Below are 42,721 nucleotides of genomic sequence, written 5' to 3' on the forward strand. Positions count from 1 at the left end.
TTTTAATAGGTTGCATCTATGGATTCCTCTTTTTGGCACAACTATACCATATTCATCCAACCTATACTATTAGATTTGAGAGAGTACTAGAGGCGCTTTCTTCGTTCAAAGCTCAAATTACTTCATTACAGGAATGGCTCCTTTTTGTTTGTATAATACAAGTGAAATCGCAAACGGTATTTGCAAAGATAGTCGCAAGTTTTGCAAAATCAGCCAGAGGAGGCGGCGGTCTCGTGACGGATAGCGGAATGCTGCGGTTGAAGGAAGATGTGGTCGTTGAACGGCTGTTTTCGTTTCTGTATATGGAGCTTCCGAAATATTTTCAGGCTTCCGGCGAAAAGCACGATTTCTGGGAATTCGTTTATGTCGATAAAGGGGAAGTGATCCTCATCACCGATCGGGGGAGCAACCGTCTGAGTCAGGGCGACATGATTTTTTACTCGCCGAATGAATACCATACGGGTTATGCGGTCAACGGGACCGCTCCGAACCTGATTATTATGTCGTTCGTCTGCCATTCGCCGGCCGTCGATTATTTCAGGGGCAAGGTGCTTCATCTGGAGCAGACCGAGCAGGAGCTTCTTTACGAGCTGATTTCGGAAGGAAAAGAAGCGTTCGATCCGCCTGTCGGCCATCCCAAGATGATGGTTCCGCAGCGTAAGGATGGCTCTCTTTTCGGCAGCGAGCAAATGATCAAAAACATGCTGGAGATGCTGCTGATCCGCCTCATTTGCAAAGGATCGGCCGGGACCGGCAAAACAAGGCCGGAGTCGGCTCTGCTAGCCATCAGAAACGAGGACTTGTTCGAACGGATAGCCCTGTATTTAAAAGACAACGTCAGAAACAACCTGTCTTTCTAGCAAATATGCAGCGAGTTTGCGATCGGCAGCACGATTCTGAAAAATTTGTTCAAAAACCGGACAAACTCCGGGGTCATGAAAAATTACAGCAAGTTAAAGCTGGAGTACGCGAAGCGGCAAAATCGCGAGAAAATGTACAGCATCACGGAAATCGCCGATCAGCTCGGCTACAGCAGCGTCCATTATTTCTCGAAGCATTTCAAAAAAGCGACCGGCTTCGCTCCGACCGAATATGCGCGGATGATTGCCAACAAAACGTCGCGGAAAAAAGCTCCGCAGTCCGTACTCGTCCATGGAGGCGACCCCTTGCAATCGGTTTGAAAGCGTTTTCTGTTAAAGGAAAAAGAAGACATCCGACCTTAGAATAGGGGTTGGATGTCTTCTTCTGCTTTTCAATCCCGGGAAACCCGCCAATACAGAAAAATGCAAGTTTTTCAATGGCCTCTTCGATTGGAGGCGGGTTTTGCGTATGTATCAAACCCTTATTCTTCATTCTCGGATTCAAGCTCGGCGTTTCCGTTTTGTTGAAACACTTCGGCTGCTTCCTCCGCGGAAAACTCGGTATCGTTCTCGCCTGGAACGGGCAGTTTGTTAAGCTCAGTCGATTGCACTTCCGCTTTAGTCGGTCCGTTTTGGGAATTGGTCATACTGGCACCTCCTTCCTTGTTTTGCGACAAGGATTAATCTGCCACAGTCTGAACTATATTATACGCGCCAAGAGACAGTGCGCTTCCCGGGGAGTAGAAAAGTATGTCGTTCCCGAGGCGGGACATTTGTGCGAATACGCCGCGGCTTCCGCTGTATGGAAGGGGTTCTGTTGTCTATTATTGCAAAACTTGCGACGATAATGACAACGACTTGGAAGCGGATTATCCCCTATGATTATTCCAGATCGGGCTGTTGGGTAATCGATTACTGAAGAACCTACAAAAGGTGGAGGCAACATTCATGAAACGAAATTCGTTGTTGGCATCAAGCGCCGTCGTATTGGTCGGGGCCATTGCTTTGTCCGGCTGCGGCAGCCGGGAAGGGGGAACGGGTACGCCGGGTGCGAATCCGGAGGCAGCTCCTTCGAAGGTGCAGGAGCAGGCGGCGGTCAAGCCGGTTCGTCTGACTTTGCTGGCGAGCGAAGCTTATTTGTATGACGATGATTTTCGGTTATTGGTGACGGAGCCCTTGAAGAAAAAATATCCGCACCTTACCGTCGACCTCGTTCGCCCGGGGCACGCAAATTCAGGACCTGATCGCCGCCAAGTCGGTACCCGATCTGATCATCCTGTTGAGAGCAAGCAAGGATCAGTACAAAGAGCTGGGACTTACAACCAACATTTTGCCGATTCTGAAAAAACACGAGATTGATTTGGGCCGTTTCCGGCCGGGCGTGGTTGAAGCTTTTGCCGATAACGGACAAGTGTACGGCTTGCCTTACGCGACCAATACCAATGCGCTGTATTACAACGAGGAGCTGTTCGACAGATTCGGCGTCGATAGGACGGCCTGTTCTGGGAAGACATTCTTGCCATCTCCCGTAAAATGACCCGCACGGAGGGAAGCGTTCAGTATAAGGGGTACGATTATTTCATGCCCTACTGGCTCGGGTACCCGTTGTCACTGCCCTTCGTCGACAAAAGCACGGGCAAGGTGGCCATTAACAACGACGCTTGGAAAAACGTATTCCAGCTGATGAAATCGTTTGAAGACATTCCCGGCAACCAGAAATCGCCGTCTTATGCGAAAGCTTTTACGGAGGACCGGACGTTGGCGATGGTCGGCACGATCAATTTGTTTCCGTTGCTGAAGCAAGCGTCCAGTCAAGGCTTCCGGTGGAACCTGGCCGAATTTCCCAGCTACAAAGAGAAGCCGCACGTCGCCCCGCCGGTCGACCTGCATGAAATGATGGTTTCGCGGACGAGCGAGTTTAAAGAGGAGGCCGTACGCGTTATCGAGGTGGTGACCTCGGAGGAGGTGCAACTGATCAGCGCGCGCAAGACGGGCCGCGGTTCCGCGCTGGACAACCGGCAGATCGAGGAGCAGCTCGGGGCGGACATTCCTTATTTGCATGGGAAAAACATTGCAGCCATCTTCAAAAGCAAACCCGCCCCGGTGCGCGACGAAACGAAAACCGACGATCAAATCAAGCGGATCATCGACCGAAATTTCGCCCAGGTCCGGAACGGCACCATCGACATCAACACGTTCATGCGGCAGAGTGAAGAGGAAGCCAACAAATGGATCGAGGCTGAGAAAAACAAGTAAGTCATATGGCGCAGCATCAGTTTCGGCGGATGAACAAGGGGACAGGAAGGAGCGAGGGGAGGATGACGGCAGTATTTTGAACGAAGAAAAGCTGCTGCCTGCTCAGGGCCTTTGCCCTCGGACAAAGGTTACGTGATGAACCGGCTGGCGCTGAAGTTCGTTCTTCGTGGCCGTTTGGCGCTGTATGCTGTTTACAGGCCGGAAGGAACCGGGCTGGAAGGAGCCGGTTAAGAGTGGTTTGCAGCCGTTATTTTGTCCGAAACTCGCTTGAATAGCGGAATAGGAGCGGTTTGGGGCTCTTAAAATCGGCAAAAAGGGTGTAGACCCTATCCGGTGGTGGAAATAAGGGGTGCAAACCGCCTCTATTCGCCCCGTTTTTTCGAATAAGCCGAAGTTAGAACATGCCAAAGACTCTTATTTTGCTCAACCGACCGTCTCAATGGAGCGAAACATCGCTCGGTGTAGAACTTTTCGTAAAAGGGCCGTACGCATTGTGTTTGCAGCAAAGCTGAGCGCGCCCCTGTCTGCAATAAAGTTGTTTATGCGCATTAGAAGGTATGTTGTGACTCTTGGCCTCCTTCAAACCAGACGATTGAGGGCGAACGGCTGGGGGTGAAGGTACTCGTTTCCTTTCGCGCACCAACGTATGGGTTGCACGTCAAGGATCGTCCGGTCGTTTTTACCGGACGGTTTTTTGTATTTTTTTGCGAAGCCCCGCTACCCCCGATACTCAGCTCCCCTTGCTAACCTTTCTTTTTGGAATGCCAATCGGTTGACGCTTCGCGGTCGAACTCGTTTCGCTGCTGCTCTTGACAATCGAGTCGCTTCGAATTATATTAACTGTAATATATTTTAATTACTAAAACATTTAACTAATAAAATAAATTAATCGAGGAGGTACCCGATGAAGCAATCCACCGGAGAAGCGGCAGACGATATCCGGATTAACGGCTCCGGTGTCTACCGGGACGACGTTCAGGCGGAAACCGTACACATCGCCGGTCATGGGCGGTTCGAGGGGGATTTGGCCGCAGGCAGCTTCAAAAGCTCGGGTTCGTGCCGGGTAAAAGGCCGTTGCAGCGCCCGGCGGATGTCGAATATCGGCCATGCGCATTTTCGCTCCGTAATTGCGGAGCACATCTATACGGCAGGCTCCTTTCAGGCGGACGAATTGGTGGAAGCGGACACGTTTCATGCGAAGGGAATCGTAACGATCGGCGATACGTTGAAGGCGGGAGAGGTCCGGATCGAGCTGCAGGGGGCGGCGGCCATCAAGCGCATTTACGCGGAGAGGTCGATCGACCTGCGAGCGGACCGGCTGTCCGTCGTGAACTGGCTCCAATTCTGGAGAAGGAAAGCGCTATGCGACAGCCTGGAAAGCCCACGAATCGAGGTCAGCCATCTGGAGGCGGAGCTTGTTGCCGGAGAGGAGATTCGGATCGGCGCGGGCTGTACCATCGGCGAAGTGCGTTATTCGAAAACGCTCGTCGTCGATCCCCGCTCCGTTGTAAAGCGTAAGGTGCACATTTCGATATAAAAAAAGAAAAAGGAGAGAATGCGGATGCGGTCGATTCCAAATTTGATGCTGAGAGGGTTGGTCGGGTTATTTGCTTTTCCGGTATTCGGCGTGCTAACGGCCGGATTGGCGCTGTGCGCAGTAGTCACGATGGTGGCGGGAATATTGCGGACGGTAGGCGTAGATATTCAGATGAATATGGTTCTGTTTGAGGTTCCCCGGTATTTAAGCGTGCCCGTCGCCTTAGGATTCAGCGTACTTTTCATCGGATTGTCAGCAGCCAGTTGGAGAGCGCTCCGGCTGTCCTACAGGTTTGTCGTGTTGTAGTCGCGGGACATTACCTAGTACCGGGCCTGTGAACGGACTGCCGGAACTGCCGGAACGAAGAGTGCCCATTTCCTCCAACGCGCTATCACAGGTTTGCCATCAAAAAACCGTCCGGACGGGTTCCTGGCGTTTTATTACGCGCCACCCGAAGATCAGGTTGATTCATGTTGCGATGTCACACGGCTCGATCGGGTCGACAGCCTCTGTCATCCCCAGTCATCCCCTCGCTTCCATTATTCCAAGCTCACTCAGCGGAAGTCCGATTTCCGTTAACCTATCGGAAATGGCCGACGGGACGAATTAGCGGAACGATTTGTTCCGTTATTTCACACGAAAGGCGCAAAAAGACCCCGGTTCCCGGAAATAACGGAAGTTAATATTCCGCTAACGTGCCATATAGAGCCTTCTTACCATAATAAAGGAAGCGTTTCTTCCGTTCGGGCTAGCGGCGTAGCGGTTTTGTTTCCGGAACGGGCCCAGGGCGACGTTCCATTTTGCGGCTTCTGACCGAACGCTGTATTCCGCCGTAAGTCCGGTTCGGCCTGCACAATCCGCCGATGGAAGAGCAGGTGATCGCGCAGCCGGGCCGGTGCGCCGTCCAGGAGGCGGAGCGGCTCTTATAGAGTGCCTGATTGCCCTTAATAAAGACACGGTTTGCTTCAGGCTTCAGAAGGAACATTCCTCGCCGACCCGCGGCATGGTATACTGGGTAAAACTGTCGGGGAGGGATTGCAAGATGTCTAAACGGCCGTCAAACGAAGAGTATAACGCTTATTATGAAATGTATGTAAGCTTGGTTCCAAATGGAGACATCCGCGAATGTTTGGCTGAGACGTACAAGCAGACGATCGAAGTCTTGTCGACCGTTTCGGAAGAACGGGCTAATTACCGCTATGCGCCGGGAAAGTGGAGCTTGAAGGAAGTGCTGGGTCACATTACCGATAACGAACGGATCATGAGCTACCGGCTGCTTCGGATCGCCAGAAGGGACCGGACGCCGCTCGCTGGTTACGATCAGGACGTGCTGATGGGCGGAGCGTCCTTCGACGCTTGCTCCTTGTCCGAGCTGGTGGAGGATTACACGGCCGTACGCCGGGCGACGCTCACTTTGCTGAAGGGGCTGCCGGAAGAGGCTTGGGACCGCAGAGGAATCGTAAGCGGCAACGAATCGACCGTACGGGCTTGGGCGTACATTTTGACCGGGCACGAGATTTACCATATGAATGTAATCCAAGATAAATATTTGCAAGGATAGGCTGTCGAAGCAAAAGAAGGCTGTCCCAAAAGCCATTATTGCTTTGGAACAACATCTAGCTATGGCAGGAAAACGCAGGAAAAAGACGCTCCCATCCCGCTACACAGCGGTTTTAGGGTAGCGTCTTTACCCATCTTCAGGGACGTTATACCTTACAGCCCGGTCTTTTCCCCTGGGCCAGCAACTCGTTGATCTTGCCGACGACTTGAGGGAGCCCGCTCATCGTGCCGATCGCGAAGTCCGCACCTTGCTCCAGAAACGTCTGTTTCGTTTTCGCAATTGCAGCTTGCTTGTCCGGCTCCGTCATCCGATGAAACGATTCCAGGCTGTGTCCGAGCTCCGAGCTTCCGACCGCTACTCCGACCGTCCAGACGCCGGCATTAACGCCCTCTTTCATATCGGAGATGGTGTCGCCAACCTTGACGACCTTCCAGGCTGCGGACAGCTTCAGCTGCTCCATATTTCTGAAAATCATATAAGGGTGGGGTCTCCCAAACGAGCCGGTATCATCCGGAGTGACGATATGGTCCGGCCGGTATCCTTTCTCGCGGGCGTTGGAAGCGACAACCTCCATCATCGAGCTCGTATAACCGGTCGTCGAGCCGATCTTCAGCCCGTCTGCTCTCAAAGCTTCCACCGTCTCTATGACACCGGGGATCGGGTCCGTATATTCGGACAGAGAGGCCATCAGTGCAGGCTCGAATACCGCGTACAGCTCTTCGACATCGCCCTCGTTAAAAGGTCTGTTGTACTTCGCCTCCCACAGCGCCGCCACTCTCGGCATAGACAGCATGGTGCGGATGTGGTCGATCTTGAGCATGCCCATCGGCGCTCTCGCTTCCTCCATCGTCACTTCCACGCCCGCTTGGCGGAATATATCGATAAACACACGGACAGGTGCGAAACATCCGAAATCTACCGCCGTACCAGCCCAATCCAGAATAATGGCTTCGATTTTGTTCATTTTGTTCATCGCCCCGTTCCTCCCCGATATTGCTCGATAATGCTGCATAACCGCTCGATATCTTCCTCGTATATTTCCCCGATATTGCCGATGCGGAATGTATCGACGTCGGTAAGCTTGCCAGGATAGATCACGTACCCTCTTTCTTTGACGTAACCGTAAAATTCATCGAAGCGAAACGTTTCGTCCGGGTACAAAAACGTAGTGATGATCGGCGATTGCTTCTCACCGGATATATAGGGATGAATGCCAAGTTTCCCGAGCCCGTCCCGCAGTAATTCGTTATTGTGCCGGTAACGCTCGTATCTGGCCGGGATGCCGCCTTCTGCTTCAAGCTCGTCCAGCGCTTTGGAAAAAGCGGCTACGACATGGGTAGGGGAGGTGAACCGCCATTTCCCGTCCTTGTCCATCCCTTTCCACTGATCGTACAGATCGAGCGACAAGCTGCGGGCTACGCCCCGGCAGGCGGCCAGCTTGTCCAGCTTCGCGATGACGAAGCCGAATCCCGGAACGCCTTGAATGCATTTGTTCGCGCTGCTGATCAAATAATCGATCCCGAGGCCGGCCACATCGATTTCGATTCCGCCGAAGCTGCTCATCGCGTCGACGATTAATGTTTTCTTATACGCCTTGGCAATGGCGGCAATTTTCTCAAGCGGATTCAAAATTCCGGTCGTCGTCTCGCAGTGAACGATCGCCAGATGGGTAATCAACCGGTCCTCTTCCAATATCGCCTCCAGCTCCGCCTCGTCAGGATATTGGTCATAGCCGACGCGGTATTCCGCATATGGCAGGCCGATATACCGGGCCATCTCGACGATCCGCTCGCCGTAAGCCCCGTTGGTGACGATCAGCACTTTATCGGTGCCGGAGACAGCCGACGTCATGACGGCTTCCACGGCGAACGTGCCGCTTCCCTGCATCAGCACGGCTGTATACTGCTCGGGGGCTGTTCCAGCCAGCGCCAGCAGCTGAGACCGGATCTTTTGCGTAATCGATTTGTACGAATCGTCCCATGTGCAGCGGTCCACAAGCATTTCTTCCTTGACGGAGCTTGTCGTCGTCAGCGGGCCGGGTGTTAATAGTTTGTAGCTGTTCATCTCGTTTCGCTCCTTGAAGAGGTTATTCAAAAAGTCCACTCTTGATCACGAAGCAGATCAGGAAGCCTGCTCGACATCGAATATGGCATTCAGCCGGAACTTCCGGTGCTCACAAAAGCTCCACTACGCTCCGCTCCTCATTTCCTAGCTTCATCCCATCTTCTCGGTGCTGAAAACCGGACTTTTTGAACTCGCATTTGAATTAAAGTTTATTTCGCCGCATTGAAAAATTTCTGATGTTCCTCCAGCAGCTCCAGCGTTAACGGCTTTGCGAATTTCAACGGTTTCGCCGGCTTGTTGACCGCATCGACCGTCTCGGCGTTGTACAAGGCGACCGGATAATGAACGATCAATTCTTTTCTCGCATCCTTGATAATCGTTTCCGCCATTTTCATCGCCAGATCCGTCGTTGCGCTTTTTTTGTCGACCACCGCAATTGATTCCGTCAAGGAGAAGTTGCCTTCCGTCGGATCCACAAAATCGATCGGAGCCCCGGACGCTTTCGCTTTGACGGCCTGATGGCGCAGTCCGAAACCGGCGGCCACTTCTCCGGCCTGTACCTTTTTGATCGGACCGGAGCCCGAGCTTTCCAGATGCGGGCCGGCATTGGCGATGAGATCGTGAAGCACCTTCTTGCCCTCTGCCTCCCCGTATTCGTTAAGGATCGCTTGAACGAGCAGCCAGCCGGTGGAGGAGTTCATAATGTTCGGGATCGATACAAGATTTTTGAATTCCGGCTTCGTCAAGTCTCGAATCGACTTCGGCTGGGGCAAGCCTTTTTGCTTCAGCACCTCCGTGTTGACGAAGATCGACCCGGTGATCGCCAAGATCGGAGCCGTATAACCAGGGTACGTATCGATGGCGCCTGTTTGGAACGTCAGCTCTTTAAACATCGAATGTTTGCTTTGTGCGCTGGCGACAAAATAAGAACTCATCGTAACGAGATCGGCTTCGATTTTGCTTCCTTCGGCGATCAGCTTCCCGCCAAGCTCGGAAGTGCCCAGCGATTGAATCACATATTTCCCCTTGTATCCGGCGCCGGCCAGCGATTTTTCTACGGCGGCCACCGCTTCCTCGTCGCCGTTCGTGTAGATGACGACTTTCTTCGCTTCCGCCGAGCCGCTGTTATTGCAGGCAGCCAGCACAATAACCAGACTTACAGCGAGAAAAGACAGCAGCAAAACTCGAACCGATTTGAACATGGATATCCCTCACCTTATTGTTTTAGAGTCGTACGTTTCTGCCCGTAGTCGCATACCAGTTTTACGATCAGATTGGTCAGGAAAATGAGCATGGACAGCACGAAAATCTCATTAAACTTGGCAAAATGCTGAAGCTCCTTGATCTTGCTCGCGACAACGGCCGTCTGGGCCGATACCAGAAAAATAATCCCGCTGATCGTCACCATGGAATTGATGAAATAGTAGCCGAACATCTCGATCACAGTGGATACCGAATTAGGTACGATGACCCGGTACACCGTTTGAAGCCAGCTGTCTCCCAGCAGTTCGCCGGTCGTTTCCCAGGACGGATTCATTTTGGATAAGGAGTTTTTGGCCATCAGATACGGCGTCGTAAAGAAATGAACGATATTGCAAAACACGAGAATGGCGAACGTTCCTTTCAGACTGCTTCCATTGAAAAGGAGCAGGTAGGAGATGCCGAGCACCATCCCGGGCACCGTGCTTGTAATCATCGAGACGATATCTGTCACGGGTTTGGCTCTAAGCGAAGTCCGCGCGTTCAGAAGCGCCGCGCAGTAAGCGATCAGCGTCCCGAGTAAGGAGGTTAGCAGAGCGACCCATAACGAATGTCCGTACACCTTCGTCAAATCGCCCGTTTGAAATACGCTGATCACATGCTTGAATGTAAACGTAAGATCGTAAGGATAACGGCTCAGCCACGGCGCGATGAACATTACGGCGAAAACGGACACGATGCCCACAGCGACGGCGGCGGAGACGATACCGAAACTGACGTCGCGCAGCTTATGTCGGGGAAGCTCGATCCCGGTTTGTTTGTCATAGTGGAAATGAAGCTTCTCCAAGTAATGCAGCAGCCAAAATCCGAATACGGCCGGAGCCAGCATGAGGACGGCGATGACCGCACCCTGATTCAGATCGGGAATGGAGCCGAGCATCACCTCGTACAGCTCCGCTGCGACCACTTTGTACGTGCCGCCCACCGAGGCGGGAATTCCGAAATCCGTGAAGCTTAAAATAAAAGATAGGACAAACGCGCCGCCGAGCGTCCCCGCCATAGGACGAAGGATCGTGTTCGTGAAACTTCTGACCGTTCCGTCGCCCATCAGATGAGAAACGATAATAAATTTTTTGTCCATATACTTGAACGCATTGTGAAGAAGCAGAAACGCGGAAGGCAGCGTATAGGCGACATAACCGATCAGCAGTCCGTTAAAGCCGTAAATGTCGAACAGATTCCGCCCGGCGAGTTTCGTTATCAAGCCTTGATTGCCGAACGAGTACATAATTGCAAATCCATAAGTAATGGTAGGCAGCAGCATCGGAGCGACGATGACGGTTTTCAGCACGCCCTTCATAGGGTGGAAGATCCGGGTGCAATGGATGGCGTACGCCAGTATAAATCCCAGAACCGTGGTGATCGACGCCGCAGCCGCCGACACTTTCAGACTGTTCAGGACCGTTCCGATCAAATCCCGTTCCTTCCAGACCGCCGCGTAATTGCCGAACGTATAACCTTGGCCGGTGTCTAGCGAGCGGATCAGCAGGATAAGGAGCGGCAGGAACAGGAAAACCGTAAATACGAGCAAAATCAAGGCGAACAGGATGCGCATTTCCGGTTTTACTTTAGACATACGACTCACCGAACAAGTTGTAAATGTTCTGTCTTTTGATATGGAGCTGTTCGATGATAAACCGCCTCACGAAGTCGTTGTCCGGCTGATGAATGATTTGCTGCGGCGTGCCGAATTGAGCCACTTTCCCTTGGTGAATGATCAAGATTTTGTCCGACAGCGTCAGCGCTTCTTCCGGATCGTGCGTAACGATGATCGTCGTCAGTTTAAATTCCCTCGCCACCGATTGGATCCGCCGTTTGATCGATTCCTTAATCACTCCGTCCAACGCGCTGAGCGGTTCGTCCAGCAGCAGGATATTCGGTTTCGTGACAAGCGTTCTCGCCAGAGCGACTCTTTGCTTCTGCCCGCCGGACAGCTCGCCGATCCTTTTTTGAAGATGTGGCCGCAGTTCCAGAAAATCGATATAGTCTTGAACCTCCTTCTCGCTTACGATGCCTTTCTTGTTGCGCAAGCCGTAGACGATGTTGTCGTAAGCGTTCAAGTTCGGGAATAACGCATAGTCCTGAAATACGATATTGAACCCGCGCTTTTTCATAGGGAAGCGGGTAATGTCCACACTGTTAAATTCCAAGCTTCCGCGATCAGGCTTCGTTAAGCCCAAAATCAGGTTAAGCAGCGTCGTTTTGCCGCTTCCGCTCGGTCCGAGCAGCGACACGATCTCACCTGTGCCAATCTCTACGTGGATGTCGTCGAGTACCGCCTTATTGTCAAAATGTTTGCTTATATGCTGCAGCTTCAGCAAACCGCTCACCTCCTCGGGTACAGAGCCAGTATATAAGTCTTTTGTTAAATCCGATTCAGTTCTGTGTAAAATGTGCGTAAATTATGCATACATCATTAATAAGTATTGCATAAGTTTATCTAAAATTTGCCTGATTTTAAGAGCAAATAATGAACATGTATTGATTGAATGTGCCGGAATCTGTACACTGGAAGATGAGGACAAGCTGTGTTACAGCCGTACCGATGTCAAGAAAATGGGTGAGGGTATGCTGCCGCTGGAAAGGCAAAAGAAAATTCTCGATCTGTTAGGCGTCAAAAAAGTTCTCAAAATACCCGAGTTGACGGATGAGCTGGACGTATCCGTGGATACGCTCCGCCGGGATCTGAATTTGCTGACGAGCCAGGGCAAAATCGAAAAGATTTACGGCGGCGTCAAGCTCGTGCAATCCAAGTTCGGCGAGTCGTCCATGGACGAGCGGATGGTGAAGCATCTCGAGGAGAAAGAAAAAATCGCCCGCAAATGCAGCGAATTTATTAACGACGGCGATTGTATTTATTTGGACAGCGGATCGACTACTTATCAAATCGCCAAGTATATCAAGCAGAAGAAAAAGCTGACGGTCGTCACGAATTCGATCCCGGTCGTAAATGAGCTAATGAACAGCGAAGTCGAGATGGTTATGATCGGCGGCAAAATAAGACGGGACGAACGGTCGGTCATCGCTTACGAGTACCTGTTTAATTTTCACGAGCTGAATATCCGGAAAGCCTTTATATGCTGCAGCGGGATTACGATCGAAAAAGGGATCTCGGATTATAACCTGGAGGAAGCGATCACGCGCAAAAAAATAATCGAGCTGGCCAGCGAGGTGTATGTTGCGGCTGACAGTACGAAATTCGGCAAAGACGTCACGATCGTCATCGCGCCGCTTGACCGGATCGATGCGATCGTGACGGACCCGGGCGCGGAAGCCGGACTTATTCAGAAGTTCAAAAAGCTGCGGACGAGCTTGGTCATTGCGGATAGCTGAAGCGTAAAGCCAATAGGAAAACGGACCTTCCCAAGCTAAGATGCTTAAGGGAAAGTCCGTTTTTTTACGGCACTATGCCGCCGCCTCTATACCGGGACGAACGTCTCGCGACGACAAGCGACAGGACGATCAGCGCAAGCGCCAGTACCGGATGCAGCGCGCCTGCCGCAGGCAGGTTGGCGGTGAAATATTGGCAGTAGATCAATCACGACGAAGCCGACGGCTCCGATACAACGAAGAGAGCACGAACCCTCCGACAATGCCGCCAAGCACGGCCATACCTACCACTGCCAGTTTATGTTTCATCCCCGAATGTCTTCCGGCAGTACGAGCCCGAATTCAAGACGGGCGAAGGGGAGCTGGCTTACAGCTATTTGCTGCTGTCTGCGGATCGGACGGCAGCCGTTCATCAAGGGGAGGCGTCCGAGAAGTTGATCCGCAACCTCGGTTTGAAGCGCCAACTGCAAAGCGGCGGAGAACCGGCCGGTTATCTGGTTTATTACGACCCGGAGGTCGCTGTGTATTCCAAATTGCGGATTGGTATCCCAAGCTCCGTATCGTTCCTGCTCGCCGCCTCGGTGTTCCTATTCTGCCCTTCGCCCTCCTGGTCGCTTACTGGGTATCCAGACGGATTACGGCTCCTCTCCGGCAGCTGATTCCGGCTATCGACCGGGTGGGGGCGGGGAACTTCGGCGATCAGGTGCGGATCGCGTCCCGGGACGAGTACGGTAAGGTGGCGTCTGCTTTTAACAGCATGTCGATGCAGCTGAAACGAAGGGAGGAGCTGCGGCGTTGTCTCCTTGCGGGCGTGGCGCACGAGCTGCGGACGCCGCTTACGATCCTGCAAGGGAAGCTGGACTATTTGCAGCAGGGAGGCGGGCTTATCGAACCGGAGCGGCTGCTGCCGCTGCAGGACGAGCTGATCCGCTTAACCCGGCTTGTCGGCGACCTTCACGAGCTGTCGCAGGCGGAAGCGGGCAAGCTGTCGTACGAATTCAAGGAAACGGATATACGGGATGTTCTGGAGAGAACAGTGGATCGTCTGCTGCCGGGAGCCGAGGAGAAAGGAATCGGGATCAGGCTCGTCAACAAAGCGGTTCGCACCCATCTGACCGCCGATCCGAACCGGATCTCGCAAGTGTTTCTGAACTTGCTTGTGAACGCCATCCATTATACGCCTTCCGGCGGATCGGTCGACGTCCTGCTGCAGGAGCGGCGGAATCAAGCGGACGAACCCGTGCTGACCGTCGAGGTCCGGGATAACGGTCCGGGGATCGGACCCGAGCATCTGCCGCATCTGTTCGACCGGTTTTACCGGACGGACGAAGCCCGCAGCCGCAACAGCGGGGGAACCGGGCTCGGGCTGGCGATCGCGAAGGAATTCGTACTCGCCCACCGGGGCGAGATCCGAGCCCAGAAAAGTCCGGGAGCCGGTTCGGCTTTTATCGTTACGCTGCCTTTCGATTTCGGCAAGCTGCCCCCTTCGTGAACGGCATATGATCCAAGCAGACGCTCATATATAGGAGTAGACGGCTTACGTCAGGTGTCATTTTGTCGGGAGGAGGAATTCGGACTGGATGAAAGATCCGAAGCTTGAAGTGCCCCAGCCGATTCGGGAGGATGGGGCGGGAGGGCCGGATCTCGGCCCGCGCGATGTGATGAGAGATATCGAAAACCCGGATATGCTCGTACCGCCGGTGACCGACTCGGGCTTGCTGCCGAACCTGAGAATGTCGTTCTCCGACACCCATATGCAACTGAATCACGGCGGATGGTCCCGGGAAATTACGGTGCGCGATCTGCCGATCGCCACCACGCTGGCGGGAGTGAATATGAGTCTGACGCCGGGAGGTGTGCGCGAGCTGCATTGGCATCAGCAGGCGGAATGGGCCTATATGATTTGGGGCGGCGCAAGGGTGACGGCGATGGACGCGAACGGGCGCAACTTTATCGCGGACCTGGGTCCGGGCGATCTGTGGTATTTTCCGGCCGGGCTGCCTCATTCCATTCAAGGCTTGGCCGAAGGATGCGAGTTTCTGCTCGTTTTCGACGACGGTTCGTTCTCCGACTTGAATACATTGTCCATCTCGGACTGGTTCGCGCATACGCCGAAGGACGTGCTGTCTGCGAACTTCGGCGTTCCGGCAAGCGCGTTCGACGCGATTCCCGGTCAGCAGGTTTATATTTTTCAATCCGGGGTTCCCGGTCCTCTCGAGAGCCAGCAGGCCGAATCCCCGTACGGGACCGTCCAGCCGGGCTTTACGCACCGGCTGCTTGCCCAGAAGCCGATCCTTACGCCCGGCGGAAGCGTGCGGATCGCGGATTCCTCCAACTTCCCGGTCTCCAAGACGATCGCCGCCGCGCTGGTCGAGATTAAGCCCGGTGCGATGCGCGAGCTGCATTGGCATCCGAATAACGACGAGTGGCAGTATTACTTGACGGGCCAAGGCCGGATGACGGTGTTCGCCGGCAACGGGGCGGCCCGGACGTTCGACGTCAGAGCCGGGGATGTCGGTTACGTGCCATTTGCCTACGGTCATTACGTTCAGAACACCGGCACGCAGACGTTGTGGTTTCTGGAAATGTTCAAAAGCGACCGGTTCGCTGACGTCTCCTTAAACCAGTGGATGGCGCTCACCCCCACGGCGCTCGTGCAGGATAATCTTCACGCCGGTCAGCAGGTTACCGGCGCATTGCGCAAGGAAAAGTGGCCGGTCGTCACGTATCCCGGCTACACCTACTATCCGAAATAACCGGTCCCGCGCCAAAATAGGCGTACGTTCTTATGGGCGGATACATATGGTATCCCATAGGGCTTCAGCCTATTATGAACGAAGGGCAGGGAATACCGTGTCAATCTCTTATATGGACTATACGTCACCGTCCACCCAGTTTTCGTTTGACGTGAACACCAGCTTGTTTTTCAAGAAAAATAACCAGAATTATATCAATGTCCTTTCCATTAATCAGCTGAACACGCTCGGCAACACCTCTATGCTGGATATATACCTCAGCGCGGGCAATGTCGTCGAGCCTCATATCCACCAGAATGCGTCGGAATTGGTATACTGCGTGACGGGGGCGGCGGTCGTGTCGATCGTTAACCCGTTCAGCAAAAAACTGATGAACTTCCCGATCAAGCCGGGCCAGGTCGCCAATGTGCCGCAGGGGTGGTGGCATTACGAGATCGCCATGGAAGACCATACGCATCTGATCGCCATATTCGATGCGCCGATTCCGGAATTTATCGGAGGCTCCGACCTGCTGCGGTTGACGCCGCCTGAAGTATTCGCGCAAGCGTACTGCCTCGACGCCGCCAAGGTTAAGGAAACGTTCGCTCCGATCACCGATACGGTGTTCATCGGACCGCCGAACAGCTGCAAGACAAACACGAGAGCGGAGCAGGAAGGGGAGGACGGGGAAGATGTGGAGGAAGCTCTGAAGGAGCTTACCTTGCAACTGCAAGCCGCGAAGGAGCAGGCGTTGCAGCTGAAAGCTATGCAAGAGCAAGCGATGCAGGAGCACGCCTCGCAGTTGAAGGCTTGGCAGGAGCAGGCAGTCCAGGAACAGGAAGCGCAGTTGCAAGCGATGCAGGACCAAGCCTGGCAAGAACGGCCTGGGCAGGAGCAGGCTGTTTTGGAGTGGACGTCCTCTCCGCGCCCGGACTATTTCGATACTCGCGGGAAATCGCCGGTTCCGCCGTCGCGCCGGAGACCGATGATCGGCAACGGCGGCGCCTATTTGTAGTTATGCCGGAAATTGGGAGCGTTGCTTCGAAAAATCGAGCTGAAAGTTTCTGCTCGCAAGAAAAGCTCCCTCTTCCGCAAAGGTCATTCATCGCGTAAAAGCTTTCGTTTGGAAGGCTTATCATAAATAGGCCCGGGCTGGGCCAACAGCCGCCGTTTCCGTTGCGAAAGCAGCCGACCGGCGGCTTTTGTTCGCAAGACCGACGAAGCGCTTCATGCAGGCCGGACGGGCTCATGGGAGAAGTAAACGTAAAAACGCTCCGATATAGCAAAAAAAACCGGGAGCAGGCACTTTCGAGCAAAGTGCCCTTGTCCCGGGTTGTTGCAGCGGCCGGAGCCCCGGCCGGGTGGTACGGTACGCGCTACCGGTTATTGAACCGGCTGCACGTCGTAGCCTTTTGCTTTCAACTGGTCGATGACCATATCTTTCACCACATAATGAGCAGAACCGACGATAACGAACGATGTATGTTCCCCGTCTTGTTCCAGCAGCCCGGCGAGCTTTTCAGCCATCTTTTTGTCGCGTTCGCCGATCAGCTTCTTGTTCAGCTCGCCTTCCATCAATCCGCCGCGGATCAGTCCGTCTGCAACGGCTTTCGCATCGCCGTCCGCCCAATCCAGCTGCAATTGCTTAAAGGAAGCGGCCGATTCTTTGCCGCCATCAACAAGCAAAGTGTCAAGCAACGTGTTCAAGTCTTTCTCCTGAGCTTCGGGAGTCAGCGAGGCGAACACATCCGCCTGGAATTGGATGCTTTCCAGTTCGTAGATCGGTTTATTCGACAACAGCGCTTTAACGAGGAAATAATGATCGATGCCGCTGGCGGCTGCCGCTTCGGCTTGCTCAAGCTTTTCGAACAAGGTAAATGTCGACAGATTGGTGCTGACGGCGAAAGGCTTGAACCCGTCGAACGCTTGCTCCGGAATGCCGATCTTTTTCAATACTTGCTGCAGCTTTTCGTATGTTTCTTTCGAGACGTGATCCTTGATCGTCGTACCGTCATCGTACATCATTTGATTGGTGAAAACACTCATGTCTCCCGTCAGCGTATCGGCTTCCACCCACAGGTCGTCCGACGCATCGAACGCGTCCCTGATCTGTTTCTCGAGCGGATACATCTCCGGGATGCCGAGGTGGACCGAGCCCAGCAGATACAAGGTGTTCTTGTCGTTCGTTACTTTCCAGAACACGCCTTTCGCGCCTTCTTCGGCCGTATCGTAGCTGAATTCCACCAACCGGGTAGCCAGCACGACCGCTTGCTCGACCGTACACGGCTGATCGAGCTCAAGTCCTTCGCCCGTTCCTTGTACGATGCCATTCTTCTGCAAGTAGGCGATCGGATCGGCGGAGCCGGTCCCGAATGCGGCCGGCAGCTCGTAACGTGTCAACAGCCCGTAGATGGAGCGGGTCACCGTGTCTCTAGTAATCGATGCCGTATCGGTCGATAGAGAGAGAGGGGTTTCTTTTTTCTTAAGGCCGATCTGATCCAGCTTGGCTGCTGTAGCTTCGATCAGCGATTTGAACTTGGCAGCGTCGATCGGTTGTTGAAACGTGCCGTCATAGTACCAATTAAGCGGGTAAATCCCGTATTTCTCTCCCTCGTTGAGGGTAGGAATGGACCAGGCGCTGATCGACGGGGTCGGGACGGCCGGCTGCTCCGCTTTCACGGTGAGAGCGGTGCTGCCCAGCATAACGGTAACTCCCAGCAAACCGGCCGCCGCCATGCGGCTCCACTTGCTCCAAAGATTTCTTTTCATGAATCGCGTGCCTCCTAGAGAATCAAAGATGACGGTATATGGGCAATTCTATTACAAAAGCACATTATATCATACCGGAAACGAGGAAAGCTAAGTTCAACGCTTGGTGGAACATGTTGCTGGATTCATTACCACTTTTGGCTTGAAAACGGATATACTGCCTCGGTCATAAAGCGCTGCAGCATCGCGCGCAGCTGGTCCGGCCGACTCAGCATCGGCAAGTGTCCGGCGTCCAAATCGTACACGTGCTGCGGCGAGAGGTTGGTTATCATTTTATTTTGAAGGGACAGGCTGAACTGTTTATCTTGTTTCAGCCGGATATACAGCTTAGGCACCTCGGGAGCGGAGGCATCGATCCGATCCGTATAAACGCGGACCGATTCCGGCACGAACCCTCGCACGATGTCCTCGGCTTGTTCTGCGGACACATCGCTGCATAAACCGCTGCGGATGGCGGACGCCGGCGGCTTGGTGCCTACTGTGCGCAGCAGGATCGGCAATAGGATTTTTTGGGGGAGCGGCAGTGCCGACAGAAACGATCCGCCCTGCTTCGGAATCGCCGCCGAAACCGCCACAAATCCCGCCATCCGTTCGGATAATTCGGCGGCAAGCTGAAGGGCGAGAACTCCGCCGAGCGAATGCGCCACAAGTACGATCCGATCCGCGTTCCACTCCATCACCTGATCCCGGATATGCCTTACATAATCTTGCAGCGTAAGCTTACGCCTGGATTCGTAATTGTTGTCCCGCAGCGGGAAGTCGGCCAGCAAAGCGGGGAAACCGAGTCCATCCGTTACTTGCTCCCATACCCGTCCCTCCAAACCTGCGCCATGTATAAACACGAATCCGATCCTCTCTTGTACCCGTTCTTGCTTCATAAGTATCATTCTCCCTCCGCTTATCGCTACTGGTGATGCGTTGTACTTTATGAACACTGTATCATTTAAATAAGACAGATCCTGTCTTGTTTGCATGTTACAATAAAAATTAACGGAAAGGGGAGAGGCTCGTGTCAAAATCGCAGCGGCTTGTGCAGCTCATTATGCGGATCAATTCCCTTAAGTCTTTTACCGTTCAACAGCTGGCGGGCGAATTCGGCTTGTCCGCGCGGACGATTACACGAGATTTGCAGGAGCTGAGCGAACTCGGCGTCCCGGTATACTCCGTCCAAGGTCGTGGGGGCGGATACAGGCTGCTACAGGAGCGGATGCTTCCGCCGATCGCCTTCACCGAAGGCGAAGCCGTCGCCATGTTCGTTGCCTGCCAGTCGCTGAACAATCTCAGCGCTCTCCCGTTCGACGAAGGGGCCGAATCTGCGCTTCATAAGTTCTATCACTATTTGCCGGCCGATGTAAGAGAGCGGATCGACCGTTTGAAACAGAAGGTGGCGATTCTAAGTCCCAACCGGACGATGAACCCGGAATGTCTCAGGACGCTGCTTCAGGCCATCATGATCCGTTGCGTCGTGACGATTGGGTACAGCTCAAGTCAAGGCGTGAAGGAGCGCGATATTCAGCCTATCGGCCTGTATGCTAGCGGCGGCTATTGGTATTGTCCGGCTTATTGCTTTCTGCGAGAGGAAGTCAGACTGTTCCGGGCGGACCGAATCCGTTCGGCTGTTCTGAACGAAGCGATGGAATGGCGGGAAGAGGCGGACCGGTGGGATTTGAGAAATCGTCCGGAGAACGTCGACACGAATCCAATACCATTTACGGTAAGTCTAACGAGAAGCGGTGTGCGGCAGCTGGAGTCGGACGAATGGTTCGGCCCTTTCCTGGTGGTGCAGGAAGATGGAGGCGGTAAGGCGACGATCCGAATCTCGACGGAAAACATGCGCTTTTATGCGGACCACATATGGAGGCTAGGGGCAGATGCGAGAATCGTGGAGCCGGCCGAAGCGGTGGAATACATGCAACGGAAGCTTGAGTCGCTGAAATCCGTCTACGATACTAACGAATAACCTGCGGGCTTGTCCGGATCAAAGAGAGCAAAAATCGTTTATTTTTCGGAGGGCGCATCCTTATATAATAAAGGGGTAGTCCAGCACAGAAATGGAGGGATTAGATGAATCTGCGAACGCTTGCCGAACAGGTTCAAGCAGGGAAATTCCAATCCGGATTGGAGAGACATCTGTCTGCGGATGTGAGGGCCCGGCTGCGTGGAATGGACGTAAACGGGATCGAGAGCTGGTTCGGTCAAGTTATACGCAACCCCATCGACCTGTCGGGTGAAGGAAGTCGGGAGCTGCTGGAACTGTATTACACGGCTGCCTGGCACAATTTGTTCGAGACACTGCATATACCTGCTGAAGCGTCCTTATTCGAAATCGGTGCAGGAGATACGGTATACATCCCAAGGGCGCTTAACGCCTTTTCCGGCAGCGGGGCTTATGTGACGGCCAACCTGAACAAGCAGCTGACCCAAAACTTTCTGAGAAAAACGGCCGATTTGAGCATTCAAGTCCGAGTTATTGAAGAGGACGGAGCGCGTATTCTGGATTATTGCGACCCAGGCACGTTCGAGGTCGTTTCCTTCCACCACGCCATTAACGATATCGTCCAAACGATCATTGCCGGGATCGAAGGGATCGACACCATAACTAACAACTGGTGGGCGATCGAGCCCCAGATGCTGCAGGCGGTCATGAGGTACCATGAGGCGGGTACGCTGCGACGGGCGGCTTTCGAGCCGTTTATTCAAATCGTTGAGACGTGCGGACACCTATTGAGACAAGGCGGATATATGATTTTCGACAACTGTACGTATGCCGGTTACGAGCAACTGGGGTATTCGTCCGAGTTTCACAGCAACTACATCAACTTGGTGAGAGCATGGATAATGGAAGCCGGTATCGGACTGGAAGAGGTGGAGCTGCCATCCTTCGACCGTAACTGGTGGATGATTTTGAGAAAAGCTTGACACGTGAAAAAAACCGGCGGTTCCGATTTTGGATTCGCCGGCTTTATTTCGCCCAATTCCGAGCGTAAGCCTAATAGTAGCCGGAACCGCTTCCTTTGTTGAAAGTAGCGATGTACCAATAGTTGCCGAAAGGATCTTCCACTCCCGCGCTTCTTTCCCCGTACGGCATGTCCGCCGGTTCGTAGAGCGACCTGGCTCCCGCGTCCAGCGCTCTCCGGTAACAGGCGTCCGTGTCCTCGACAAATATATGCAGCGTATTCGGACGAGCCGGATACTCGCCCTTGGCTTCCGACACTTCAACGATCGTGCTGCCGATGCGAACCTCCGAATGGACCAGAAACCCGTTATCGTCGGTATGAAGATTCAATCGCTCCCCTTGAAAAGCTTGGATTAGAAAATCAATCAGCTTCCCGGCGTCCCGCACATGAAAGTATGGAGTTACGCTTTGGTAGCCTTTCGGAGAATAGTTGCCGCTTTCCATCGCTAAAATCCCTCCTTAAAGATCGATCTGGCGAATCGTAAACCGTCTAAGCCTCATTACAGAAGCAGCTGCAGGCATTGTTCGGGTATGCGGATTTTTCCGCGATGAGCCGAATCGGTTCCGATAAAAAATTGCCTTGTCCGCTACTGTATATGGTATTTTTGAAACTAAGATTCGTCCGCAATTTCCCATGCCGGATTCCAGACGACTTCCCATAAATGGCCGTCCGGGTCGAGGAAATGGCCGGAGTATCCGCCCCAGAACGTATGGTGGGCAGGATCGGTTATAATGGCCCCGGCAGCACGGGCTTGTTCCATGACCGCGTCCACTTCTTCGATGCTGCCTACATTGTGGCCGATCGTGAATTCGCCCGAGCTTGGCGGAGCGAGCGGAACTTTTGCCTCGTGGGCGAGATCTTTGCGATTCCATACGGCAAGCTTCACGCCTGCCTGCAAGTCGAAGAACGCTACCGCCCCGTGTTCATATTCCGTGCCCACGATCCCTTGTGTCGGCAGCCCGAGACCGTCGCGGTAAAACCTCAAAGCCCGTTCCAAATCGTCTACTCCCAGCGTGAGTACAGATATTCGCGGTTTCATCCGGAAAGCCCTCCATGATTTTCTTTGTATAGCGGCCGTATATCCAAATTATAGCACTTTTTAATCTTCCATCTCAAAAAAACGATGCAACCGCTCCGAGAATTTCTCCCGATTCATTTCTTCTTTGGTAACGAGCCCTTCGCGCCACACGGTAAACGTCTGATCGGTCAAGGTTACATTGCCGCTGTCGGTAAGTCTGGTGATCAACCGGTTTTTGTTAAAAGGCGATTCTTCGTGCCCGGCGATGATCGTCTGAATCTCGTTTAACTCCGACAAGCCGGATGCCGGACACTTCGAATCGAAGGCGTACCCGATTCTCCAATCGGTATCTTTATGCTTCAGCTTCATCTCGAACGTGTAGTCTCCATGCTCGGTAAGCCGGTGCCGGACGCGAAACTGCCCGTTGCGGGAAGAGACGGTTTCCCCGGACAAAGGAACGGGCGTTAAGGGAAGATTTCCTCCAAAGCCCGTGTCCGCTAGGTATGTCTCTCCCTGATGAGCGATCAGGATCGTTACGTGCGTTCTACCGAGGGACATGTACTGCCGGGATGCATGATTATATACGACCCCGCGTGTCAGGACGGCATCAAGGCCGTTCTCGATCAAGACCAGATACAACAGCGAATTCAGCTCGTAACAGAGGCCGCCTTCGCGGTTGAACATGATTTTTTGAATCAAATTCCGTTCGTTAATGTCGTTGATTCTGTTGTGAATAATACCGAAATTTTCGAACGGGATCGTTTTCGCCATTTGATCCAGAACGTCTGGCAGCGAGTCCCACGTGATCGGCTCATCGCCGGCTACTCCGATCCGTTTGCGAAATAAAGCAGTCAGCTCACTCATGTCCGTTCCTCCTCTACAGCATCGGTCCGTCAGCCGGACGAGCGTATACCTTTTACTTACAAGGTATGCGATCTTACGAGCCGGAACAATAGCTTTTTCTCAAAATTGTTACGGTACAGTTGGCGCAGTCTTGTATAATAGACCGGAGAGGGTCATTCCGATGCTGACAATTGGAGGAAATCGTGAAAAAATATATGTCCATTCTATCCGATCTGGAGCAGAGAATGATGGAAGGGCAGTACCGCTCCGGCGAAAAGCTCCCCTCCGTACGGGAAGCGGCGAAGTCATACGGCTGCAGCGTTAGTACGGTCTTGCGGGCGTACTCGGAGCTGGAGAGGCGCCATGCGATTTATTCGATCTCCCAGAGCGGCTACTATGTAGTCGATCGGCAGCCCGCCCGGGGCGCCCGTAACGAAGGGCAGACGATCGATTTTGCTTCGGCGTCGCCGGATTTGAATCTGTTCCCGTATTTGGACTTTCAGCATTGTCTGAACAAAGCGATCGATACGTACAAGTATAACCTGTTTACTTACGGGGATTTGAACGGGTTGGAGAAGCTTCGCCATACGATCGTTTCTCACCTTGCCGGCGACCAGGTGTTTGCGAGCCCGGATCAGATTATGATTACTTCGGGCGTGCAGGCCGCGCTTGAGATTTTGGCGAAGATGCCGTTTCCGAACGGGAACGAAACCATTCTGGTCGAACAGCCGGGTTATGATCTGTATTTGCGGTTTTTGGAGACGGAAGGTTTGCCGGTCAGAGGGATCGCCCGTTCGACGGCCGGCATCAATCTGCAGGAGCTCGAGGAAATATTCAAGAGCGGCGGCATCAAATTTTTGTATACAATGCCGAGATACCACAATCCGCTGGGCACCTCTTACAGCACGGTGGAGAGAAAAGCAATCGCCTCGCTGTCCGCCAAATACGACGTATACGTGGTGGAAGACGATTACATGGCCGACCTGGGCGAGGAACGGGGCTTCGAGCCGATCTATTCGTACGACAGCACGTCGCGCGTCATCTATTTGAAAAGCTTCTCGAAAATCATCTTCCCGGGCTTGCGGCTGGGAGCCGCCGTTATGCCGCGTCAGTTGCTGGAAACGTTCCGCAAGCACAAACGATATGCCGACACTTCGCTGTTGTCCCAGGCTGCGCTTGAGGTGTATATCCATAACGGTATGTACGAGCGGCACAAGCACAAAATCATCAGCCAATACGCAGCGCGGATTCGTTTGCTGAATGAGGCGCTTAAACGGCATAATACCGACGGACTGATCCAGGCGGCGGATATCCGATCGGGGGTTTATATTCCGTTTATGCTGTCGCAGACGGTTAATATGGAGCGTCTGATGAAACGTCTGGAGGCGAGGAACATCCGGGTGGAACCCGGTAAAGGGTTTTATTTATCCGGTTATCCGGAGCGTGACAAATTCCTGCGGATCAGCGTGTCACGCGCGTTGCCGGAGCGGATCGAGGAGGGCGTCAAGGCGATTATCGAGGAAGTGAAACGCAGCGGAGGGCGATCGTCGTCAGGTTGAGACGGATTGCGAACGGCCGCTTCAGCTCGTGAATAGGGATCGGAGCAACGGCTAACCGTTCGGAGAGTTTTATGCTGACCGCCAAGCGACAGGAGGAGTTATATGGAATATGTACGGGACTATATGAGGTGTCGGTCATATCCCCGTATCTGTCCCGGAAGCTGCAGGTGGCGAACAGCGCTATAACGGGCATCGGAGCGGGTACGGTTTTGTTCGGCTTTGCGCTGTCGGGATTGATCCGGTATATGCTTGCTTAAGAAGAAGAAGAATCCTTCGGCGAAAGAGGCAAACGAAGCTGCTGTTCAACCAAAAAAGCAAAAAGGACTGCCGCAAGAACAGTCCTTTTTGCTTTCTTTATCTCCCCGGCGTCGATGACGATGACGAGATCGGAACCCCGCTTAAACTGGCGCCCTGTGCAAAGAAACGCCGGATGTTCGTCTCGACTTCCGGATCGGGCACGAGCGGCGGAGCTTGATGCGGTTTCGCCCGGGCGTCGATAATGACGTTGTCGCAGCCCCAATGTTTGTGCTCGTAATAGCCGTTCACCCCGTGGATATCGTGGGACGGATTACTGCGCGTGAACGTTGCCCAGAGGAAATTGTCAATCGTCGCGCTCATAAAGTGGCTGTCGTCGCACAAAACGATCATCGGGCAGGAGGCGAGCGAGCCTCTGTCCCGAACCCCTTCGCACAGCTTACGGATATCCTGCTCCACGCTTGCGTAGCTTGTAAACGCCGGGCCTTTGATTGCCACGATGCCGGGCATGATCAGCCGGGCAGGCTCATAATCCCGCAGCCCGTGCAGCGCGTCCGGCACTTCCTTGCACAACGTCCGGATCGGATCGCCAACCGCGGCGAAAACGACCTTGCTTCCGGTATTTAAGCCGGTCCCCGAGTAATCGAGCGTGTCGATCGTCGTATTCGTCTGGAAATGGATGTCCCTATGGAGATCGATCCGCTCCAATAGATACGTCAAAAAGTCCTCGATATGATGCGTGCTTAACGTCCGCTTCTCTTCAGCCGCGATGAACAAATATTTCGCGAGGCTGAGCTGGCCCGTTCCGAGAATCCGGTTGGCGATCGTGAGCAGCTCTGCCGGCCGCTTCACCTGCTCATAAGGCGTATACCGCTCGCTGCCGATCGCGAACAGAAGCGGATGCACGCCGGCCGCATCGATGGCGTGAACTTCTTTGACCCCCGGGATCTCCTGCTTAATCGCTCCGCCCGTCAGCTCGTGAATCAACTCGCCGAACGAAGTGTCCTCCTGGGGAGGACGGCCGACGACCGTAAACGGAAAGATCGCGTTGTGCTTTGCGTATACTTTGTGCACCCTCATGACGGGGAACGGGTGGGTCAAGCTGTAATAACCGAGATGATCGCCGAACGGCCCCTCCGGCTTCGTCTCCCCGGGATGGATCTCCCCAGTGATGACAAAATCCGCATCATGGCTGATGCAATACCCGTCGATGTAGCTGTATCGGAAATGGCGTCCGGCGAGAAGTCCGGCGAACGTCAGCTCGCTCATCCCTTCGGGCAGCGGCATAACCGCCGACAACGTATGCGCGGGCGGTCCGCCGATAAAGCAGCTAACTTTCAGCGGCTGGCCGAGCTTGTTCGCCTTGTCCTGGTGAATGCCGATGCCCCGGTGAATCTGGTAGTGGACGCCGACTTCCTTGTCCAGCTCGTAATCGTTTCCGCTGAGCTGCACCCGGTACATCCCCAGATTGGAGTTCATAATGCCCGGCTTCTCCGGGTCCTCGGAATATACTTGCGGCAGGGTAACGAAAGCGCCGCCGTCTTCTTTCCAATGCTTGATCAGCGGCATATCGGAGATGCGGATTTCCTGAAATCCGGGCGGAAGACCGCCGGACTGCTTAATCGGCAGCGCCTTGAGGGCCGACAAGCCCGTTCCGATGTAATTGAACGGATTTTTTAGCGCTTTGATCGGATCGTTGCGCACCCCGATGACGTTTTGGGTCGATTCGAACGTCTCGCGGAAGATGAATTTGCTGCGCTCGATCGTGCCGAACAGGTTGGACACGGCGCGATACTTCGAGCCTTTTACATTTTCGAATAACAGAGCGGGACCGCCCGCCGCGTATACGTTCAGATGGATGGCCGCCATCTCCAGATGAGGGTCCACTTCCTCGCGGATGCGGACCAGATGTCCATGATTTTCCAAGTCGATAATGCATTGCTCCAGATTGCTGTATCTCACCTGCAAGACCCCAATCCCTTGAAGATAATACCCGCTTGCGCAGGCCGGGTACTTCCGTATGTATCGTGATAACCCAAGTCGAACGATAGATTGTCCCCTATATTATCAACAAACTCGGAGCCGAGGTCAATGAAAGCGGAGCGTTGTCACAAAAACGATACGGTTTTCCATATAACGTCCGGCTTCCGCTCATTTGCCGAGCTGCTCAACTATAAAGGCTACGACTATGGCTGGGGATGCATCTGGCTGCCGTTTGAAGAGGAAGCCGATGCGGTCATTTTCGAGGAGAACGGCTTGCGGGGACTGAAGGACAAGGACGGCAGCATCTTGCTCCAACCGCAATTCGACGTATTTGCCGATTTCGGCCCCGAAGGCGTCGCGGCGCAGCAGGACGGGAAGTGGGGCGTGCTGGACAGCAGCGGCTCCGTCATCGTGCCTTTAACCTATGACGAACTGTTCGAGAACGGCCTCGGCTATTACCATACCGCCGTAAAGGGTCAACCCGGCCGGCACATCTTCAACGAGCAATTTGCCTACGTCGGCCAATTTCCGGTGAGTGCCCTGGAACCGGTCGGCGAGGGGCTTCTTCTCGTAAAACCGCATACGAATGTAAACTACAGCTCTCTGTATAATAAGAACGGCACTCTTCTCGCATCGGGCTTCGATAAATTAAACCGGCAAACCGATTTCCCGAACATGCTCATCGTGCGCAAAGGGAAGCAATACGGTATTCTCGGCATCAAGCAGGAAACGTATCTGCTTCCTTACGGGTACGATGCGTTTATTGATCTGCAGGCCGCCGATCGGGAAGGCGGGGTGAGCAACCTGGTGCTGGCGCGTAAGGACGGGAAAACAGGCGTATTTAACGGCGACCCCGATCATCCGTCCTGGCTGTTTCCTTTGGACGACTACGAGGCGGTCTGCTGGCTGTTTGGGCATGTTTTCGCCTTGCGGCGGAACGGACGGTGGGGCATCGCAGATTCGCATGACCACTGGAAAAGCGGTTTCGAATTCGATTATGTGGAGCGGAGACTGCTGGAGGAAGCCAGCGCCTACGCCGTTGCAGGCCCGGACGTTTATGTCGTGAGCCCGGAAGGTCTGACGAGAGCTGACCGGATGGTGGTGAGAGAGGAAGCGGAAGACGAATATTACAGCCGTTATTTTGAAACGGACGTTCTCAAACGCCTGCTCGCGTATGCTTATTCGGACGACCCGGGGGGCGCTGCCGTGGATGAGAACCCGATGCATGAGCTGTACAACCAGGCTCAGGATGCATACACAAGGGGCGACGTCGACGCGATGAACGGCTTGGGCGTCTGCTACCTGGACGGCGTCGGCACAGCGACGGATATCGATCAGGCGCTGCACTGGCTTGGCCAGGCTGCGGAGCGGAACAATCCGTTCGCCCATAACAACTTGGCCGACCTTTATTTTGACGGACTGCTGGTCCCGCACGACCTCGGCAAGGCGCTCGGCCATTATGAGCAAGGGGAAGCGCTCGGCTCTCCGAATTACATTCGGCTCGGCTATATCCATGAACAGCGGGGACATGCCGAGAAGGCTGCATCCTACTACCGGCTCGCTTACGAGGACGGCTGCGAGGTGGGGGCTTTTAATATGGGAATCTGCTGCAGCCAAGAGATAGGCGTAACGAAAAATACGGATTCGGCCATCCAGTATTTCCAGGCCGCTCTGGAGCGGGATTACCCGGCCGCACATATCGAGCTGGCCCGAATCTATAGGAGCGGGAACGAGGAAGCGGATGAATCTTTGGCGGAATATCATATTCGGGAGGCCGAAAAGGCCGGACTGGATATCCCGGAGGATCTGCTTGCCAATTCGTAAGGAATGCCCTCCGCTTCGGCCCGGGATCGGAGAAACGAACCGGGGATGAATAGGCTGGATGTTCGCGGCCGCTCAGCCCTGCCATCCTGCTTGCCGGGCAGGATGCAGCCGGTTCAGAGCGGTTCGCAGCTTTTATTTTGTCCAAAATCCGTGTGGAAGGGGAAATAAGAGCGATTTGGGCCTACTAAATCAGCGAATAGGGTGCAGAACCCACCAGTCGGTTGAAATAAGGCCTACCATGGGACACCTCATCCTTTGATATGATTGTACTTGTAAGGTGATTAGACAATCTAACTATATTCGCGAAAAAATTTACCTGCCCACGCCCAGCCTTTTTTCTATCCGCTCATTCAGCTTGTTCAGTATGTGTTCTGCCGCCTTTTGTTCCTCGGGGGTCATATCGCTTACGAGCGAGGCGCAGGTAGACCAGAAGACGGGCAAAGCTTGATGAACCAGTTCCCGGCCCTCCGGCGTGATGCTGACATGGATCATGCGACGATCCCGTTCGCTTTGCTCGCGGGAAACCCACTTTCTCTTCTCCAGCCAATCCAGCAGCGCCGTCACGGAAGCGCGCCGAATACCCAGCCTGTCGGCAAGGGAAGAGGGGGTGACGGGTTCTCTGCCGTTATGAAGCGTAAGCAGCAGAAGCAGGTCCAGTTTGCTCTCGGTAATGCCCAATGGCGATAGCTCCACATCCATCGCATCCAAAACATGGTCCCGGAGCCACACCATTAGCAAGCCCAAATGGGCCGATTTGCGGTCCGTCTCTTTTGGAGCCGTCTGGTCCATAAGCTCCAAGTAAGGCGTGATACCCAGCTTCGGCAGCGGATCGGACGTAAATTCTTTGTTATTTTTTCTGCTCATCGGATCGCCTCGAAAGTAATTAGATTATCTAACTAAAATCAATCTAACCGAATTTGTTCAAGAATGCAAGCGGACACCCGACTTGTTCGGGATGGTTCCTCGCTTAAACCTCAACAAGCCGACCTTGTATGCTGGCATACAAAAAACACGCTGATTCAGCGTGTTTTTTGCACCAATGGGCATCCTACACTTAACCTGTAAATTCTTGAACCCATTCGTTATTGTAAAAAGCGATCCCGATTTTGGTGAAGCTGGTATTTAAGATGTTGGCGCGATGGCCGGGGCTGTTCATCCATTGATTCATGACTTCGGCCGGGCTTGTCTGGCCTTTGGCGATATTTTCGCCTGCCGAGTTGTACGTGATGCCAAACGCCCTCATCATATCGAACGGGGACCCGTAAGTCGGAGACTGATGGTCAAAATAATTGTTGTTGTACATGTCTTGAGCTTTGGCCATCGCGACTTTCGTCAGATTGTCGTCCATAGCCAGAGGATTCAAGCCGGCATTCGATCTTTCCTTATTGACCAGATCCAGCACTTGCAAAGCATACTGGGATGAATCGGCCGACGGCTGAGGAGCTGCCGGATTCGCCGGAGTGACGGGATTCGCAGGCATACTCGCCGGCGGATTTGCCGGATATTGCTGCACCGGCTGGTTGACCGGCGGATTCACCGGGTATTGCTGAGGGACCGGTTGGCTGATCCGATTGAGCCAGTCCATCCAGCCTGTACCGTCGTAGGGAATCTGCTGCATCGTAATCGACGGATTTTCGCCGTCCGCTGTGGAGAGGGAGGACGCTTGCGTTAAGTTCGGCGACGGGGAAGCCTGATGAGACCTGGGCTCGAGCTTGATCTGATCGGGAGCCGCCTGCTTTTTTGTAACCGTATTCCCGCAGGCTGTAACAGCCAAAAGGGCTGCGACGATGATATATTTTTTAATGACCCATACCTCCTTGTACGCTGGACGTGTGAGATGGATTACGAATAAAGTTTCTGCAAAGCGTCTAGGATTTATCCGGCTCTGACGCATCCAAGTCCCGCCTAATTATTCACTTGCAGCCAACGGTCAACTGTAGAATCATCCGTCAGCCATGGTATAATGAAAAGAAACGGAGTTGACTCGTAAGATGTCGGAGTTGTTTGATCCATGGAACGATTTCGTCTTCAAACGAATATTTGGCAGTGAAGAAAACAAGGATGTTTTGCTGACGTTTTAGAAATCGCCCTGCCCCTTCGCGAAGAAAGGCAGAGCGATTTTTTTACAAGCTGAGATGTTATCGATTCCATCTAGAGGTTGCCGTGACTCACCCGGATCACTACGTTTCCTTTTTTGCGTCCTGTCTCTACGTACCGGTGAGCTTCAGGCAACTGCTCGAGGGAATATATTCGATCGATAACTGAACGGATGCGTCCTGCCTCGAACAGCTCTTTGAGAAGGATTAAATCCTCCGTAAGCACCTTTGCTATACCTTGACCATCCACAGTCAGGAAAATCCCACCAGGCTTCAGCATATTTTTGCAGGACGATTTCGAGATTTTGCCGACAGCGTCGAAAATGATATCGTACCGGTCTCCCCGCCCCGTAAACGATTCATGAGTATAATTGATGACCTGATCGGCTCCAAGCGATTTCACCAGTTCCAGATTGGATGTGCTGCATACGCCGGTAACATCCGTTCCGTAATATTTGGCAAGCTGTACAGCTGAGGTTCCTACTGATCCGGAAGCCCCATAGATTAGAACCCGCTGTCCTTGGCTAATGCGGCCTTTGCGAAAAAAATGCAGCGCCGTGGTTCCCCCGAAAGGAAGGGCTGCAGCCTCTTCATAAGTGGCATTGGCGGGCTTAAGGACCAGATCGCCGTTTTCTGGTAAACAAATGTACTCGGCATTGGCACCGCAAGCGAATCCGGTTATGGCATAAACCTGATCGCCTTCCTTGAACCTTGTAACCGCCTTGCCGACTGCTTCGACTTCTCCGGCCAGTTCTACTCCGAGAATCGGGTTTCGCGGTTTGCGCAAGCCCAGTACAATCCGCATCGGAATCCAGTACAAGGCAGGGCAGTTGAAGCTTCGGATTCTGTAATCGCCCGAGGTTACGGTGGTCGCGTAAATTTTGACCCGCACTTCCTTATCTTTGGGGACAGGCATAGCGACTTCCCGGAGCTGCAGAACGTCCGGCGATCCGTATTTGGTGCATATCATCGCTTTCATGGGCTTCCTCCTGCACATGTCATCTTGTAAGGAGTATAGCCGCACATGGAGTTGTCTAGAAGATACTAAAGTATGGTTTGATGGCAGGGTGCTTGTGGTTTTTCGTCCAAGGAACAAAGGTTACAGCAAACCTAATTGTCGAGCATAAGCAACCGCTTCGGTGCGCCGCTTGACCTGCAATTTATCAAAAATATTCCGGTTATGTCCCTTCACGGTACTAAGGGAGAGGTACAGCTGTTCGCTAATCTCGGCGTTGGACAGGCCCTGGGCGATCAGTCGCAAAACCTCAAGCTCCCGCTCGCTAAGCGGCTCGATCAACCCCTTCCCGGATAAGATCGGCCCAGGAGGAGACCCGGTCCCGCTACTCCGGCCCTCGGCTTCCATTACGGTCAGCAGTTTGTTCAGAGAGTCTGTCATGATTCCTTGTCCAGCCGCTTCGCGTAATAAACGATACATCACAACCCCTTCATCGGCAAAAATACGCACAAATCCGCCTGCCGTTGCTGCAAATATAGCGTCCCTTAGAGCTTGTACAGCTCTTGCGGCGTCATTGTGCGCATACAGGGTCACCGCCAGCAAAATCAGCGCTTGAAGCCGCTCGCGTTCTTCCACCAGCCTATTCGCCTCTGCCTTCCGGAGCCATGGCTCCAATACCGCCAGCGCTGCGGACGTATTTCCCTGGGCCAAATGTACCCGTGCCCGGCTGATGGGAAGCTCGTGCTTCTGCGCCAGATGGGCGGCTGCCGTCAGATTACCTTGACGAAGCAGGACAAGGATTTGAGCGGCGGCAATCGCAGGCAGCTGATTCACGAAGCTGTGGCTGCGGGCGAAGTGATCGGCAGTAGCGATACAACCGGCTGCTCCGCGTATGTCACCCTGAGCAAGCTTTAGTTTGGCGAGAAACAGTTCGCCTGCAACAGCCCGGTCCGTCCGCTCCAACTGCTGTGCCAGCATGACGCTCTGCCGCCCGTGTTCCGCTGCAGCCTCCAGGTCGTTCCATTCATAAGTTATTCGCGCTAAGCCCAGATGCGCTTCGCATGCCGCCGGAAACGCGGGATTGCCCGCCAGCTTCAGAACGTTCCGATACGTCTCAGCCGCCAGATCCAGCCTGTTCTCCGCCTCCTGCACAGCCCCCAGGCCGAGAGAAGCCATGATGGTTATGATGAGATGACCGATCTGACGGCTGGCCGATAACGCCTCCGTGTAAGCTTTGCCTGCGGCGGCGCGATCCCCTTGCAGCTGGTAAGCATAACCGAGCGACCAGGTCGTCGCCGTGCGGACAGGCAGGTTGTCCGGGTGCAAATAGTCCAGCGCGCGGCGCGACTCGGCGAGAATCGTGTCCGCCTGGTGCCTGCTGACGGCTTGTGTAGCGCGTATGGAGGCGATATGTCCGATCAGATCTCGGGTTTTATCGTCCTGCACGTGGTAATGCAGCGCCTTCTCGGCGGACAGCAGCTTCGGCTCGACGCCACTCATTTGGCCTGTCATCAGCAGGGCGGAGGCGTACATCACCCACAACGAAGGCCTGGCGTCCAGTTCCTTTGCGGGTAAAGCATCCAGCCAATCCTTCACCGGAGCGACCGCTCCCCGAAAAAGCAAAGGCATGCCGCCGCCCTCCACCAGCCGGGCTGCACGTCCGATATCGTTCGCAGCTGCGGCATGACGGAATGCTTCAAGGGCCAAGCCATTGTTCTCATACCATATGCTTGCCCGTATATGCAGGGTTTCTATGGTCTGAGGGGAGCTATGCTGCAGCCGTTTTCGCAGCAGCTCGGCGAACAGATGGTGATAACGGTACCAGCGCCGCTCCTCGTCCAGACGGACAATGAACAGATTGGCGCGTTCGAGATCGTCCAGCATGTCTTGTCCGGAGGCGGAAAGGGGAAAGGGCTGCCGGCTTTGAACTTGACCGTCAACGACGGCATCGCAAAGCGGACCGCATAACCGGTCCAAAATGGACGAATGCAGTAAAAAGGTAAGGACGTTTTCAGGCAACCGCTGGAGCACTTCTTCCACCAGATAATCCAGGACGAATCGGTTGTTGCCGGTGAACGAACGGATGAAGCCGGAGACGTCGCTTTGTTCCTTCATAGACAGGGCCGCCAGCTGCAATCCCGCAATCCAGCCTTCCGTACGCGACTCCAGGAGGGCGACGTCAGTTGAAGAGAGAGGTTGCCCCATGACGCCGCCGAGAAATTCCGACGCTTCGGCATAAGTAAAACGCAAGTCTTCGGCCCTCAGGTCCGTCAGTTGGTCGCGCACGCGCAGCCGGGGAAGGGGGAGACGCGGCTCCTCGCGAGTGGCGATGACCAGATGCAGGTGTGGCGGCATATGGTCAAGCAGCAAGGAGAGCGCACGGTGAACCGGTTCGGCCTGAATGACGTGATAATCGTCAAGGACGAGAATGAAGGTTTCCGGATTCGCGTTAATTTCATGAAGCAGCGCGTTAATTGCCGCTTCGATTGGAGGCGGCTGGGGGGATGGAAGCATGGCGAATACGCTGTCTCCGTTATGCCTCGATATCATCTGCAAGGCAGCGAAGAGACCGGTCAGAAACCGGGCAGGGTCGTTGTCTCCTTCGTCCAGCGAGAGCCAGGCGACAGGGCGTCCGCAACCGGCGGCCCAGCCGCTGACGAGCGTCGTTTTGCCGTAGCCGGCGGAGGCGGAGACGACGGTCAGTTTGCGGCGCAAGCCGTCGTTCAGCCGCTCGATCAGCCGCGGGCGGATTACCGCATTAGGCCGGAAAGGAGGGATATATAATTTCGTTGTTACAATTGGAATGGTCATAACTAAATTATAATAACCGTTGTCTTTTACCGTCAATAAGCGCAAAGCTGTCAGAAGGATTGACCTGCTAAAGCAAACATTATGGAGCTTCGGATCGGATGCGACTTTCCTCTCCAACTTCGATTCGATTTCTCTCCTTAACGGTTCTTGGTTCATCCGGTTCCTCCTTATTGTTTCCAGTTGACAGACGGTAGTTCCGATTGTTTCTGACGAGGATGAGGAGCATTTTGCCTATATGCTGGAACATTTTAGGCCTTCCGGCCATTCTACGGTGAGACTGCCGCCGAGGGCAAAGGACTTATTTTCTATATTCTCTGATCTGTAATCTTCAAATCCGATATCTAAAAAACAAGGCTATCCTGCAGCAGCATGCGCTACTGTTGCAGAATAGCCCGAACGATCTAGTTACAGCTTAGAAAAACAACTTAAATTAAATCCGATTGTTGGAGCAGTCTTTGTAAGATGGTCGCTACTTCAGCTCTCGTAATATACGCTTTGGGCGCCAGTTCAGCACCGTTTCTTCCGGACACGATTCCCGCTTGAATAATGTCGGCAATGCTGCCAAGCGCCCAAGCGGATGCATCCGACGCATCCTGATAGGCAAGGATCGTACGTTCTGCTGCACTTGCAGGAAGTTTTGCTTTAAGATCGGTGATGGTCATCGCCTTAGCCAGAATCACCATCGCTTGCTCCCGTGTGATCTTGTCATTCGGGCGGAACGTTTTGTCCTCAAAGCCATCGATCAGCTTATACTCGTAGGCGGTATGGATTACGCCGCTGTACCAGTCCGTCGTTTGCACATCTTCGAACGGCGATTCTTGGGTCTCCGGCTTTAAGCCCAAGCCGCGAACGATGATGGCCGCAAATTCAGCGCGGGTAATGTCGCGATCGGGGCTGAACTCGTCCTTGCTGATACCGCTGATGACCATTCGCGACGCCATATCGTTTACCGCATGTTTCGCCCAATGGTTCCTTACATCTTGAAACTCCACCTTATTCCACACGACGGAGTATAGGCTGTTGGTCAAGCTGTTCACTATCGCATAATAGTTGCCGTCTCGTACAACGATCTTCGTCGGTACATGACGTACCGTTCCGTCCGGTTCGATAACGACTCCCGTTGTAATTTTAGTCGGATCGACATCGTCTGGAATCGTAATGGTTCGTTCCACGTAGGCATTAAACTTCGAAGCTGCGATTGTTACTCCCTTGTGTACAGCTTTCACCGTAAAATCTATTGGCGGTACAACCCATGTAAACGAACCTTGGTCTGCCGCATTCTCCACGATCCTCACCAACTCCGCTGCAGGTGATCCAATTTCGATCTGGATCTGAATATCCTGCAAGTCGATCGAATTGCCCAGTTGATTGGAAATGAAATCCATGTTGATTTGCTGAGCAGGCAAGGTGTACGTTGCCCGATCCGTTTTGATCTCTAGTACGGCCTGCTTGTTTTCCATGTTTTTAATCATTTGGCCGTTCAGTTCCCCAACGATTACATCAGATTTGGCGTTTACCGGAATCGTTACGACCGCACGTTGTCCTTCCTGTGCAAGCCTGTCATTCAGGTTTTTCGGATCAATGGTTATCGTAGTTACGGTTTGATCGTTCCGTCTGGTCGTGGATGCGGTTCCCGCCTTCTCTAATTTACCGTTTACGAGCACGTCGACATTGGCTTTCGTGTTATCCGTTGTCGGCGGGGTTACAGGCACGGACGGCGTCTGGACTCCACTGTTGCCGGTGTCGTCTGACGGCAGCTCCGGAGCGGTTGCCGGTGTCGCGTATGCCTGATTGGATTCCGCGATCCAGCCTCCCAGATTGCCTGCTTTCGCGATAAAGTAATAAGTTGTGCCGTTAGTCAGGTTATGCACGTTGTAGGTAGAGCCACTCACAGTAGCAATGGATGTATAGCTAACTGGATTCGAGACCGTCGACATGAACAGGTTATAATAAGTCGCTCCGGAAACCGTGTTCCAATGTAATGCAATCTGACGATCCCCTCCGGAAGCCGTAAGGTATAGCGGATGCGTAGTGTTTGGCAAGCTCACCACCTGAGTAACAGTAAATGTCACATCCGTCATCTGGTCTGCCGACACCGTTACCGTTGCCGTATAAGTGCCTGCAGTCAAGCCGTCTTTGGCTTTTACCGTAAAGCTTGTAGCCGGCGCACCGCTGTTTAATGTCGGATTGGGCTGCGTGATCACAAAATCGTTAGCGTTTGCACCGTTAAGCGCTGCTGTCAAATGGGTTAAATGGCCTGTGCCGGTATTAGTTATCTCGATGGATAATGTTTCCGGCGAACCCGATGCGTAACCCTCCACAAGCGGAACGGCCGTTTGATTGGCAATCGGGGCAATGGAATAGATCGATGTCCCGTTCACCGTTACTACGGCCACGCTGCTCGTTGCTGCTGCCGTCTTGCTGCCTGTGACGCTGTTGTTCGTGTTCGTTACTACCGCATAGTAGTACGTCGTGCCCGCTCCGTTTGTCGGCGCTGAATACGATGCGCTTGTTGCACCATCGATTGCTGTACCACCACTCGTGCTATTGGTCGTATTGCTGTACCACTGGTAGCTCAGCGTTCCTCCGTCGCTTACGGCAGCCATTATGTTCAAACTCGCGATGTCTCCGACACTCACCGACTGGTTTCCCGGTTGTGTGCTGATGATTGGCGATTGTGCGTCGACCTGCACGTTCACCGTGACGGTTGTCGTTTTCGTGTCCGTTATTGCGGTATTCACCCACCTGATTCCGTCCCATGTCTGCTTTAAGAAAGTCGCTGTAACCGTATAATCGCCCGCTGCCAGCGGGGTATAAGTCGATTTGTAACTAGCACCGGATAAACTGAACGTTCCTGTTTGGCCACTCTCCGTAGATGTCCAGACGGTCGGGATATATTTTTCGGATCCTGGCTCCAAGCCTGCCGCCAGCTGCCGGTCTCCTATAGCGGTCAGCTCGACCTGATCTCCCTCAGCGGTACTATTCTTGCTGGCGATGATCCGGTTATTCTGTGCATTCAGTACCGTTTCAGCTGCCAAAATCATGCCGTTGCCACCGACCTCCACAAACATGCCGCTGCCGCCGGCCACGCCCGTCATATAAGCTGGGGCTCCCGAATTGCCGATTGTCCAAGTAACCCCGTCGCTGGAGACCAATACAATTCCCGCCGCCCCTACGACTACATACAAGCCGTTGCCATAGGCCACGCTGCCAAGACCGAATGGAGTTCCTGATGTGGCTGTTGTCCATATTTCCCCGTCACTCGAGGTCATAATGACTCTGGAATAACCCACTGCCACATACATACCGTTGCCGTATGTGATGCTAGTAAATGAATTCGTAGCGCTGATCGTTACTTTTGTCCAGGCTGCTCCATCGCTGGAAGTCACTATCGTTCCTGAGTCCCCGACCGCCACATATTTGCCGCTGCCAAAGGCTATCCCCCGAAGTGAATTCGTGACGCCGGATGTGACGCTTGTCCAGGTCCCCGCATCATCGGAGGTCAGAATCGTACCACTGTTCCCAACCGCCACATACTTATCGCCGCCAAACGTTACGCCATTGAGCTCGTTCGTTGTATTCGACGCGGCACTTGTCCAACTGGCTCTGTCGCTGGAGGTGACTATCGTTCCGAGGCTGCCCACCGCTACATGTATGCCGTTGCCGTAGTCGGCGCTTTTTAAATTGTTAATCGTACCTGATGCGCTGCTGTTCCAGCTCACTCCGTCATCGGAGGTCATCACGGCTCCACCGGCTCCCACCGCCACATACTTGCCGTTGTCGTAGGCGACGGCATTCAATGTATTTAGAGTGCCTTCTGTACGACTAGTCCAGTTCGTTCCATCGCTGGAGGTTCGAATCATCCCCACGTATCCCACAGAGACATACATACCATTGTTAAAGGTGACGGCATAAAAGCTATAGCTTTGGTTGGATGAGACGGTATTCCAGCTTATACCGTCCAAGGAGGTCATAACCGTGCCATTGAATCCTACCACCACAAACTGACCGTTTATATAGATGACGCTCTTAAATGTAGTATTAATCCCATTGACCGAGGCGGTGCTTGTCCAGCTGGTTCCGTTGGTGGAGGTCGCTATTGTACCTTTGTCGCCTACCGCCACATATTTGTCGTTCCCATAGGCAGTGCCATATAAATAAGTACCGGAGCTTGCCCCGGATGAGCTGCTGGTCCAGCTCACTCCGTCACTGGAGGTTACAATCGTTCGTCCTCCTGCCGCAGTAAACTTGCCGTTGCCGTAGGAGACGGTCGTATACCACTCGGTAGTACCCGAAGAATGACTGTTCCAACTCACTCCGTCCGTAGAGGTTAGCGCCATTCCATTAGCGCCTACCGCTACAAACTTGCCGCTGCCGTAGGTGACACTATAAATCGTTGTTGACTGGTTCGATGTTTGGCGTGTCCAGGTTACACCGTCCGTGGAGGTCAGGATCGTGCCGCTGACTCCTACCGCCACATATTTTCCGGAATTGTAGGTAACGCCATAAAGGGTGCTTGTGCTAACGGGGGACCGATTTGTCCAGCTCACGCCGTCAGGGGAAGTCACAATCGTTCCCATATCGCCCACAGCCACATACATACTGTTGCCGTATACAACACTATTCAGAGTTTGGTACGTTGGCATCGGACTCCGCAGACTCCAATTGCCAAGAGGATTAGTTACTGCTGCAAAGGCAGGGATGATTCCCGTTAACAGAAATAATACCGTTAATAAAGATATACTGCGTCTGATCATGTTGTTTTCACTCGCCTTTCATAAATTGTTGATTTGAATTCCACACGAAAGATTAAAATGCGCACGGCTTCTGCCTTGATCAGTTCCCATGTATTCTACCTGACGGTTCTCTCAAAATTCTCTCAAATTCGATAGAATCATCCGATAATCGACAAAATCCGTCAGTGAAGAAATACGGATTTGATAAAACGATATTGACATAACAATATTGTTGGTGATATATTGTGCATGCACGATATACACAATTTAGAAGCGGAGGATACGATATGCTCGCATTGGATATCAAAAATGTAAATAAAAAATACGAACATTTTCAATTAAAAAACATATCTTTTCAACTGGAAAAGGGTTATATTATGGGATTTATCGGAGCCAATGGTGCGGGAAAAACAACCACCATCAAATCCATTTTGAATTTGATACGTATGGACAGCGGCGAAATTCATATTTTGGGCAAGAACATGGCCGAGCATGAAGTTGAATTGAAACAAAACATTGGCTCTGCATTTGGAGATATCAACTTTTATACACGCAGCAAAATCAAAACGTTAACGAATGTGATCAAAAGGTTCTATTCGAATTGGGATGATGAAACCTATTATAAATATTTGAAAAAATTTAACTTAATTGAAGACAAAAAAATAGCCGAATTATCAACCGGCATGAAAGTAAAATACAGCTTGGCCCTAGCCTTATCTCACGGCGCCAAGCTTCTTATTCTGGATGAACCGACAAGCGGACTTGATCCGATTGCCAGAGACAATCTGCTGGATATTTTTCAGGAGCTGGTGCAAGATGGCGAGATCAGCATCCTTTTTTCAACTCACATCACTTCAGACTTGGAAAAATGTGCAGATTATATTACCTATATCCATAACGGACAAATTATCAACAGTGCGGAAAAGGAAGAATTTATCGATACGTATCGCTTGTTGAATGGTAAGAAGGAGCAATTGGATCGGGTCAAAAACGAACTAATCGCCTACAAAACAAATTCTTTTGGCTTCACAGGCTTAATCCATACAAAAGACTTTGATCCATCGACAGATATTAAATCATCCGTACCGAATCTGGAGGAGATCATGATCTACTGCTCGAAGAAGGAGGATATCTATGTATAACTTATTAATGAAAGAATTAAAGTTAGGCGTAAGTCCTTTCTTTTATATTATGCCTTTATTGACAGGCGCTTTAATGCTGATTCCCGGATGGTTATATTTCCTTGTCATCCTTTACTTTTGTTTTATTACGATACCAAACATGTTTGCAGGCTATAAAAATCAGAACGATTTAGTATTTTCAAGTATGATGCCTGTAACCAAAAAAGATATTGTAAGAGCAAGGGTGTCTGTTATTGTAATCCTGGAGCTGATTCATATTGTTGTTGCCATGCTCTATGGCGTAATGACGCTACGTCTGTATCCAAATCTGAAATACATTTTCTTCGCACCCTCCTTTGGTTTCTGGGGACTTTGTTTCGTCATGCTGGCCATTTTTAACATTATTTTTATCTCCATGTATTACAAGACGGCGTATAAATACGGTGCTCCAGCATTTGTAGCCATTGCAGCTGCTATACTGTTTGCCGGGGGTGCAGAGTGGCTCGGCATACAAAATTCGTTTGTGTTTGATCTTCTCAAAGGAACGGGTGCTGACAATTTGGCCATTCAACTTTCTATTCTGATTACGGGCTTCGCGATATTTGCGATATTTACGATAATCGCTTATCATATTGCCAACAAACGGTTTGAGAAAGTGGAAATATAATGAACATAGCGATTTCGAACACATCTGATAAACCCATTTATCAGCAGCTATTTGAACAAATCAGCGCACAAATTCTCAAGGGTGAACTAGAGAATGGATATAGTTTGCCACCCATACGACAAGCGGCTACGGAGCTTCGAGTTAGTATCATTACCGTCAAAAAAGCATGGGAAGAACTCGAACGGCATGGTTTGATTTATACCGTAACCGGCAAAGGATGTTTTGTCGCTGATCTCTCACCCGATGAGATGCTTCAAAAGCGCAATGAAATGATCTTGAATCAGATGGTTATTGATACTTCCTATTACAAATCCTTTGGCCTGACGATAGATGAAGTTTATGGGCTTTTGAAGGAAGTTTATTGAACATGTGATATAACAGAAAACCACGTGTTGGCTGAAGACAGCATGACAAAGTCAATCGGTGCAAAGCTTAACCCATCGGACCAGCCTAACGTCAGCATGTTGAAGCCTTTGACAAAACGCCCTGTCGTATGGTCGAACACACGGGCAAGTAATTCCGCTTTTTGCTGCGGTTTCGCCGAAGAACCGAGTCATCCACAATTTCACCAAACAAAGGGGTGTTTTTTCTGTCAAGACCCTATTATTTTTTTAGGATTTTCCTTTATCCATAAGGGATTTAATAAGCCGATCGCAGCGGTAAATTTCCATGCCGTTTCTTCCTCCACAAAGCGAAGCCAAACTTTGAGGCATATTCCGACTACTTTGTAGGGACCCCGGAGTTTCGCTTCGCTCTTTGTACGCGGTCTGAACCCTTATCAGGGGTTCACTCGGCCTTTGGACCAAAAGAAAAACACGGATCCAATGATCCGTGTTTTGATGTATGGAGCCTAGGGGGATCGAACCCCTGACCTCATCGCTGCCAGCGATGCGCTCCGCGTTAGACGAGTATACTACCATAAGGATTATGGATGAGGAGTTCATTATTGTATTTTAGATTGAGCCAATAATAAAGGCACTTATACCGCTGCGTATAGGTGTTTTTTCATTTGCTTAATTCTGCTTTAACTTCCCTCAACTCACGCACAGTCATTTCGTTCACAGTTTTGGTTTCGCCGGTTGATGGGATTGTGTGCGGCTGATGGATGAACTCTTGTTTATCACTCACATTCCGCACCCCTACGACTCTGAAAATGGCGAATTTTGGTGTATGCTAGAGTCATAGAATCGAGAGTCGGGTCGGGAGCGGATGATGAACATGCAAATGGAAAATTTCTATGAAGTCGGTTATCTGCCGTTACTCAGCGGCATCCTGAACGATCTGGGATTGCGCCGGAAAATCGATGAACACGTGCCGGTGGATCGGCAATGCCGAACGACTGCTGGCGAAGCCGTCCAATTACTAGTGCTCGACATGCTGAGCGGCCGAAATGCCTTGATGAACGTGGACAAATGGGCCGCGGAGCAGGATTTAGATCAACTGCTTCGTCCAGGTTTGCAGGCGTCTTGGTTCAATGACGACGCACTCGGACGCCACCTGGACCGGTTGTATGAAGCGGACATC

Annotated in this window: 41 protein-coding genes, 1 tRNA gene and 2 pseudogenes; 23 read left to right on the forward strand and 21 right to left on the reverse strand. The window is 52.7% G+C overall.

All coding sequences use genetic code 11. The features are described from left to right. Positions 1–233: 233 nt before the first annotated feature. Together IDH45_RS31855 and IDH45_RS31860 are read left to right on the forward strand one after the other, a co-directional pair. Positions 234–860 (forward strand): cupin domain-containing protein, encoded by a 627-nt coding sequence (locus IDH45_RS31855; protein WP_190932192.1) that lies wholly within the window; start codon positions 234–236, stop codon positions 858–860. 3 nt (positions 861–863) lie between these two features. Beyond that, on the forward strand, positions 864–1,181 hold the full coding sequence (locus IDH45_RS31860; RefSeq protein WP_317891323.1) for a helix-turn-helix domain-containing protein: 318 nt from the start codon (positions 864–866) through the stop codon (positions 1,179–1,181). Between the two features lie 161 nt (positions 1,182–1,342). Here the strand turns inward: IDH45_RS31860 and IDH45_RS31865 are convergent, their stop codons facing one another. Continuing rightward, entirely contained in the window at positions 1,343–1,507 is a 165-nt protein-coding gene (locus IDH45_RS31865; protein ID WP_190932194.1) for a hypothetical protein, read from the reverse strand. 301 nt (positions 1,508–1,808) lie between these two features. Between IDH45_RS31865 and IDH45_RS34485 the strand changes: the two genes are divergently transcribed. The 6 genes from IDH45_RS34485 to IDH45_RS31890 all read left to right on the forward strand — a co-directional run bounded on the left by IDH45_RS34485 (position 1,809) and on the right by IDH45_RS31890 (position 6,214). Further along, positions 1,809–2,219 (forward strand): hypothetical protein, encoded by a 411-nt coding sequence (locus tag IDH45_RS34485; RefSeq protein WP_223837202.1) that lies wholly within the window; start codon positions 1,809–1,811, stop codon positions 2,217–2,219. After that, entirely contained in the window at positions 2,104–2,397 is a 294-nt protein-coding gene (locus tag IDH45_RS35390) for an extracellular solute-binding protein (protein WP_397327122.1), read from the forward strand. Before IDH45_RS34485 ends, IDH45_RS35390 begins: the two co-directional genes overlap by 116 nt. Beyond that, positions 2,373–3,116 carry a hypothetical protein gene (locus tag IDH45_RS31875; RefSeq protein WP_317891324.1) on the forward strand — a complete coding sequence of 248 codons (744 nt, stop codon included), beginning with the start codon at positions 2,373–2,375 and terminating at the stop codon, positions 3,114–3,116. The genes IDH45_RS35390 and IDH45_RS31875 overlap by 25 nt, the downstream gene beginning before the upstream one ends. Positions 3,117–4,020: 904 nt before the next feature. After that, positions 4,021–4,653 (forward strand): hypothetical protein, encoded by a 633-nt coding sequence (locus IDH45_RS31880; RefSeq protein ID WP_190932196.1) that lies wholly within the window; start codon positions 4,021–4,023, stop codon positions 4,651–4,653. A gap of 24 nt (positions 4,654–4,677) precedes the next feature. Next, the gene (locus IDH45_RS31885) at positions 4,678–4,959 is read left to right on the forward strand and encodes a hypothetical protein (protein WP_190932197.1); all 282 of its coding nucleotides are present in this window, start codon (positions 4,678–4,680) and stop codon (positions 4,957–4,959) included. Positions 4,960–5,695: 736 nt separating this feature from the next. After that, positions 5,696–6,214, forward strand: a complete 519-nt coding sequence (locus IDH45_RS31890; RefSeq protein WP_190932198.1) for a DinB family protein — start codon at positions 5,696–5,698, stop codon at positions 6,212–6,214. Positions 6,215–6,359: 145 nt separating this feature from the next. Here IDH45_RS31890 and phnX read toward each other — a convergent pair whose 3' ends face one another. The 5 genes from phnX to IDH45_RS31915 all read right to left on the reverse strand — a co-directional run bounded on the left by phnX (position 6,360) and on the right by IDH45_RS31915 (position 11,859). Next, on the reverse strand, positions 6,360–7,178 hold the full coding sequence (gene phnX, locus IDH45_RS31895) for a phosphonoacetaldehyde hydrolase (protein WP_190932226.1): 819 nt from the start codon (positions 7,176–7,178) through the stop codon (positions 6,360–6,362). Between the two features lie 5 nt (positions 7,179–7,183). Next, complete coding sequence (gene phnW / locus IDH45_RS31900) at positions 7,184–8,278, reverse strand: 2-aminoethylphosphonate--pyruvate transaminase (RefSeq protein WP_190932199.1); 1,095 nt, start codon at positions 8,276–8,278, stop codon at positions 7,184–7,186. 209 nt (positions 8,279–8,487) lie between these two features. Next, positions 8,488–9,480, reverse strand: a complete 993-nt coding sequence (locus IDH45_RS31905; protein WP_190932200.1) for an extracellular solute-binding protein — start codon at positions 9,478–9,480, stop codon at positions 8,488–8,490. A 14-nt stretch (positions 9,481–9,494) separates the two neighbouring features. After that, complete coding sequence (locus tag IDH45_RS31910) at positions 9,495–11,114, reverse strand: ABC transporter permease subunit (RefSeq protein WP_190932201.1); 1,620 nt, start codon at positions 11,112–11,114, stop codon at positions 9,495–9,497. After that, positions 11,107–11,859 (reverse strand): ABC transporter ATP-binding protein, encoded by a 753-nt coding sequence (locus tag IDH45_RS31915; protein ID WP_190932202.1) that lies wholly within the window; start codon positions 11,857–11,859, stop codon positions 11,107–11,109. Before IDH45_RS31915 ends, IDH45_RS31910 begins: the two co-directional genes overlap by 8 nt. Before the next feature lie 247 nt (positions 11,860–12,106). On the opposite strand from IDH45_RS31915, the gene IDH45_RS31920 reads away from it, so the two are divergent. Further along, positions 12,107–12,871: a DeoR/GlpR family DNA-binding transcription regulator gene (locus IDH45_RS31920; RefSeq protein ID WP_190932203.1), complete on the forward strand. Its 765-nt coding sequence runs from the start codon at positions 12,107–12,109 to the stop codon at positions 12,869–12,871. A 64-nt stretch (positions 12,872–12,935) separates the two neighbouring features. Here IDH45_RS31920 and IDH45_RS31925 read toward each other — a convergent pair whose 3' ends face one another. Then, positions 12,936–13,076: a hypothetical protein gene (locus tag IDH45_RS31925; RefSeq protein WP_190932204.1), complete on the reverse strand. Its 141-nt coding sequence runs from the start codon at positions 13,074–13,076 to the stop codon at positions 12,936–12,938. A 169-nt stretch (positions 13,077–13,245) separates the two neighbouring features. Between IDH45_RS31925 and IDH45_RS34490 the strand changes: the two genes are divergently transcribed. From IDH45_RS34490 to IDH45_RS31940, 4 genes are all read left to right on the forward strand, one after another. Beyond that, complete coding sequence (locus tag IDH45_RS34490) at positions 13,246–13,527, forward strand: hypothetical protein (protein WP_223837211.1); 282 nt, start codon at positions 13,246–13,248, stop codon at positions 13,525–13,527. A gap of 17 nt (positions 13,528–13,544) precedes the next feature. Continuing rightward, positions 13,545–14,360 carry a HAMP domain-containing sensor histidine kinase gene (locus IDH45_RS31930; RefSeq protein WP_317891322.1) on the forward strand — a complete coding sequence of 272 codons (816 nt, stop codon included), beginning with the start codon at positions 13,545–13,547 and terminating at the stop codon, positions 14,358–14,360. Between the two features lie 88 nt (positions 14,361–14,448). Then, entirely contained in the window at positions 14,449–15,624 is a 1,176-nt protein-coding gene (locus IDH45_RS31935; protein ID WP_190932205.1) for an oxalate decarboxylase family bicupin, read from the forward strand. Positions 15,625–15,721: 97 nt separating this feature from the next. After that, on the forward strand, positions 15,722–16,618 hold the full coding sequence (locus IDH45_RS31940; protein WP_190932206.1) for a cupin domain-containing protein: 897 nt from the start codon (positions 15,722–15,724) through the stop codon (positions 16,616–16,618). A 368-nt stretch (positions 16,619–16,986) separates the two neighbouring features. Here IDH45_RS31940 and IDH45_RS31945 read toward each other — a convergent pair whose 3' ends face one another. Beyond that, on the reverse strand, positions 16,987–18,372 hold the full coding sequence (locus tag IDH45_RS31945; RefSeq protein ID WP_190932207.1) for a TraB/GumN family protein: 1,386 nt from the start codon (positions 18,370–18,372) through the stop codon (positions 16,987–16,989). Between the two features lie 128 nt (positions 18,373–18,500). Then, complete coding sequence (locus IDH45_RS31950) at positions 18,501–19,250, reverse strand: alpha/beta fold hydrolase (protein ID WP_190932208.1); 750 nt, start codon at positions 19,248–19,250, stop codon at positions 18,501–18,503. Positions 19,251–19,381: 131 nt separating this feature from the next. On the opposite strand from IDH45_RS31950, the gene IDH45_RS35150 reads away from it, so the two are divergent. Together IDH45_RS35150 and IDH45_RS31960 are read left to right on the forward strand one after the other, a co-directional pair. After that, on the forward strand, positions 19,382–20,332 hold the full coding sequence (locus IDH45_RS35150; protein ID WP_190932209.1) for a helix-turn-helix transcriptional regulator: 951 nt from the start codon (positions 19,382–19,384) through the stop codon (positions 20,330–20,332). A 104-nt stretch (positions 20,333–20,436) separates the two neighbouring features. Continuing rightward, positions 20,437–21,291 (forward strand): hypothetical protein, encoded by an 855-nt coding sequence (locus tag IDH45_RS31960; protein ID WP_190932210.1) that lies wholly within the window; start codon positions 20,437–20,439, stop codon positions 21,289–21,291. Positions 21,292–21,361: 70 nt separating this feature from the next. Here the strand turns inward: IDH45_RS31960 and IDH45_RS31965 are convergent, their stop codons facing one another. From IDH45_RS31965 to IDH45_RS31975, 3 genes are all read right to left on the reverse strand, one after another. Next, positions 21,362–21,772, reverse strand: a complete 411-nt coding sequence (locus tag IDH45_RS31965; RefSeq protein ID WP_190932211.1) for a VOC family protein — start codon at positions 21,770–21,772, stop codon at positions 21,362–21,364. Positions 21,773–21,939: 167 nt separating this feature from the next. After that, the gene (locus IDH45_RS31970; protein WP_190932212.1) at positions 21,940–22,368 is read right to left on the reverse strand and encodes a VOC family protein; all 429 of its coding nucleotides are present in this window, start codon (positions 22,366–22,368) and stop codon (positions 21,940–21,942) included. Between the two features lie 60 nt (positions 22,369–22,428). After that, positions 22,429–23,211 carry an arylamine N-acetyltransferase family protein gene (locus IDH45_RS31975; RefSeq protein ID WP_190932213.1) on the reverse strand — a complete coding sequence of 261 codons (783 nt, stop codon included), beginning with the start codon at positions 23,209–23,211 and terminating at the stop codon, positions 22,429–22,431. A gap of 182 nt (positions 23,212–23,393) precedes the next feature. Between IDH45_RS31975 and IDH45_RS31980 the strand changes: the two genes are divergently transcribed. Both IDH45_RS31980 and IDH45_RS31985 read left to right on the forward strand, forming a co-directional pair. Then, positions 23,394–24,749, forward strand: a complete 1,356-nt coding sequence (locus tag IDH45_RS31980; protein WP_190932214.1) for an aminotransferase-like domain-containing protein — start codon at positions 23,394–23,396, stop codon at positions 24,747–24,749. A 71-nt stretch (positions 24,750–24,820) separates the two neighbouring features. Further along, entirely contained in the window at positions 24,821–25,006 is a 186-nt protein-coding gene (locus tag IDH45_RS31985; protein ID WP_190932215.1) for a hypothetical protein, read from the forward strand. 97 nt (positions 25,007–25,103) lie between these two features. Here IDH45_RS31985 and IDH45_RS31990 read toward each other — a convergent pair whose 3' ends face one another. Beyond that, the gene (locus tag IDH45_RS31990; RefSeq protein WP_190932216.1) at positions 25,104–26,966 is read right to left on the reverse strand and encodes a UbiD family decarboxylase; all 1,863 of its coding nucleotides are present in this window, start codon (positions 26,964–26,966) and stop codon (positions 25,104–25,106) included. A gap of 129 nt (positions 26,967–27,095) precedes the next feature. Here IDH45_RS31990 and IDH45_RS31995 point away from each other — a divergent pair, with 129 nt between their 5' ends. Beyond that, positions 27,096–28,811: an SEL1-like repeat protein gene (locus IDH45_RS31995; RefSeq protein WP_190932217.1), complete on the forward strand. Its 1,716-nt coding sequence runs from the start codon at positions 27,096–27,098 to the stop codon at positions 28,809–28,811. A gap of 312 nt (positions 28,812–29,123) precedes the next feature. On the opposite strand, the gene IDH45_RS32000 is transcribed toward IDH45_RS31995, so the two are convergent. Together IDH45_RS32000 and IDH45_RS32005 are read right to left on the reverse strand one after the other, a co-directional pair. Beyond that, positions 29,124–29,675, reverse strand: coding sequence for a MarR family winged helix-turn-helix transcriptional regulator (locus IDH45_RS32000; protein WP_190932218.1), 552 nt, complete (start codon positions 29,673–29,675; stop codon positions 29,124–29,126). A gap of 190 nt (positions 29,676–29,865) precedes the next feature. Then, complete coding sequence (locus tag IDH45_RS32005) at positions 29,866–30,705, reverse strand: CAP domain-containing protein (RefSeq protein ID WP_190932219.1); 840 nt, start codon at positions 30,703–30,705, stop codon at positions 29,866–29,868. Positions 30,706–30,802: 97 nt separating this feature from the next. Here IDH45_RS32005 and IDH45_RS34495 point away from each other — a divergent pair. After that, a pseudogene (locus IDH45_RS34495) lies at positions 30,803–30,889 on the forward strand (PD-(D/E)XK nuclease family transposase); the annotation flags it as partial. A 73-nt stretch (positions 30,890–30,962) separates the two neighbouring features. Here IDH45_RS34495 and IDH45_RS32010 read toward each other — a convergent pair. From IDH45_RS32010 to IDH45_RS34500, 3 genes are all read right to left on the reverse strand, one after another. After that, on the reverse strand, positions 30,963–31,886 hold the full coding sequence (locus IDH45_RS32010) for an NAD(P)-dependent alcohol dehydrogenase (RefSeq protein WP_190932220.1): 924 nt from the start codon (positions 31,884–31,886) through the stop codon (positions 30,963–30,965). A 120-nt stretch (positions 31,887–32,006) separates the two neighbouring features. After that, positions 32,007–34,673, reverse strand: a complete 2,667-nt coding sequence (locus tag IDH45_RS32015; protein ID WP_190932227.1) for a LuxR C-terminal-related transcriptional regulator — start codon at positions 34,671–34,673, stop codon at positions 32,007–32,009. A gap of 425 nt (positions 34,674–35,098) precedes the next feature. Next, a complete protein-coding gene (locus IDH45_RS34500; RefSeq protein ID WP_223837203.1) occupies positions 35,099–39,319 on the reverse strand; it encodes an S-layer homology domain-containing protein in 4,221 nt (1,406 codons plus the stop codon). Positions 39,320–39,696: 377 nt separating this feature from the next. Here IDH45_RS34500 and IDH45_RS32025 point away from each other — a divergent pair, with 377 nt between their 5' ends. From IDH45_RS32025 to IDH45_RS32035, 3 genes are read left to right on the forward strand one after another with little or no spacing between them, the layout of a single operon-like run. Beyond that, positions 39,697–40,551, forward strand: coding sequence for an ABC transporter ATP-binding protein (locus IDH45_RS32025; RefSeq protein WP_190932221.1), 855 nt, complete (start codon positions 39,697–39,699; stop codon positions 40,549–40,551). After that, on the forward strand, positions 40,544–41,197 hold the full coding sequence (locus tag IDH45_RS32030) for an ABC-2 transporter permease (RefSeq protein WP_190932222.1): 654 nt from the start codon (positions 40,544–40,546) through the stop codon (positions 41,195–41,197). The genes IDH45_RS32025 and IDH45_RS32030 overlap by 8 nt, the downstream gene beginning before the upstream one ends. Then, positions 41,197–41,562: a GntR family transcriptional regulator gene (locus IDH45_RS32035; protein WP_190932223.1), complete on the forward strand. Its 366-nt coding sequence runs from the start codon at positions 41,197–41,199 to the stop codon at positions 41,560–41,562. Before IDH45_RS32030 ends, IDH45_RS32035 begins: the two co-directional genes overlap by 1 nt. Before the next feature lie 29 nt (positions 41,563–41,591). Here the strand turns inward: IDH45_RS32035 and IDH45_RS32040 are convergent. The 3 genes and pseudogenes from IDH45_RS32040 to IDH45_RS34860 form a co-directional block, all read right to left on the reverse strand. Continuing rightward, a pseudogene (locus IDH45_RS32040) lies at positions 41,592–41,761 on the reverse strand (IS4 family transposase); the annotation flags it as partial. A 280-nt stretch (positions 41,762–42,041) separates the two neighbouring features. Then, positions 42,042–42,164: transfer RNA gene (locus tag IDH45_RS32045), tRNA-Ala, on the reverse strand. 38 nt (positions 42,165–42,202) lie between these two features. Then, positions 42,203–42,325 carry a hypothetical protein gene (locus tag IDH45_RS34860; RefSeq protein WP_263364911.1) on the reverse strand — a complete coding sequence of 41 codons (123 nt, stop codon included), beginning with the start codon at positions 42,323–42,325 and terminating at the stop codon, positions 42,203–42,205. A gap of 90 nt (positions 42,326–42,415) precedes the next feature. On the opposite strand from IDH45_RS34860, the gene IDH45_RS32050 reads away from it, so the two are divergent. After that, positions 42,416–42,721 (forward strand): DUF4277 domain-containing protein (locus tag IDH45_RS32050; protein WP_449583426.1); only part of this gene is annotated, 306 nt, incomplete at its 3' end.

Origin of the sequence: Paenibacillus oceani (genome assembly GCF_014705615.1) — a bacterium.
Classification (GTDB): domain Bacteria; phylum Bacillota; class Bacilli; order Paenibacillales; family NBRC-103111; genus Paenibacillus_AB; species Paenibacillus_AB oceani.

Coding starts and splice junctions, on each gene's coding strand:
- IDH45_RS31865 (WP_190932194.1), bottom strand. CDS start 1,507: ATGACCAATTCCCAAAACGGACCGACTAAAGCGGAAGTGCAATCGACT.
- IDH45_RS34485 (WP_223837202.1), top strand. CDS start 1,809: ATGAAACGAAATTCGTTGTTGGCATCAAGCGCCGTCGTATTGGTCGGG.
- IDH45_RS31880 (WP_190932196.1), top strand. CDS start 4,021: ATGAAGCAATCCACCGGAGAAGCGGCAGACGATATCCGGATTAACGGC.
- IDH45_RS31885 (WP_190932197.1), top strand. CDS start 4,678: ATGCGGTCGATTCCAAATTTGATGCTGAGAGGGTTGGTCGGGTTATTT.
- IDH45_RS31890 (WP_190932198.1), top strand. CDS start 5,696: ATGTCTAAACGGCCGTCAAACGAAGAGTATAACGCTTATTATGAAATG.
- phnX (WP_190932226.1), bottom strand. CDS start 7,178: ATGAACAAAATCGAAGCCATTATTCTGGATTGGGCTGGTACGGCGGTA.
- phnW (WP_190932199.1), bottom strand. CDS start 8,278: ATGAACAGCTACAAACTATTAACACCCGGCCCGCTGACGACGACAAGC.
- IDH45_RS31905 (WP_190932200.1), bottom strand. CDS start 9,480: ATGTTCAAATCGGTTCGAGTTTTGCTGCTGTCTTTTCTCGCTGTAAGT.
- IDH45_RS31910 (WP_190932201.1), bottom strand. CDS start 11,114: ATGTCTAAAGTAAAACCGGAAATGCGCATCCTGTTCGCCTTGATTTTG.
- IDH45_RS31920 (WP_190932203.1), top strand. CDS start 12,107: ATGCTGCCGCTGGAAAGGCAAAAGAAAATTCTCGATCTGTTAGGCGTC.
- IDH45_RS31935 (WP_190932205.1), top strand. CDS start 14,449: ATGAAAGATCCGAAGCTTGAAGTGCCCCAGCCGATTCGGGAGGATGGG.
- IDH45_RS31945 (WP_190932207.1), bottom strand. CDS start 18,372: ATGAAAAGAAATCTTTGGAGCAAGTGGAGCCGCATGGCGGCGGCCGGT.
- IDH45_RS31950 (WP_190932208.1), bottom strand. CDS start 19,250: ATGAAGCAAGAACGGGTACAAGAGAGGATCGGATTCGTGTTTATACAT.
- IDH45_RS31960 (WP_190932210.1), top strand. CDS start 20,437: ATGAATCTGCGAACGCTTGCCGAACAGGTTCAAGCAGGGAAATTCCAA.
- IDH45_RS31965 (WP_190932211.1), bottom strand. CDS start 21,772: ATGGAAAGCGGCAACTATTCTCCGAAAGGCTACCAAAGCGTAACTCCA.
- IDH45_RS31970 (WP_190932212.1), bottom strand. CDS start 22,368: ATGAAACCGCGAATATCTGTACTCACGCTGGGAGTAGACGATTTGGAA.
- IDH45_RS31975 (WP_190932213.1), bottom strand. CDS start 23,211: ATGAGTGAGCTGACTGCTTTATTTCGCAAACGGATCGGAGTAGCCGGC.
- IDH45_RS31985 (WP_190932215.1), top strand. CDS start 24,821: ATGCTGACCGCCAAGCGACAGGAGGAGTTATATGGAATATGTACGGGA.
- IDH45_RS31995 (WP_190932217.1), top strand. CDS start 27,096: ATGAAAGCGGAGCGTTGTCACAAAAACGATACGGTTTTCCATATAACG.
- IDH45_RS32000 (WP_190932218.1), bottom strand. CDS start 29,675: ATGAGCAGAAAAAATAACAAAGAATTTACGTCCGATCCGCTGCCGAAG.
- IDH45_RS32005 (WP_190932219.1), bottom strand. CDS start 30,705: ATGCGTCAGAGCCGGATAAATCCTAGACGCTTTGCAGAAACTTTATTC.
- IDH45_RS32010 (WP_190932220.1), bottom strand. CDS start 31,886: ATGAAAGCGATGATATGCACCAAATACGGATCGCCGGACGTTCTGCAG.
- IDH45_RS32015 (WP_190932227.1), bottom strand. CDS start 34,673: ATGACCATTCCAATTGTAACAACGAAATTATATATCCCTCCTTTCCGG.
- IDH45_RS34500 (WP_223837203.1), bottom strand. CDS start 39,319: ATGCCAACGTACCAAACTCTGAATAGTGTTGTATACGGCAACAGTATG.
- IDH45_RS32025 (WP_190932221.1), top strand. CDS start 39,697: ATGCTCGCATTGGATATCAAAAATGTAAATAAAAAATACGAACATTTT.
- IDH45_RS32030 (WP_190932222.1), top strand. CDS start 40,544: ATGTATAACTTATTAATGAAAGAATTAAAGTTAGGCGTAAGTCCTTTC.
- IDH45_RS32035 (WP_190932223.1), top strand. CDS start 41,197: ATGAACATAGCGATTTCGAACACATCTGATAAACCCATTTATCAGCAG.